Source organism: Mesorhizobium sp. WSM4806, from assembly GCF_055811635.1.
Map to the genome: position 1 here is coordinate 1 of NZ_JBVVQZ010000018.1, position 55,700 is coordinate 55,700.

Genomic DNA, 55,700 nt, shown 5'->3' on the forward strand with positions numbered 1-55,700 from the left:
CCACCCCTCTTGGCCCCAACCCCCCTCGGCCACCTCTCTTGGGCTCGGCTGTTGCCCGTTCAATCCGTCTCGAAATTGCTGCGAGGAACGACGAGATGGTACTCGAGACGATCCCCGCTGATTTCAAGTTTCGCCGTGCCGTTCAACGACGCAGGCACGACGCGCTCGAGCGCGACGCTGCCAAAGCGCTTCTCGCTGGGCTGATTGTCATTGGCTCCGATGGCCTCGGCCCATGTCAGCGACAGCGCGGTCTCGCCAGCGGCAGCGGCCGTCAGATCGGCCGTCACCTCGACGAAGCCGTCGGCTCGCGACAGAGCGCCGTAGCTGACAGAATTGACGGCAAGCTCGTGCATGGCCAAGCCGATATGCAGGGCCGCATTGGGATTGAGGTATGGGTTTGCACCGCGAAAACGCAGGCTGCGCACAGGGTCGGCGCCATAGCGGCCGACCTGGCCGGACACCAGTTCGCGCAGTGCCGCTCCCCGCCAGTTGGACGAGGTCACCAGGTCCTGGGATGAGGCAAGCGACTGCAGCCGGCCGCGAAAGCGCGTCAGGAAATCACTGAGCGTGTCCGAATAACGGCTGGTCTGGGTGGCGATGCTCTGGATGATCGCCAAAAGGTTCTTCGAACGGTGGCTGACCTCGCGCAGCAGCGTCTTCAGGGTTTGCTCGCGACGTTTCTGCTCGGTCGTTTCGACCATGGTGGTGACGACGCCCTGCACGGCACCGCCGTCGTCATGATCCGCGTCCACCCATATTTGGAACCAGCGGACGCCATCGTCGGCCGGAATGCTGAACTCAAGATGTTCCGGATTGCCGGATGCGACGACCTTGCGTTTGGCCGCGCCGATGCGCTCCTCCTGCGCAAGCGGCAGGATGCCGATGCCGTCGCCCGTGTCGGAACCCCCCGTGTCGGAAACCCCCGTGCCGGAAATCCCCGTGTCGGCAATCCAGGGCGGGCGCATGTTGCGGGCCCAGACGGTTTTCATCTCGCGATCCTGATAGAGAACCGAAATACCGGCATTGTGCAGTGCATGGAGAAGGGCCCGGCCAACCTGCATTCCACTCTCAGCGGACTGCAAAGCGATGATCTCATCGCTCCGTCCGCTGTCTTTCATGTCTCCGGCTCTGGATTGCATCGGTCACTTCACCCGCCCAATGCAGGCTGAACGGCTGACGGAAAATTGGGTTCCAAAAAGAGTCCGCCGAGCGACGTCCTGCTAAGGACACCGCCCGGCGGTAGCTGGAAACCGCTTGAGGGGTGCGGCTCCCAGTGTTCGATCGCAGTTCACGACGCGCGTTTGAACAAGCCCGCAATAAGCGAAATGATCAGGAAAGCGAGAAAGATGAAAAACAAGATCTGCGCTATACCAGCCGAGGTGCCGGCAATGCCGCCGAAGCCAAGAGCGCCTGCAATGATCGCGACGACGAGAAATACGAGGGCCCAGTAAAGCATGGTCCATCTCCTTCAAATAGTATGCCAAAAACGTCTTTCGCTGCCGTTTGTTCCAGCATTTCCCGAAAAAGACGAGCCCCGGAAAGCTTTCCCGCTCGAATTGGATCGTCATGTGCAGGTGAGTTGCAAGTGGCGTGTGCCGGCCGCAAGCGGCCAGCGTTATTCATCTGTGGAAAACGGGCGATCGGAGGAACTGTGGAAAGGGCCGCTCAGGGCCGGGCTGCCCGGTCCTATGCAGCGGCTTTCGCGTGCCGATCGAAGAACAGCGCCTGGCTGATCAGGGCCTTGACCATCTCCGGATTGAACGGCTTGGTGACGAGGAAGGCCGGCTCCGGCCGCTCGCCGGTCAGCAGGCGCTCGGGAAAAGCGGTGATGAAGATCACCGGCACCGGGGTGGTCGACAGGATCTCGTTGACCGCTTCGATGCCCGAGCTGCCGTCGGCAAGCTGGATGTCGGCCAGCACCATCTTCGGCCGCGTCTTGGCGAACATCGCCACCGCCTCGGCATGGGTACGCGCCGTTCCGACAACGCGATGCCCCAGGCTCTCGACCATTTGCTCGATGTCCATGGCGATCAGCGGCTCGTCCTCGATGATCAGCACATCGGTTGCCACCTGGCGGGAAATCTCGTTGCTGGCCTCGGCAAGAAGCTCGGAGAACTCCTGATCGTCGACGTCGAGGATCTCCGCCGCCTCGTCTTCGCTGAAACCTTCGACGGCGACCAGCAGGAAGGCCTGGCGGGGGCGGGGTGAGATCGCGTTCAGATTGGCGGCGGCGCGCTGTTCCCACGCCGACTGCGGGTGTTCCTGCGGAACGCGGATGGCGACCGAGGTGAATAGCCTGGCGAAGACCTTGTAGAGCGCGATGCGGTCATTCGACGCGTTTGGAAAGATGTCGACGTCGGCGATGATGGCCTCGAGCATCGCGGCGACCAGCGCGTCACCACTCTCCTGCGATCCGGAGACGGCCCGCGAAAAGCGGCGCAGGAACGGCAGGTGTGGAGCGATGGTTGCGGATAGGCTCATGATAGACGTCTCCCTCTGACGTAATTGCATAGATTGCAGGCCAAGCTAATGACAAGCCCCGAGAATAAACCCTGAAAGCATAAACGCCGGCTTTCCGAAAAAGTTCCGAGGGGTTGGAACTAATGTAAGCGGAAGGCGTTTGAGCTCGGGACGGGCAACCAGACGAGGGGGCCGCCTGCTTTGCGTCGTGTATTGAAGGGCGGCAGGGTACTGGGAACAAAGGGCGAAATGACGACATGAGGAAAGACAACACGGCTGGCGCTGCAACGAACAGGCGCCGGGCTGCTTCCGGCGACCCGCTCGGGCCAAACTCGGAAATCGGCCGCAAACTCAAACAATATTACGACGAGCTGGTCTCCGACAGCGTGCCGGATCGTTTCGCCCAATTGCTCAGCCAGTTGGAACAGGCCCAACCTGCACGGAAAAAGGACTGAGGCATGGCGGGCGTCTCCCAGAGCTTCAAGACGGATCTGCTCGCCTCGATTCCGAGCCTGCGGGCCTTTGCCGTGTCGTTGACGCAAAACGCCGACAAGGCCGACGATCTGGTCCAGGAAACGCTGGTGAAGGCGTGGGACAAGCATGAGAGCTTCGAGCCGGGCACCAATCTCAAGGCATGGCTGTTTACCATCCTGCGCAACGAATTCTATTCGCAGATGCGCAAGCGCGGCCGCGAGGTGCAGGATAGCGACGGCATCATGACCGCCAGACTGGCCGTCCATCCGGCCCAGCACGGCCAGCTCGACCTCAAGGACTTTCGGAGCGCGCTCGAGCAATTGCCAGAGGACCAGCGCGAAGCCATCATCCTCATCGGCGCGTCGGGCTTTTCCTACGAGGAAGCCGCCGAAATTTGCGGCTGTGCGGTCGGAACGATCAAGAGCCGCGTCAGCCGCGCCCGCACGCGGCTGCAGGAAATCCTGAAGATTTCCGGCGACGACGAGTTTGGCCCGGATGCGATCTCGGCTCAGGTGACGGGGTCGAACGCCGCCTGAATACGCAGCACCGGTAATGTGGGACCCTGTACTTAATGTCGGGCCCGGTAATCGGGCTCCGGTCTGCGGACATCAAACAACAGGTCCGCGCCCGCACGCCGACGCCACCGCCTCCACGAGATCGTCTCCCGAATAGGGCTTGGTGACCAACCTGACATCCGGAAACGCCACCCTGATTTCGTCCATGTCGGAATAGCCCGAGGCGAAGACGAAAGGCACGCCCGATTCGCGCAGCCGCGAAGCGAAATCGAGTGTCGAAGTGCCGCCCAGCATGAGGTCGACGATGGCCGCGTCGAATTGCGAGGCAATGCTCTGCCGATCGATCTCAGCCAGATCGCGGGCGACGACAACATCGCCGGCGCCATAGTCGCGGCAAAGCTGCTCGACATCCATGGCGATCAGGAATTCATCCTCCAGAACAAGAATCCGCAATCCGTCCAGCAATGGGGGCACGTGGCGATGTCTCCGTGGGGCGCAGGGAACAGGGAGCGCAAGGGCTAGAGGAGTCATGATCCCTATTTGGCTTCCTGTCATTTAAAGTTATTTCGCATCCTGTCATTTAAAAAAGACATGCCGCCGCAGATGGCGGAACCTCGACGCCTGCAGGACGTTTGCTATCGCCCTCCGGAAGAGGGCTTCGAAGAGGATTGAAATGTCTGGCCAGAACGGCCGTTCCTTGTCCGCCCGCCGGTATTCATGCGAGAACTGCCCGCTGCGGCCGTTGCCGGCGTTCCGGGCGTTCGAGAAGCAGGAACTCGTCTTCGTCAATGGCTTCAAGAAGGGCGAACTGGCCGTCGAGAAGGGCGACACGGTTCTGGTTGAGGGAAGCCGCAGTGCCCATCTGTATACAGTGCTGTCGGGTTGGGCCTTCCGCTACAAATTGCTGTCGGGTGGCCGCCGGAGGCGACCTCATCGGTCTGCAAGGCAGTCTGATGGGCGAAATGCAGCACTCCGTGGAAGCTCTGTCGCCGATGCTGCTCTGCCTCTTCGAGCGGGAGGCCCTCCCCGAACTCTACCGCAGCCATCCGGGCCTCGCCTACGACATCACCTGGATCGCCGCGCGAGAGGAGCGCATGCTCGACGAGAACCTGCTCAGTATCGGCAGACGCACCGCGCTCGAGCGTGCTGCCTATCTCATCGCCTTCATCTCCACTCGCGCCAGGGTGGTCGGGCGGAACGGCAAGACGCCCGTGCAGATTCCGATCACCCAGCAGCACCTCGCCGATACGCTCGGCCTGTCGCTGGTCCACACCAACAAGACGATCCGCAAGCTGATCGATCGCAAGCTTATCTTCTGGCGCGACGGCGGCTGCGAGGTGGTCGACAACGAAAGGCTCAAGGACCTCGCCCGCTGGGAAGGGTTGAGCGAAGGTCGCCGACCGCTGATCTGAGCGGCTGCCGGAGACGTGCCGGGCTGGACTCGGCTGCGCAAAAACCCTTTCATGGCAGTTGTTCCGATTTCGGAACCTTGGGGTGGGTCGAACGTTTCGACCCGAGCAAATGCAAGGAGTCAAGCAATGGCGACTGCCGCAGGAAAGTCCCCGAACGAAAGCCGGCCGAATTCGGACCTTGAAGACGACATCAGGCAGCTGAAAGTCGACATTCAGAAACTCACCGAACAGCTGGCCGAGACCGGCCAACATGGTTACGGGACTGCCCGTCGCGTTGCTGCGGAAGGGATCGAGCAATTGCGCGCCCAAGGCGAAGCAGCCTTTGAAAATATGCGCAGCAACGCCAAGGATCTCGAAGCGCAAGTGGTGGCGAGCGTGCGCGAAAAGCCGGTGACGTCGCTGGCAATCGCGGCAGGCGTCGGCTTTCTGTTTGCGCTTCTCGCGCGCCGCTAGTCTCAGCCCAGATGCGAATGCTGGCATCGTTGATCTCGGGCCTCGCCTCGGGTGAAGCCGTTGCCGCCGTGCGCCGCGCGCGCACGGCTGCGATCGTCTATGCGCTCGCAGCACTTGCAGCACTGTGCGGCCTCGGCTTCCTCGTCGGAGCGGCCTATGTCTGGGTGGCGGGTCGCTATGGGCCGATGGCAGCCTGCCTTGGTTTCGGGGTCGGCTTCCTGGTGATCGCAGGGCTCCTCCTGCTCATCCATCAGCTGTCGGCCGGCGCGCGCGCCCGACGCCGGGCGCGGAGGCGCAATGCCGATATGAAGGCGGTCGGCATGACGGCCGCGCTCGCCGTGCTGCCGGCGCTACTCAAGGGGAAAGGCGGCCTCGGCACCATCCTCGCCCCGGCTATTGCGCTCGCCGCCTACGCCATCTACCGCGAGAACACAAAGCCCGATGCCGACGATCCGGATGCCGGCGAGGCGAAATAGCTCGAAGCGTTTCTTCTTGTTCGGCCGAAAAACCGGGTTCCACTTTTCCCTGATGCGGACCTTTGGTTCGGGTCCATAGTCGAGCGGTCACTTCGGCAGATCCTCCAGCGGCATCGATATTTCAGCGAACACGCCTTCCGGCCGGAATTCGTGGGTCACTTCACTGGAGATGACCTTGGCCAGGCTGCGGCGGATCAGGATCGAGCCAAAGCCGTGGCGTTCGGGCGAGGCAACTTCAGGCCCGCCGCTTTCGCGCCAGGTCAGGACCAGGCGCCGGGCGCCTTTCCTAACCTGTGCCTTCCAGTCGAGATCGACCGTGCCCGACACCGCCGACAGCGCTCCGTGTTGCAGCGCGTTGCTGGCCAGTTCATGCAGGATCAGGCCAAGCCCGACTGCCTGGTCAGGCGAAAGCAGCAGATCGGCGCCTGAGATCGTCATGCGCGGCTGATCGGCGGTGTCGAACGGCTTGACCTCGATCTGCACGAGTTCGCGGATGCCAATGCCGCGCCACTCGCGGTCGGACAGCAGGCTGTGGGCGGCGCCCAGCGCCTGAAGCCTGGCGCTGAAGGCGTCGAGGAAATCCCTCGGCTGGCGGGCATGGCGAACTGTCTGCGTCGCCAGCGCCTGGACGGTGGCCAGCGTGTTCTTGACGCGATGGTTCAGCTCGCGCAGCAACAGCCGCTGCCGCTCATCGCCGAGCTTGCGTTCGGTGATGTCGTAGTTGACGCCGAAGATCAGCGTCGGCTTGCCGTCGCCGTCACGCTCGATGACCCGGCCGCGCGTAGCGAGCCAGCGCGGCGGGCTGAAGCCCTTGACGCGGTATTCGCCAAAATAATCGTCGCCGCCGCTCAGCACGTCGCGAAAGCGCGTCTCGGTCTGGTAGGCGTCACGCGGGTCGATGGCGGCGAGGATATCGCGTGCTCTCAGCCGGGTCGAGCGCGGCAGGTCGAACAGCTCGGACAATCGGGCATCGCATTCGATCATATCGCTATGGATATCCCATGCCCAGCTCGCGAGCGATGCGGCATCGAGCGCAATGCCGCGCCGCTTTTCCTCGCGCGCCAGTGCCGCAGCGGCGCTGGCGGCGTTGCGGGTGGCGTCCTTCAATGCGAACAGGCTGGCAGCGAGGCTGGCGAGCGCCGTCAATTGTTCGAGCTGGGCGGCGGACGGCGACCCGCGCGGCCTCCGGTCGAGCACGCAGAGCGTGCCGATCCGGGCACCGGCCACCACAATCGCCGCACCCGCATAGAAACGGAAATGATGCTCGCCAGTGACCAGCGGGCTGGCGTTGAAGCGTGAATCCATGGTCGCATCCGTCACCACCATCGGCTGGTCGCCGGCAGCAATGGTGTGGGCGCAGAAGGATGTATCGGTCGCGGCCTCGGTCTCGTCCAGGCCGACACAGGACGTGAACCACTGCCGCTCGACATCGACGACCGTCACCAGCGCGACAGGTGTTTGCATCACCGCGGCGGCGAGCCCACTGATAGTGTCGAAGTCAGGATCGGCCGCCGTGTCGATTGCATCGAGATCATGGAGCACGGCAAGCCGATCCTGCGCCGTTACCACGCTAAGGACATCGACCGGCAGATTCGGCTTTGTCACTACCCTGCTATCCACAAGTCCCCCAGATGCATCGGCTTGCAGCCATCCGCGCTGGGCCCAGTTGCCGGGCCCTGAAACCGGAACCTTCGCCCTGAGGAACCGTTACCCAACCACATTTTGCCAGCCGCGCCGCCAGCGCCAACCGACATGCCAGCGCCAAACGAAATGCCAGCGCCAACCGAAATGGAGGCCGATCATGCCCAAGATCGTTCCTGAAGACAAAGCCCGGCAGGGACGCTGGGGGTGGCACACCTTCCGTATCTTGATCGCTGCGCTGCTTTTGGCGTTTATCGCCTGGGGCATCGCCGAGATCTACGGCAACATGATAGACCGGACGCCGACAACCGAACAGGGCGAGCTTCCCAGGAATGAGCAGGGCGAGATTCCCAGAGGCTGAAGCCTTCCGATCGACTGTGCCGGGATGCATCACGCTGCCCTCGCCTGGACGGCGCGCGCCGGGACGAGAACGTTCAGCGCACCAGGATGAATTTCCATCGTCGTTTCGCGGTCAAGCCTGACCAGTTCGCCATCCATGACGGCGCGAAATTTCTTCGCAGCCGAGTGGAGTTTCAAAACAGCCCGGTCAGCCTGGTGGATCTCCACATGCTCGCTGTCGCGCCATTTGCCGCGCGCCATGTCGAAGAGGACCCTGACCAGTTCGCCACGCCGCCGCGCCACCGTGACATAGATGCCGAGCACGCCGCCGGCGGGATTGTCGGCATAGGGCAGATGACCCTCACCGAACAGATTGTTGGTGATGCCGATGCCGGTGGTGCGCGTCACGATCTCGGCCTCGCCGATGGTCAGCGTCACCTTCATCGCCGAAGGGTTGTTGATCGCCGCCCAGGCAGCCTTTGCCGAGGCCCGCATCTTTCCCAACCGCGAGCCATACTCCATGGCTTGGCGAAGCTGGACCATCCTAGCATGCATGCCGATCGAGAATTGATGCACGAATGGCTTGCCGTTGGCGGTTGCCATATCGACTGCAATAACCTCACTGTCGGCAAAGGATTTCACGGCCGCGTCAAGGGTTTGTGGAATGCCGAGCCCGCGCGCGAACAGGTTCATCGTGCCAGCCGGTAAAATGGCAAGCGCTTTCTTGCTGCCCATCAACCGAGCCGCCGCGGCCGAAATGGTGCCGTCGCCGCCACCGGCCAGCACAATGTCGACACCATGCCTGGAAGCGATCCGGTCCAGCGTTGCGACAATGTCCCTGCCGGCAACGATTTCGATATCGATGCGGTGGCCTGCTGCCTCCAATGTCTGGCGCATTCGGTCGGTGAAGGCGGAGAGATCAACCGTTCGCAGGGTGCCGCCGTCCTGGTTCAGCACCGCCGCAAATCGCATTCCCCCGCTCCGATTTTTCTTGGCTACCATTGGATAATCATCGGCCGTAACAGACCGAGCCATGGGCCGAAACGGGGCGGTTGAAAAAAAGTTCCGCAGCTCTAACGAAAATACAGGAGCCAATCTCACCCGGCCAAACGCATAATTGAGCGCGATTCGGGTGGTTTTTTCACAACGCTCGCCCTGGTGTCGGAACAACGGCGCGGTCACGACGTTGTGAATGTGTAACGCCGCGACCGATCTCCCCTGCTCGCGGCCAGAGATAACGCACGAGGAGGATTACGATGATCCGCACCCTTTTATCCACCACCGCACTGGCAGCGTTGATTGCGACCGGTGCGTATGCGCAGGAAGCCACCACACCGGCGCCCACCCAGGACCCGGCGGTCCAGGAGACCGCTCCGGCGGCTCCCGTTGCACGGGCCGAGGGCAGCCTGATGACCAATATCATTGGTGAATCCGTCTATAACGGCACCGGCGACGATGCCGAGAATATCGGTGAGGTCAGTGATGTCGTCTTCGATGAAAACGGTCAGGCGAAATCCGTCGTCATCGGCGTCGGCGGCTTTCTTGGCGTCGGTGCCAAGAATGTCGCTTTCGACTACAACAAGCTGCAATGGGCCGAACGGAATGGCGACCGCTGGCTGATTGCCGAAACCACAAAAGATGAGTTGACGGCTCAGCCGGACTTCGATCGCAAGCCCTATGATCCGGCTCCTGCGGCCACCGACACCACGGCTACGGCTCCCGCTCCATCGACCTCGACGGATACAACGGCGCAGAATGCTCCGGCGGCTCCAGCCGATAGCGCCGCAGCTCCGGCCGAACCTGTGAAGAGTGCCGACGGCAACCTTGCCACGAATATCATCGGCGAAACCGTCTATAACGGCACTGGCGACGACGCTCAAAACATCGGCGACGTGAACGACATCGTTCTGGCCAAGGATGGCAAGGCCGAGTCGCTGATCATTGGCGTCGGCGGCTTCCTTGAGGTTGGCGAAAAGAATGTCGCCTATCAGTTCGACAAGGCCAAGTGGGCGGAGAGGGACGGCGACCGCTGGCTGGTCGCCGAGACCACGAAGGAAGACCTGGAGGCGCTGCCGGAGTTCGACCGCGAGCCCTATGATCCCGCCCCGGCGACAACCGCATCGACTGACGCGGCGACGCCGGCGCCAGTGACCACCACCCCTGCTGTCACTGCGGCTCCAGCCCCGGCGGAGAAGACTGCGGAAGCTCCGGCGGCAACGCCTGAACCCGCTGCTCCGGCTCCAATGGACAAGACAGCCGAGGCTCCGGCGACGACGCCAGACCCGGCTGCTCCGGCACCGGCGGACAAGACAGCCGAGGCTCCGGCTGCAGCAACGCCTGACCCGGCTGCTCCGGCACCGGCGGACAAGACAGCCGAGGCTCCGGCTGCAGCAACGCCTGACGCAACCCCCGACCAGACGAAGACCGCGGCGATCGACAAGTCGGCGCTGACCGAAATGCCGATCAACGAAATCCGCTCCGAGGATTTGGTTGGAACCACGGTCTATGGCGCCAACGATGTCAACGTCGGTGAGATTGGTGACGTCGTGCTGACCGGCGACAAGAAGGTCGACGCCGTCATCATCGACGTTGGCGGTTTCCTCGGCGTTGGCGAGAAGGAAGTGGCGATCGGCATGGACAACCTTAAATTCATGACCGACAAGGATGGCAATCGCTATCTCTACACGAACTTCACCAAGGAGCAGCTCGAGGCGCAGGCCTCCTATGACAAGGCCACATATGCGCAAAACCGCGACACCCAGCGCATGATGATGCGTTAGCTTGCGCCAACGATGAAAGAGGCCCGCGCCGGCCACGGCGCGGGCCGTTTAAAGATGGGAAAGGTGGCAGGCCTGCGACGTGGCCGACCACGCCATCCTCGGTCAGTTCGGCAAGCGCCAGCGACTGATCGAGATGTTCGGCCCGCCAGGCAAGCAGCCTTTCGGCCAGCTCCAGCCGGACCGGCAGATAGGCCGGATCGGCAGCGACATTGCTCAGTTCGTCCTGATCCTTCTCCAGGTCGAACAGCAGCGGCGGCAGGCCGCCGGCGAAATGTACATATTTGAATTGTTTCGTGCGGATGACCGCCAGATTGCACTGGCGCGGACCGATGCCGAAATAGCGCTCGGCATCAGCGTCGGCAACCGAGCGGAAATCGAACTCCCAATGCGCGGCCTCGCGCCAATTGTCCGGCTCCCCGGCATCCAGGAACGGCTTCAGCGATTGTCCGTCGAGATGCGGCGGGAATACCTCGCCAAGCAGATCGAGCAATGTCGGCGCTATGTCGACTGCTTCGGTGAAGCGGTCCACGCTGGCGCCGGCCGCCTTGCGGCGACGCGGGTCGCGGATGATCAGCGGAATATGAAAACTACCGTCGAAGAAGCCGCCCTTGCCCAGCATGAAATGGTCGCCCATCATCTCGGCATGGTCAGAGGTCAGCACGATGATGGTGTCGTCCCAGGCATCCGCCGCCTTGACCACCTGCCAGATGCGGCCAAGCTGCGCGTCGACTTCCGAGATCATGCCGTAATAAAGCGCGCGGATGCGGCGAAAATTGTCGTCGCCCCAGTCGCGCACCTTGCCCTCTGCGCCGGGGCGGAAATTTGCCCGCTGCTGCTGCCCAAGTTCATAGGCAAGGTAGGGGTGGCTCTGCGCCTCGGCCTGCCAGTTCGCGGCGCGGCGGAAGGTTGTTCCGTCGGCTGGATGATACATCTTGTTGTAAGGCTCCGGCACGATGAAGGGCGGATGCGGGCTGAGGAAGGAAAGATGCGCAAACCACGGTGTACCGCGCTCCTGTTCGCCGAGCCAGCGGACGAATTCGCCGGTCAGGAAGGCGGCTGGGGTCTCGTCCTTCGAGTAGACGGGCGGTGAGGTGGTCACGGCGCCGTCCGTCGTGGCAGCAACGATTTCGTCCGCTGGGCGATGGATATCGGGAAAACCGGCGCTGCCGCGCGCCTTGAGCCATGACAGCCACGGTTTCTGGTGCTCCGGCAGGAGTTGGCGCACGGTGAAGCCGGGCAGCACGCCTTCATAGCTTTTCAGCCGCGGGTCGCCTGGCGTCAGCGTGCGCGGATCGGGCGACACGTCGGTATAGCCGAACAGCGTCGGATCATAGCCGAGACTGCGTGCCGAGAGTGCGATGTTGCCATGGCGAGCGTCGAGCGGCGTGCCGTTGCGGCAGACGCGGTTGTTCATCTGGTAAAGGCCGGTGTAGAGGCAGGCGCGTGCCGGCGAGCAGGGCGCCGCCCCGCCAAAATGCTGTCGAAACAGCACACCCTCGGCGGCGAGCGCATCGGCATTCGGCGTTCGCACCACCTTGTGGCCTGCCGCCGACAGGCAGTCGCCGCGCCACTGGTCGCAGGTGATCAGGAGAACATTCGGGCGTCTGTCTTTTCTGACCAATGCTGGTGTCCTTCATTGAAAACCTGTCGCGAATACCTGCCGATCACGGGAGCCGAATTTTTGTTGCGACACAAGCCTCAGGTGTTCGCAAAATGGTGAACAAAAGTCGCTTTATTGTTCACTTATAGAGCACAGTCTATTCTGTGTTTGCGGCCTTTGCCGCCGGCTGACGGCTCCTCATATTGGCGTGGACCGCGGCATGGGCCGCACAGGACAAGGAAGGAGCAGGAAGATGCTCAACCAGATCAGGGGTCTGCATCACGTCACCTCGATGGCCAGGGATGCGCGCCAGAACAACGAGTTCTTCACAAAAAAGCTCGGCCTGCGCCGGGTCAAGAAAACCGTCAATTTCGACGCGCCGGATGTCTACCATCTCTACTATGCCGACGAGCTCGGCACGCCCGGTTCGGTGATGACCTATTTTCCGTTCCCCAACATCGGCAAGGGCCGCCACGGCGTTGGCGAGGTCGGCACCACGGTCTATTCGGTGCCCGAAGGCACGCTTGCCTATTGGGAAAAGCGTTTTGCCGATGAGGGCGTCGCCGGGCTGTCGCGCGAAGAGAGCTTCGGCGACAAGCGCCTTGGCTTCGCCGGTCCCGATGGCGACGGGTTTGCGCTGGTCGAGAACAAGGCCGACACCCGTGCGCCATGGGCGAAGGGCGATGTTCCGTCCGACGAGGCGATCCGCGGCTTTCACTCGGTGTCGCTCAGGCTGAAGGACGGCGGCGCCACGGAAGAGCTGCTGAATTTCATGGGCTATGAGGAAGTCGACACGTCCGGCACTGTAAAAAGGCTGGCGCTGAAGGACGGCAACGGCGCCAACATCGTCGATATCGAATTGCTGCCGGGCGCCGCTTTTGCCGATCTCGGCGCCGGCTCGGTCCACCACGTCGCCTTCGCTGTCGAGAACCGCGCCAAGCAGCTCGAAGTGCGCAAGGCGCTGATGGACACCGGCTACCAGGTGACGCCGGTGATCGACCGCGATTATTTCTGGGCGATCTATTTCCGCACGCCGGGCGGCGTGCTGTTCGAAGTCGCCACCAACGAGCCGGGCTTCGATCGCGACGAGGACGCCGCCCATCTCGGCGAGGCGCTGAAGCTGCCGTCGCAGCACCAGCATCTGAGGCCCTATCTCGAGCAACATCTGCAAAAGCTGGAAGACTAAAAGCGCATCGCGTTTGACCAGGTTGGGCGACGCGCTTTTAGTTTGGTTTTGTGCATGTCGTCATCGCAAAACCGCTGCGCACTTTTGCGCGACATGCATTAAGGACAAGGCCATGAGCAAGGACGCTTACACCTATAGGACACTGCCGGGTTCGCCTGATGGATCGCTGCTCTTCGTCTTCCACGGCACCGGGGCCGACGAGAACCAGCTTCTGTCGCTCGGGCGTGATCTCGCGCCGCAGGCGACTATCGTTTCGCCGCGCGGCGATGTCTCGGAAGACGGTGCTGCGCGCTTCTTTCGCCGAACCGGCGAGGGCGTCTACGACATGGACGACCTGGCGCGGGCGACGGACAAGATGATTGGCTTCGTCAAGGCGCATATCGGGGCGCATGTCGAGGCGTCAAAGCCCGCGTCGGTGCTTGGCCTCGGCTATTCCAACGGCGCCAACATCCTGGCCTCGGTGGTGTTCGCGGCGCCCTCTCTGTTCGACGCGGCGGTGCTGATGCATCCGCTGATCCCATTCGAGCCGGAAATCGAGGGAAGTCTCGCCGGCCGCCGCATCCTGGTCACAGCAGGCAGGCGCGATCCGATCTGTCCGCCCAACCTGACGTCGCGGCTAGAAGCCCATTTGCGCGCCGATGGCGCCGATGTCACAGTGGAGTGGCACGACGGCGGCCATGAGGTGCAGTCGAACGAGATCGAGGCGGCGCGGCGGTTCCTGTCCGCTACGCCGGCAGAAGGAGCGTAAGCAATGCCTGACCAATTGCCGGAGGTCGAACTGGAGGATCGCGGTTCCAAGGGCCGTTATCTCCTGCGCGGGCCTGACGGCGCCGAGGCGGAGATGACTTTTACCAAGGTCGGCGAGCACCAGATCATCATCGACCACACCGAAGTGCCGGATGCGTTTCGCGGCCAGGGCGCGGGACTTAGGCTCGTTACCCGCGCTGTCGAGGACGCGCGCGCGGCGGGCAAGAAGATCATTCCGCTCTGCCCGTTCGCCAACGCCCAGTTCCGGCGTCACCAGGAATGGGCCGACGTGCTGAAGCAATAGCGCCGGTCCTGGCGCCAGTGGCTCCCCCTTCTCCCCTTGTGGGAGAAGGTGGCCGAGCGAAGCTCGGTCGGATGAGGGGTGCTCCAGCTTGGCACCGACAGCACTCCGTCCAACACCCCTCAACCGTCTCGGCGCTGCGCGCCGATCCACCTTCTCCCACAAGGGGAGAAGGCAAGAACGCGCCCAAAGCCCTTCGCCTTCAATTCGGCGTCCCCTACCCGATCGTTCGAGCGCTCGTCTTGCCTAGTGGGTATTGCCTTGCCTAAGTAGGATATTGCCCGCCCGACCAATCGAACCGAAATGATCCCTTGATGACCGAAACCGATCTTGTTCCCGTCTTCGACGGCCACAACGACACGCTGCTCAGGCTCTATCAGTCGAAAGACGCGGATGTCGAAAAGCTGTTCATCGAGGGAACATCGGGTGGCCACATCGACCTGCCGCGTGCGAAACAGGGCGGCTTTGCCGGCGGCATGTTCGCAATCTTTCCGCCGCCGGTCGAGAAATCCAAGCGCAGTGCGGTTCCTCCCGCGCCAAGCGATATCGAGCCCTTGCCGCCCGAAATTCCGCGCGCCGACGCGCTTGCTTCCACCATCGCCATGGCCTCGATCCTGTTCAGGCTGGAACGAGCGTCGGCGCTCACCGTCTGCCGCAGCGCCGGCGATGTGCGAAACGCGATGGCGCAAGGGTCGATCGCAGCGGTGTTCCATATCGAAGGCGTCGAGGCGATCGACCCCGAACTGACCATGCTCGACGTGCTGCATGCGGCCGGCTTGCGCTCGCTCGGCATCGTCTGGAGCCGCCCGAACGCTTTCGGCCATGGCGTGCCGTTCCGTTTCCCGTCGACGCCCGACACCGGACCTGGCCTGACCGATGCCGGCAAGGCGCTGGTCAAGGCCTGCAACCAGCTCGGCATCATGGTCGATCTTTCGCACCTCAACGAGAAGGGGTTTCGCGACGTCGCCGAGATCAGCGACGCACCACTGGTCGCGACCCATTCCAATGTCCATGCGATCTGCGGCCATTCGCGTAACCTCACCGAATGGCAGCTCGGCGCGATCCGCGACTCGGGCGGCATGGTCGGGCTGAATTTCGCGACCGGGTTTTTGCGCGAAGACGGCAGGATGAATGCCGATACCAGTCTCGACGTCATGGTGCGCCATGTCGATTCACTGCTGCAGGCTTTGGGCGAAGACGGCGTCGGGCTCGGGTCCGACTTCGACGGCGCCATGATCCCGGCTGTGGTCGGCGACGTCACCGGCCTGCCGAAGCTGCTCGACGCGTTCGCCGCGCGCGGCTTCGGTCGCGCGCTGATCGAGAAGATCGCCTACCGCAACTGGATAAGCATGCTGGAAAAGACCATTGGCTAAAGCGGGTCGCCCGGCGGAGCAGCCAGCAACCTGCAATTCGATCGAGCGGGGTTTGATGATCTCGACAGGACCGTTGTCTCCGAAGCTCAAGCCGCGGATGATTGCGGACTTCGAGACCTTCAGGGCCGGCTCTTGAAGCGCCAGACCGTACGAACCGATGTCGCGATCGTCGGCGCCGGCTTTACCGGCCTGTCAGCCGCGCATGAATTGAGCAAGGCCGGCATCGATCTTGCGCTGCTCGAGGCGCGCGGCCGCGTCGGCGGGCGGGTCGAGTCCCAGTGGAACGGGCTTGGCGAGCGGATCGACAGCGGCGGTCAGTTCCTGTGCGAGGACATGCCGGAACTGATGGCCCTGGTGCGAACGCGCGGCAAGACGTTGGTCGAGACCTATGCTAAGGGCGAGTTCGTTGCCCAGCCGCTGACCGGCGCAAAGCAAGTCGAGCGAATCTACCACGCCTCGATGTCGATCCGCGACCGCATGAACGCGATCGCACCGGGCGATCCGGCTATCGCCGGCTTGACCGTCGCCGCATGGCTCGATCGCCAGAACGATCCCGGCGAGGCCAAGGCGGCTTTCCGCTCGATGATCGAGGGCCTGTGGTGCCAAGCGCTTGAAAAACTGCCGCTTTGGCACCTCATCGACAATGACCGCCGTATCACCAACGAGGTGTCGGAGCTGCAGTATTTCGTCCACGAAACCATGCAGTCCCTGGCGGATGATCTGGCTGGCGATCTCGGCAACCGCCTGCGATTGAACACACCGGTCAGAACGATCGAGCGCAGACCGGGACGCGTTCGTCTCGCGTCGACGACGGGCTCGATCACGGCTCGAATAGCGCTGATCGCCATGCCGCCGATGATGGCTTCGAAGCTGGACTTCGCGCCGCCGCTGCCGGCTGCCTTGCAAAAGGCTCTCGGCGTCTGGCAGAGCGGCGCGGTGATCAAAGTACAAATGCGCTATGCCACCGCGTTTTGGCGCGCCAAGGGCCTGAGCGGCATGGTGATGTGGCGCGATCCGCCCGCACTTTTTGCCTGTGACGCCAGCAAGGACGACGGCCACCCCGCGTTGGTCGTCTTTGTCGGCGGGCCGCTTGCCCTCCGCTGGCGGGAACTTGGAGATGCCGCGTTGCGCACCGAGGTTACGGCGCGGCTGCAGCAGGCGCTCGGCACGGATGCAGGCAAGTTCACCGATTTCAGCTGTCGCGACTGGACCGATGATCGCTGCAGCGGCGGCGGCTACGCCGATCTCATCATCGATACAAGCGCCACCGAGGCCGAACAAACTATCCTGGCCGGCGAGCCGCCGGTGTATTTTGCATCTTCGGAATTGTCGCCGTCGTTTCCGGGCTATGTCGAAGGCGCAATCGTGGCTGGGCGCATTGCGGCACAGAAAATCCTCAGGGAATTTAATCTGCAGTAATCACCAGCGCCCCATGGTGCAGGCGAGGGCGTCTCAAAGTGGCGACCGGACGTCGCCGGGCCGGAGCGGCGGCGCGATTTGATCCCGCGCCCCTGCGATGACCGGATGTGCCCGCCGAAATCCCGTTTCAAAGCTGTTACACGGTCAGTTTGCGTGCGTCGTTCGTCCGTTACAAGGTGCGACTAAGTTCGTTTCAACAAAAAAAGAAGATCGACGAAGGGAAGCGCGATGTATACGAAAATCCGGACTGCCTGCAATGACCGCCGTCTGCAAGCGCTGAAGGGCAAGGATCGGCGGCCGAAGCTGGCGCTGCGCCAGCGCGCCAACGACCATCCGATGGCGCTGTTCGTGGTGCTGGGCGCCGCCGCGTTCGCCGGCATGGCGTTCGCGCCGACTGTTGGTCCCGCCTTTGCTTCACTGAACCCGCCGGCAAACATCGTCAAGGGCGCCCCGACCACGACCAAGACCGCGCGGCTGCCGATGCCGGAGATCGATTTTGTCTGCAAGGGGCAGGCCTGGGGCGCCGAGAGTGCGGAGTGCCTGCGCGTCATTGCTGAGCAATCCGGCATTTACAAGGCCCGCGCGGTTCGCGTGATCGCCAATGCCGCGCCGCTGACCGATACGCCGAACGTTTTTTGATGCCCGAGCGACCCTCCAGCGCTCCAGGCAGGCTCCCGCCGCATCCTCGGCCGGGAGTCTTTTTTCTCTGGAAAGCCCCTTTGTTGAGCATCGGATTTTTTCAAAAACCGATTTCCACCAGTCCGAAGTCCTAGCTGCCCAATGCGGCCTGCTCGGCGATGGCCGACAGCACCCCGCGCACGTCCAGCGTGCTGAACGGCTTTTCCAGGATCTGCGGCCGCTGCGGCGCCGGCAATGCCTCGATTTCGGCTTTCGCGCCGATCAGGTCGCCGGTGACCAGAACGAAGCGCCGCGCCAGATCAGGCTTTTCGGCGAGCAGTTCGCGATAGATCGATATGCCGCTGGTGCCGGGCATGCGCAGATCGGAAAAGACGATGTCCGGCGGCATATGGCCCGACAAGGTCGCGGCAGCTGACGCCCAGGCCGGCACGATCCGCGACTTGATGCCCATCAACTCCAGAATGTCGGACAGCGAGGCGGCGACATCCGGCTCGTCGTCGATGATCAGGGCGTGGCGCAATCCGCTCGAGCGCGACGGGCTTTCGCCGGCGGCGGCCGCGCCGCCGGCGATCGCCGGCAACTGGACAACGAAACGGGCGCCTCTCGGCAGAACTTCCTCGAACCAGACATTGCCATTGTGCCGTTCGATGATCGATTTCGAAATCGACAGGCCGATGCCGGTGCCGACGCCGACCGGCTTGGTGGTGAAATACGATTCGAAGATGCGAGAGCGTATCGCTTCCGGCACGCCCGGCCCGTTGTCCTCGACCGAGAAACAGGGATTGCCGCGATCGCTGCGAAACGTGCGAACCTTGATCAGCCTGTCGCCGCCGATGCCGGCCAGAGCGTGCTGGCTGTTGATGAGGAAGTTGGCGGCAACTTGCGTCACATGGTCGGCGTCGGCCATGGCCAGCAGCGGGCCGCTGGCGAAATCGGTATCGATAATGATGCCGGTCGACCTGGCGCCGTAGGCGGTCACTTCGAGTGCCGCGCGGACCACCTGGTTGAGGTCGGTCTCGGCCTGCGACGCCGGATGCAGGCGGACCATCGAGAGGAAGCTCTTGACGATGCGGCCGCAGCGCTCTGCGGCGGCGCGCACCTTTTCGGCGCGCACCTTGGTCTGCGGGTCTGAAGCGAACTCGTGTAACAAAGTCGATTGGGCGACGACCACGGCAAGCGGGTTGTTGAGCTCGTGTGACACGCCGGCAAGCAGCGAGCCCATCGCCGCCATCTTCTCGTTCTGGTGCAGCTTTTCGCGCTGGCGGCCGATCTCCTCCTCGGCACGCAATTTGTCGCGGAGGTCGCGGATCGAGCCGAAGATCAGGCGGCGGTCGGCGACCCGCATCTCGGTTGCCGTCAATTCGATCGGAAAGACCTCGCCGGCAGCATTCTGGGTGACGGTCTCGATCCGCTGCCCGACCATCGGCGCGCCGCGGCCCGACATGTATTCGGCGCCCGACACATAGCCCTTGCGATAATAGTCCGGAACGACGGTGTCGAGCAGGTCCTTGCCGAGGATGTCGCTGCGCTGGTAGCCGAACATCTTTTCGGCGGCCGGATTGAACTCGATGATCGAACCGGTCTCGTCGATGACGATGATCGCGTCGAGCGAGGCCTGCAGCATGGTGCGGCGGATGACTTCGCTGGCGTGGGCATCGGAAAGCGATCGTTCGATGGCGTCGCCGATGGCCAGCGCCACGATGTGCAGCGTCGCCACTTCCTCGTCGGTCCATTCGCGCTCGTTCACGCAGTCGTTGACCGCCAGCGTGCCCCACAGATGGCCATGCGCAAAGACCGACACCGACAGGAACGACTTGATGTGCTGCTTTTCGAAGTCGGTTCTCAGAAAGCCTTCGAGGTCGCGCGTGTGTCCCGCGAAGATCTTGCCTTGCCGCTCGTCCTCCGCCAACCGTTCCAGCAGTGGGTCCGAATTGACAACCGACTGCATGATCACCGTCGGCGATGCCAGCTCGCCACCATATCGGGGGTCGATCCAGTAGGCCGCCACCGATTGGGCAAAGCCTTGGCCGGGCAGTTCGCGCAGCCGAAACAGGATGCCGCGCTGGCAATCCATGGCCCCGCACAGCGTTTCAAGGATGCTGCCCATCTCGCGCTGCCAGTCGCCAGCTTCGTGAAGCCGGCGAACGATGTGAACAGCGGCCATCGCCGCGCCCTGCCTGACGCCGTGCCTATCGCTGCGTGCTTCAGCCGTCATGGTCAGCCGTCATTTCACAGTCGTGCCACCGAGAGTGGTTGGTCGCGCCGCTCAGTTGCCTTCGCCGGTCGGCAGCGAGAAGATATAGCCTTCGCCGCGGACTGTGCGCAGGAATTTCGGATTGGCCGGGTCCGCCTCGATCTTCTTCCTCAGCCTCATGATGCGGATATCGACTGCACGTGAGGATTCAGGATCTTCCGCGAAGCCGATCGCCTCGGAGATCGCCGCACGCGTCAGCAAGCGGTTGGCACGCGTCAGGAAGACCTCCAGCACGTCGAACTCGCTCTTGGCCAGGTCGATGACCGTCCCATTGGTGCCGGTGACGAACCGACCGTCGAGATCGGCATGGAAAGGTCCGAAGCTCATGGAACGGCGGTTGGCAGTTGTTTCGGCCTTGGCGGCCTGCGGCTCGGCCGGCTGCGGCACGCGGCGCAGCACGCTGCGGACCCGCGCCAGCACCTCGCGCAATTCGTAGGGCTTGACGATGTAGTCGTCGGCGCCGAGTTCCAGCCCGACGATGCGGTCGAGCGCGGTGCCGGCGGCAGTGGCATAGATGATGCCGATCGGCGTTTTCGAGCGCATCCAGCGGCCAAGCGACAGGCCGTCCTCGCCCGGCATGGCGATGTCGAGGATGGCCAGGTGAAACGACTGCGTTTCCAGCAAGGTTCGCGCAGCGCCGGCACTCTCGGCCGTAGCGACATCGTAGCCGCTGGCGTCGAGATACTCGGCAACCGCGTCCCTCAGATCCGGCTCGTCCTCGACGACGACAATTCGTGCCCGCACGATGCTCTCGCTCCCACTTTCAGCGGAAAGTAGATTGGGTATAAACATCATGTCCAGCACTCATCTTGGGTTGCCGGGTTGCAGGGTAGAAAAAAATGACTGCACGATCCATCATCGCGCTTGTTTCCGTCGCCGAAGTGGTCGCAACCGATCTGGCCGACCATCTCGAACGGCGCGGTCATGACGTTCGCGCAGTGCGGCAGCCGTGGGAGGCCGAATCCTTGCTTTCCGGAAACGGCATCGATGTCGTTGTCGTCGGCGACAGCCTCAGCCAGGCGGAAGGGCGTGATCTGCTCAAGCGCCATGGCGGCGAGGGCGGGCCGGATTTCATCCTGATCTGCCGGCCGGCCGATCTCGTCGACAAGGTGCTGGCGCTCGAGCTCGGCGCCGCCGACGTCGTCGAGAGCCCGCTCAACGTCAGGGAACTCGCCGCCCGTATCGGCGGCTTGCTGGCACGGCGCGGCCGGAACGCCGGGGAATTGGTCGTGCTGGAGAACGCGACGGTCGACCTCCGGTCGGCCATGGTCATGCATCGCTCCGGCACGGAAGAACAGTTGTCGCCGGGTCAGGTGGCGCTGCTCAGATTGTTCCTGGCCAGTCCGCGCAAGGTCTTGACGCGCGACGATATCATTGCCGCCGCGCCCGCCGAAAATGCCGATGCCTTCGATCGCTCGATCGATTCGCGCATCGTGCGACTGCGCCGCAAGCTCGACACCGAAACCATCACCACCATACGGGGTGCGGGCTACCGGTTTGATCCGCCGACGCAGTTCGCCGACTGAGGCCGCGGCCCTCACCGTACTGTCCACAGGCCCAGGCGCTCAGCGCACCACGAGAAGCGACGGACCTGACGGCATTTCGCTGGCCGCGACGAATTCGCTGGCATGGGCACGATCCCTGAGAAGCACGGTGGCGAGGCCGGCAAAGCCGAGCAGGCCCTGTGCGTAGAGCAGTGCGGAAAGTACCGAAGCTGCAAATTTCGTGTTCATCGTTTTCGTCCCCCAAATTTGGTTTCAGGTTCGCTTCAGGGAAAACCCCGAAGTGCCCGCGCCGCCATCGGAGCCCCCCGTTGCGGCGCGGGCCTTCGGTCCTCTCGGCTGCAAGTTGCCGGAGGTGCCGCGCATCTTCTTCAGCCCAAAACCGACCCGCCAGAGGGCCTTGAGCCGGTTATGCGCAGGCTGGAGACGATCCAGACCGTGGCGAAAACAGTGCGGCATGCAAATCAACACTGCGGCTATGCTTATCCTGAACAGCCAGGAGATCGCGTTAGACTGCATGTTCATCTTCGTTTGTGCCGGCTGTTTGCGTTGGGTCAACTCTGCGGGCGGCCTGTATCCAGATCATGCCGCTCGAGTCCGCGCTTTGTTGCCGATTGGTTTCGAGCCAAGTCAAATTTCTTTCATGTGAGGCAAGATCGCACTTTCCCCAGAGACGACAGTACCTTTTCGCGGGTCCGAGCTCGACCAGGCAAACCGTCCTGTTCTTGGTTTCACCCCTGCAAATGCCTCGGATGGGCCTCCGGCCGTTAACCAGAGGAAACAGTTTCGAAACAGAAACGTCGGCCGTGCGAAATCAATTCGAAACGTGACCCAACGACAAGCCCAGTCATCGAATTGGAGCCGGCCATACCCGGCAGACAGGGGGATATCATGTACACTGCCATTTCCGCCAAGCTCATCAACATCGCCGCCGCCGTCACCGCGGGCACGGTTCTTCTGTTCGGCGCCGGCAACGGCGTTGCCGATGCTGCCAATCGGGCCGCCAATCGGGCGGCCAATCAGATCGTGGCGCGGATTTCGCTTTCGCAGCAGACGATGGAAATCCTCGTCGACGGCCGGCCGACCTTCGCGTGGAAAGTCTCGACCGGCGGTAGGGGGCATCTCACCCCGACCGGGTCGTTCAAGCCGACCCGCATGCACCAGATGTGGTATTCGAGGAAATATGACAACGCGCCGATGCCGCATTCGGTCTTCTTCAAGGGTGGCTACGCCGTGCATGCGACCAATTTCGTCAGGCGCCTCGGCCAGCCGGCCTCGCATGGCTGCGTGCGGCTGCATCCGGACAACGCTGCCGACTTCTACCAGCTTGTCGAGATTTTCGGTACGACCAACACCAGGATCGTCATCGTCAAATAGATAAAGAAGGCGATTCGGACATCACTGCCCAAGAAAAAAGGCCGGAAGTTTCCGGCCTTTTTGTCAATCAATCAACCGGCACCGGCATCAGCTTCGGGTCCGGCTTCTCGGCGTGATGCGGCAGGTCCTTGCTGGCGATGAAGGTGTAGAACATCGGCACCACGAACAGGGTGAACATGGTTCCCACCAGAATGCCGGTGAAGATCACCAGGCCCATCGAATAGCGCGCTGCGGCGCCAGCGCCGCTGGAAATGATCAGCGGCACCACGCCGAGCGCCATCGCCGCCGTCGTCATCAGGATCGGTCTTAGCCGCACCCTGGCCGAGGCGACGATCGCATCGCGCCGCCGCATCCCGTGGAGCTCGCGCTGCTGGTTGGCGAATTCGACCAGAAGAATGCCGTGTTTGGTGATCAGGCCGATCAGCGTGATCAGCCCGACCTGCGTGTAGATGTTGAGCGTTCCCAGCCCCAGATTGAGCGGCACGATTGCGCCGAAGATCGACAGCGGCACCGACATCATGATGATCAACGGATCGCGGAAGCTTTCGAACTGCGCCGCCAGCACCAGATAGATGACGAGAACAGCTGCCGCGAAGGCGATGATGATCGTGTAGCCCTGTTCCTTCTCCTGTCGCGACTGGCCGGTATAGTCGATGAAGAACGTGTCGGGCAGGCTTTCTCTGGCGATGTCCTCGATGGTCCTCAGCCCGTCGCCGGTGGTCAGCGTGGGCAATGGCAGAGCGGAAATCGTCGCGGAGTTCAACTGGTTGAACTGCTCGATCACGGCCGGCGAGGCGTTGGTCGAGATCTTCACCACCGCCGAGAGCGGCACCATCTCGCCCGACGCGCTGCGGACGAAATACTCGGCCAGCTTTTCAGGGTTGTCGCGGAAGTTCTGCGGCACCTGCGGAATGATGTCGTAGCTGTTGGACTCGCGGTCGAATTGCGCCACCTCGGCGCCACCGACCAAAAGGGTCAGCGTCCGGCCGATGTCGGCGATCGGCAGGTTGAGTGCCGCGGCGCGGTCGCGGTCGATCGTCACCGTCACTTGCGGCGCATCGAAGGACATCGAATTCTGCACGGCGAGGAAGCGACCGGAGGCCTGCGCCTTGTTCTTGATGTCCTCGGCCGCCTCGAACACCTGGGAGGCATCGCCGGTCGAGCGCACCACCATGGTGACCGGCAGGCCGCCGCCGGAGCCGGGCAGCGTCGGTGGGGCGAAGACGAAAGCCTCGACGCCCGCCACCTTGGTAAGGCGGGCGGTGATGTCTTCCTGAAGCTCCTTCGAGCTGCGCTCGCGCTCGGCCCAGTCCTTGAATGCGAAGCCGACGAAGGCGCTGTTCGTCGGGCCCTGAAAGGCGACGGCGGAGAACCGCGCCCTGGTTTCGGGAATATCATTCATCAGCCCGAGAATCTGGTTCACATAGGTCTCGGTGTAGTCCGACGTCGCGTAGCGCGGCGCGTTCACAAGAGACAGCAAGAAGCCCTGGTCTTCTTCCGGCGCCAGTTCGCCGGCGGTCTTGGTGAACATGAAGCCGGTAGTGGCGACCAGTGCGATGACGATCATCAGCGTCACCGGACGATATTTTAGCGAGCCGCTGACCAGCCGCTCGTAGACGTTTTCGACGCGCCTGAACGTGTTGTCGACAATGCGCTGGAAGCGGCTGTGCGAGCCGGCCCGCAGGATGCGTGCCGACATCATCGGCGTGACGGTGAGGGCGACGACACCCGAAAGCACCACTGAGCCGGCAAGCGTCACCGCGAATTCGCGAAACAGTGCGCCGGTCAGGCCGCCGGTGAAGGCCAGCGGCGCGAACACGGCGGCCAGCGTTATCGTCATGGCGATGACGGCGGACGAGATCTCCCGCATGCCGTTGAAGGCCGCCTGCATCGGCGACAAACCGTCTTCCTCCATGTGGCGGTGGATGTTTTCCACCACCACGATGGCATCGTCGACGACGAGGCCGATCGCCAGCACCATGGCCAGCAACGACAAGAGATTGATCGAATAGCCCAGCGTAAACAACAGGAAGCAGACGCCGATCAGCGACAGCGGAATGGTCACGATCGGCATCAGCACCGAGCGGAACGAGCCGAGGAAGAGCAGGATGACGACGATGACGATGGCGACCGCTTCGCCGATGGTCTTGAACACCTCCTCGATCGAAGCGCTGATCTGCTCGGTCGAATCGTACACGATCTCGATCGTCATGCCTTGCGGCAGCGTCTCCTGGATCGTCGGCACGATTTCGTGGATCGCCTCCGCTGTCGTCAGCGGATTGGCGGCCGGCGTCGGGAAGATGGCGAGAAAGATGCCGGGCTTGCCGTTGAAAGTAACCCTGGTGTCGGTGTTCGCCGCGGCGAGCTCGACGCGCGCCACGTCGCGCAGCCTCACCACATTGCCGTCTGTGGAACGAAGCGGAAGAGCGGCGAAAGCCTCCGGCGTTTGCAGCGTCGAGCGGACGGTGATCGAGGAGGCGACGTACTCGTTTTCGGTATTGCCGGGTGCTGAGAGGAAATTCGATGCGTTGATGGCGGTCAGCACGTCCGACGCCGTCACGCCGCGCGCCGCCAGTTTGATCGGGTCGATCCAGACGCGCATCGAATATTCGGCGGCCCCGAAAATCTGCACGTCGGCGACACCCTCGACCGTCGACATGCGCGGCCGCACGACGCGCTCGATATATTCGGTGAGCTGTTCCGGCGTCATGTTCGGATTCTGCATCGAGATATACATCATCGCGAACTGCTCGCCGGTGCCCTTGACGATCACCGGGTCTTCGGACTCGTCCGGCAGGTCGCCGCGCACGCTTTGTACCTTCGACAAGACTTCGTTCAGCGCGACGTCGGGGTTGGACCCGAGTTTCATCTGCACCGTCACGGTGCTTGAGGACGGCCGGCTCGCCGACGTGACGTAATCGATGTTTTCGGTCGAGGCGACGGCACGGGCGATCGGCGCGGAAATGAACCCCTGGATCAGGTCGGCGCTGGCGCCGGGATAGGCTGTGGTGATCGTGATGGCCGTTTCTTCGACCTCCGGATACTGCCGGATCGAGAGGCTGAAGATGCCCTGGAAACCCAGAAGCAGGATCATCAAGGCGAGCACGGTCGAAAGGACCGGACGGCGAATGAAGATGTCGGAGAAGCTCATTTCTGGGCTGCCTGCTGGTTTGCCGGCTTGGTCGGATCGATGGTGTTGTCGACGGCAACGGACATGCCGTTGGAAAGGCGGTTCTGGCCGGCGGTAACGACTTCGTCGCCGGGCGCGATGCCATCCAGGATCTCAACCAGGCCGGCATTACGGCGGCCTGGCTTGACGAACACCTGGGCAAGCACGAGCTGCGGCTTCTGTTCTTCCGCCGTCGGTTCGGCCGGCGCAGCAGCCGATTGTTCCTCGGGTTTTGCCGCGGGCGCTTCAGTCGCGGGCTTCGCACTATCCGTGGTCGGCTTTTCTTCCGCGTTGGCCGCGGCGGCAGGGGCGGCGCCATTGGCTGCGGCTGGCTTCGCTGGACGCACCACAAAGACGAAGTCACCGTAGAGGCTGGAGGTCAGCGCGGTCTGCGGCACCGTCAGCACGTTGTTTTCCTCGGGCAGTTCGACGCGCACCTGCACGAACTGGCCAGGGGTCAGCTTGCCTTCGGGGTTGGCGACCTCGGCCCTGACCGTCACCAGCCGGCTAGTCGGATCGATCTTCGGGTCGATACCGCGGATGGTGCCGGCGAACGGCAGCTCGCCGTCACCAATGCCCAGCCGCACCGTCTGGCCGATCTTCAGCAGCGGAAGCTGCTGTTCGGGAACCGAGAAATCGGCCCGCATCGTCTCCAGATCCTGCAGGGTCGCTACGGAAGTGCCGGGTGAGAGATACTGGCCGAGGTCGATCCTGGGGATACCGACGGTGCCGCCGAAGGGCGCTGTCAGCAGCTTCTGCTTGAGCACCGCCTGCAGCCTGTTGACCCGCGAAGCGGAAGCCAATGCGGCTGCCCGCGCCGTATCGAGCGTCGATTCCGAGCCGACATCGCGTTTCTGCAATTCAAGGGCGCGTGTCAACGCCGTCTGGTCGAGCGCTGCTTGCGCCTTCGTCGCATCGAGATCGGCGCGTTCGGCGGCATCGTCGAGCTGAAGGAGACTCGCGTTGGCTTCAACCTTCTGATTGGCGTGAAAAAGGATGTCCTTGACGATGCCGGCGGTTTCGACGGTCAGGTCGACGCCGCGGACCGCGCTGACAGTGCCGATCGCCTCGACGCCCGGCGTCCACTCGGTCGGCTTGACGATTGTCGTCGACACGGTCGCGGCCGGCGGTTTCATCGTGGCGAAGAATTGCTGCATTGCATTGTCGCGGAACAAATTGAAGCCGACGATGCCGCCGCAGACCAGCACGAGCAGAATGAAGGCAATGATAAAACGCTTGATCACGAACAGTCCCCTTGGCCATGGCCCGGCACAACAGTCGGATGACCCAAACACATATCTGTGACTGGTCCCGATATCAAATGACGGCGACCTTACTGTACCGTCTGGACGGTCTTGTCAATTCCGCGTAGGCTAATGTATGGGGGAACGATTGATGAAAGCCCGCAGAGCAAATTCGCGTGATAAAATTCTCGCCGCCGCCGCTGATGTGGCACGCGAGACAGGGCCCGGCAGCCTGTCGCTGGACGCCGTCGCCAGCCGGGCCGGGGTGTCGAAAGGCGGCTTGCTTTACAATTTCCCGACCAAGGCGAAACTGATGCAGGCGCTGGTTGAGGATTATCTGCGCGCTTTCGAGCAGGCGCTGGACGCCGCCCGCACTGCCGGCGTCAGCGGCGAGAGCCCGCTTGCGACCTACATCAAGCTTTCGGCCGAACATGCCGCGGAATCGAAACCGTCAGCTTCCTGGATATTTTCGGCGATCGCCGAGGACCCCGATTTCCTGACGCCGATAAAAGCGTTCAGGCGGCAGGTTTTCGAGCGGCTCAAGGGAGAGACGCCGGACCTCAAGGCGCTGTTGGTCTGCTACCTCGCCATCGAAGGGCTTCGCAGCATGAATCTCTTCGATTCGGACGTCCTCTCACAGGACGAACGTCGGTTGCTGGTATCGTCCTTGCTGGAGATCGCGGGGTAGATTGCCGCGCAGTGCCGCAGGATAAACCTATTGTGACAGGTCATATGGTTGAGCTTGGTCCGGCCAGGGTGAGGGAACTTTTGTCCGGCTGGCGATTTTGGATGTATGGTGAGAAGCCGAACGGCCAGAAAGGCATTCCCCGATGACAACAAAACGTTTTGCGATCCGCGCTCTCGTTTTCGCAATGGGGTGCAGCATGTCTGTCGCGGCCTTGGCTGGAGATCGCGATGATCGGCCTGACCGTGATCGCTACGTCCCCGCCGAAGGCAACATCATCGACATTCTGTTCGGCGGCCCGCGCTACTATGATCGGCAGTTGTTCACGACAGCCGCAGGAGCCTGCTCCTACCACAGGGTCGGACCCGACGCGAATGCCTTGAACAAGATCAACGATCACCATTGCGGGAAGTAGGCGGCAGGCTGCGCGCCCGCCAAGCTCAGTCGGGCGATGCAGCGGCGCAGAATGAAGACTGCAGCGATCCTTGGCGCCCCCCTCTGTCCTGCCGGCATCTCAAGGGTTTTGCACCATGGCGCATTCGGCCACTGGTCAAGTAGATACGCCCGGTTCGCCTTCCCACAGGATCAGGCTGGCCGCGCCGATCAGTCCTGCGCGGTCGCCAAGCTGCGCCGGCACGATCGGTACATCCCTGTAGGCCGGCATCGCCCGCTGCTCGACGGTCGCCCTGATGGTTGGAGCCAACAGGTCGAAGCCATTGGCGAGGCCGCCGCCCATGACGATCAGGTCCGGCGAATAGAGGTGAAGCAGGTTGGTGAAGCCGATGCCGAGCCACTTCGCCTCCGCCTCGATCAATTCGAGCGCGCTGATATCGCCGGCACGTGCGGCTTCGACGACCTGCCTGGCCGAAACGTCGCCGTCAGCCGAAAGGCGCCTAAGCAGGGAGCCGTCGCCCGGCGCGGTCAGCGCCGTGGCACGCCGCCCGAGCGCGGTACCGGAGGCGACCGCCTCGAAACAGCCGACGGCGCCGCAGAAGCAGCGGTCGCCCTCGCCGGTGATGGTCATGTGGCCGATCTCGGCGGCAAGCCCGCGCCGACCGTGATAGATGTGGCCGTCGGCGACGACCCCGCCGCCGATGCCGGTCGACACGGTGACGAACACCAGGGAGTCGCTGCCTCGGCCGGCGCCGAAGCGCCATTCGCCAAGGGCGGCCGCGTTAGCGTCGTTTTCCAGCCGCACCGGCAGGCCGAAATGCTTGCCAAGAATGTCGATCAACGGCACGTCGTGCCAGCCGGCCAGCGTCGGCGGCGCGATCACGATACCGGCCTTGGGATCGAGCGGTCCCGGCGCGCCGATGCCGATCCCGGCGACATCCGCCTGTGGGTGCTGTCTCAGAAGAGCCCCGGCCAGTGCGATGATCTGGCCGATCACCGCATCCGATCCCGCGATCGCCATCGTCGGCGCCGAGACCTGCGCGAGAACGCCGCCGTCGCTCTCGACCAGCGCGCCGCGCAGCTCCGTTCCGCCGAGATCGAAGGCGAGGGCCAGTCTTGTCATCAGACGGCGACCTTCAGCCCATGCAGCCAGCGAATGCGCTGCGCGAGGTCGGGGTCGCCGAACGCCAGCGATCCGAGCACCACCGTCTCGGCGCCAGAGGCGCGCAGGCGGGGCACCGTCTCGTGGCGGATGCCGCCGTCGGCAGCCAGGATGATGTCGGTTTCGCGACCGGCTTTTCTCATCAGCGCGCGCGCTTCGATCAAACGTGGGCAGGCCTGCTCGGAAAGGCTCTGGCCCTTGACGCCGATGGATGTGCCGAGAAGCGTCACAAACGCGACTTGTGACAGGAAAGGCGTGACCGCGGCCACCGGCGTTTCCAGCCTGAGCACCACGCCGGCCTCGGCGCCGAGCGCATGCGCCAGCCGCACGGCGCGCAGGCCGGCTTCGCCGTTTTCGGCGTGGACACTGACCAGGTCGGCACCGGCCTCGATGAACTGGCGCGTTTGCTCCTCGACGATCTCGGCTTCGACCATCAGGTGCACATGGATCGGTTTTGCCGTCAGCCCGGCGATCCGCGCTACCAGATCCGGGAAGAACAGGAAGCCGGGAGTGAAGCGGGCGTCCGCGACATCGATGTGGTGTAGGTCGACATGATGTTCTATGCGCTTCAGGTCGCGCTCCATATTGGCAAGGTCGGCCGACCACAGCGAAAACTCGCCGAGCAGCCGGTTGCGCGGCAGGGCGGCGATGGCAGCGGGGCCGGACAGGAATTTGGTCGTCATGACGGAACGAGGCTCCGGAAGTTCGAGTAGGTCTGAAGGAAGGTCGTGATCTCAGCCTGCAGCTCGGCGAAATGCCTGACGCTGTCGAGCGCCTTGGGATGGATTTCGGCAAAGGTCGCGCCGGGAACGGCTGCGGCGAGCATATGGGCGGCCGAGAGCGGATGTACCGCATCCATGGCATTGCCGATGACGAGCGTGGGGATGCCAAGGGCAGCGGCGTCACTCGCTGAAACTCCCGGGCCGTCGGCGGCAATGTCGGCGAGGACCTGCGCGAACGGCGCGGCGTCCGGCCGGTCAAGATACCCGAACAGCGAGGCAAGGTTGTCGGGCGCGTCGCGCTGCAGGCGCGCGGCGGTTTCCGATTGCGCGAAGATCGCCCTCGCCTTGTCGGGGCCGTGGTCCAGGATAAGCCTGGCAACCTCGGCGATCGGCCGCAGGTTCACCGGCGCGTCGTCGAAAATCCAGGCCGGCCGCACCAGGAGAAGACCCGCGACGCGGTCCGGATGACGGCAGGCCAGGCGCATGGCGATCGCCGCGCCCATGGAAATGCCGCCGGCGACGAAACGATCGAGGCCGGCCTGATCGGCGGCGGCAACAACATCGTCCGCGAACATCTCCAGGGAAAACGGCCGGCGGCTGCCCAGTCCGGACGCGCCGTGCCCGCGGCATTCCAGCGTGATGCGCCGCAAGCCCGGGCCGGAAGGGAAGGCCTGGGCGACCTGCGCGTCGCCACCGCCCAGCCCATGCTGAAAGATGACCGCAACGCCGTCGCCACTATCGGAAATCCGAAGCTTGGCGTCATCGCGAAGCAGCGTGGCCAGGCGCGCCATCACACCAGCCCTTTGAGGAAGCGGGCAACGCTGGGTGCCTCTTCGGCCGAGAGGCCATGCGTGACCAGCGGCCCATCAAAGCCCGATGCTTTCAGCCTGGCGACGAAATCCGCAAAGTCGACGACACCCCGGCCGGCCGTCGTGAAGCGGCCGTCAGCGAAACGGTCCTTGGCATGCGCCATGGCGACGTGGCCCGCAGTGCGTTCGACGGCGGCGGCGACGATGGCGCGTGCTTCGGCCGAGCTCGCCTGCTCGAACAGGTTGGCCGGATCGAGCACGATGCGCAGCCGTGTCGACCCCATCTCGGCGATGAGGCGCATCGCGTCCGACGCCGAGGTGACGATGTTGGCCTGTTCGGGCTCGATGCCGAGATCGACGCCGTGGCGCTCCGCGAGCTGCAACGCCTTTTCCATCTCGCTCGCCATGTCGTCCCATGCCGAGGGCTCGGTATTGTCGGGATGATATGCCCACTGATCGTCCGCGTTGCGCGTTCCCGTGCACAAGGTGACCAGCGGAACGGAAAGGTCTGCCGCGGTCTTGATGACCACGCCAAGCCGACGCAGGCCGTCGTCGCGCACAGCTTTGGCGGGATGGGCCATGTTGTAGGTTCCCGAGAGCGCTGCAAGGACGACACCGCAAGCATTCGATGCGGCCGCGATGGCATCAATGGCGGCTTTTTGCACCGCATCCGGCATCGACGGCAGCCCGGCGCAGGCAAGGTTGAACTGGGTGACGGCAAATCCCGCGTCGCGGACCGCTGCCAGCACGCCAGCCGGCTCGCTGCCAGGGAAGGTCTTGGCGAACACCCCGATCTGCATCAGACCGCTCCCGTTACGGAAGCGATCTCGACGCGATCACCGGTTTCGACCGAACGGGCGATCGCCACCATGGCGCGGATCGAGGCAAGTCCGTCCTCGACGTTGGCGCCGCGCATCGGCTTGCCGTCAAGGATTGTCTCGGCGAGGCCTTCGAGCTGGCGCCTGAAGAAATGCCCGTCGGCGCCGAGCGGCCTTCGCGACGTTGCATCCTTCTCGTGAAAGATATCGACCTCACTCGCCCGGAAATACCAGGGATTGAAGGTCTTCGCGATCACCGAGCCGTGTTCGCCATAGAGCTGAAAACCCTCGTGCCAGTCCATGCGGACAGCCACGGTGAGGTCGAGATGGCCAAGCGCGCCATTGGCGAACTCGGTTTCGACGAACCAGCAATGGGCGCCGAAACGTTTGTTGAGGCGGGCGCGCACGGCAACGATCTCGCCGCACAGGAAGCGCGCGGTGTCGACGAGGTGCGAGCCGTGCGCGAGCATGAAATACTGCCTGAGATCAGCCTTCGGATTGCCGCCCGGCTTGCGCGCCAGCTTGCTGGTGACCGGCAACGGCTGGACCGCGTCGGTGTTGGTGTAGCGGTGCGTGGAATCGCAATACCAGGCTTTTAGCGCCAGGATCTCGCCGATCTCATCGCGGACGAAATCGCGCGCCGCTTCCAGCGCCGGGTCGAAGCGCTTCATATGGCCGACCTGCAGCACCGTGCCGGAGCGCCGGACCGCATTGGCGAGCATCTCGCCTTCCTCGACCGAGACGCCGATTGGCTTTTCACACAGCACGTGCTTGCCGGCCTTGAGCGCCTTGATCGACATCGGCACGTGATAGGCGTCGGAGGTCGCCACGATCACCGCTTCCAGTTGCGGGTCGGCCAGCATCTCATCGTAATCGCCATAGACTTTTTCGGGTTCATAGGTCGCGGCCATGCGTGCCAGAAGATCGGGGGCGGCATCGCAGATCGCATAGAGATCGGCGTTGCCGGCCTTCACGCAGGATTCGAGATGCGCGAATTGCGCGATCGGCCCGCAGCCGAGCACGCCGACACGAAGGCGACGGTCTTGCTTCCGGATCATGGTCTCTTCCTCACGCGCCGTAGCCGCGCATCGTCTGGCGGTTGGTCTTGACCGCGGCGGCCGGATCGCCGGCGGCGGTCTCGGATTCCTCTTCCAGCACCAGCCAGCCGTTGAAACGAGGTGCGGCGCTGGCGATATCGATCACCGCTTGGGTGTCGCAGACGCCCTTGCCGAGCATAGCCCAGGTGCCGCTGTCGTCGACGTCTTTCAGATGCACGTAGCGGATGCGGTCGCGGTAGGTGGTAAGCGTATCGATCATGTCTTGATGGCCGCGCAAGATGTGTCCGGTGTCGGGCACCCAGCCGACGAGCGACGGATCGATCAGTGCGAAGATCCAGTCGTAGTCGGCACGGTCGAACAGCAGCGTGTTGTGGTGGGAGCTGGGATGGACAGCGATTTCGACGCCCGCCTTGCGTCCAAATTCGCCGGCCTTGTTGTAGAACTCGGCAGCAATAGGGAACTTGTCGTCGCGCGGGCCATCGGACACGACGGTGGCCGAGCCCATCGAGACCAGCGCGCCTGGAAAGACAGCGGCAAAATCGATCCAGCGTTTCGCTGTCTCGAGGTCGGCGCCGATGCTCTCCTTCAGCGTAAAGCCGCTCTTCGAGCCGAAGGCGAAAGAAACAAGGGTGAGGCCGGCCGATCTCAGCGCCGTGGCGAATTCCGCCGGCCTATCGGCATAGCGGCCGATCATCGTGTCGGTGATCTCGATGCCGGCATAGCCGCCATCGGCGATCACCTTAAGCAGATCGTCGGGACCACCGGTAAAACGCTCTCCGAGCATTTCCCAGGTGAAGGTCTGGCAACCGACTTTCAGGTCTTTCATGCTTTCATTCCTTGATGCCGCACTGCGTCAGCCCTTTGTTGATGTGGCGCTGGATGAACAGCACGAGCACGATTCAGCGGCGCTATGAAGACGCCCGAGGCCGCGGCGATATCGCCTGCCAGCAGAGAAGGTCCAATCCATCGATTTCGACGCGCGGCCTTCCCCATCGGTTCTCCGTGGGAGGGACATCCTATTTGACCGAGCCCGCGGTCATGCCGGCGAGGAAGAACCTCTGGGCAACGAGGTAGATGAGCAAGAGCGGTAGCGAGCCCAGCACGCTCATCGCCATCATCTGGTTCCATTCGAAGGCGTGCTGTCCCATCAAAAGTTGGATGCCGATCGGGACGGTGCGCATGGACGTTGACTTCGTCAGCGTCAGCGCAAAGAGAAATTCGTTCCAGCACAACAGGAAGGTGTAGACCGACGTCGCCACGATACCAGGCAGTGAAATCGGGACGATCACCCGCCAGAGTGCGGTCCAGCTGGTGCCGCCGTCGACAGCCACCGCTTCATCGAGATCGCGGGGCAAGGTGTTCAGATATCCCGTCATCAGCAGGATCGCGTAGGGCAGCGTAAACACCAGGTAAGTCAGGATCAGTGCGACGTAGGTGTCGAAGATGCCATACGAGACGACAAGCCCGAAGAAGGGGATCAAAAGCGTGATCGGCGGAATCGTCTGCGTGCTGATGATGAGTGTGTTGAGGCTGCCCTTTCCGCGGAAATTGAAACGGCTGAACCCATAAGCCGCCAGCAAGGCAATCAGGACCGTCAGCACGGTCACCGCTCCGGCCACGAAGTAGCTGTTGAAGAAGAAGCGCAGCTTTACCGGGTCGCCAAGGATGGCCGCATACGCTTCCAGCGTGAAGGCCTTCGGCAGGACGGTTGGTGGCAGGGCAAAGATTTCGGTATTCGACTTGAACGAGCTGCTCAGCATCCAGTAGATCGGGAAGGCCGCGAAAAAGAGCCCTGCGGCAAGCGCGACATGGAGCGCGACGGTGATCAGTCTGTCTTTCGGTGTGTGCCTTTTCCTCATGGTGACTACCGAGCCTTTTGATAGCGGATGTAGAACAGCGTCAGGCCGAGAGAGATCAGCAGGATGACCACGGCGCTCGCCGACGCCTGCGACAGGTTGTAGCTCGAAAACGCCAGCTTGTACGTGTAGGTGCTGAGGACCTCGGTCGAGTAGATCGGACCGCCGCCCGTCGTTATCCAGATCAATGGAAAGACCTGCATGGTCCAGATGAAGTCGAGCAGCGAGATGCTGATGATGATCGGCATCAGCTGCGGGATGGTGATGAAGATCAGCTTCTGGTAGGCCTTCGCCCCGTCGATATCGGCGGCCTCGTAGAAATCCTTGGGAATGCCCTGCAAGCCTGCGAGCAAGCTGACCATGAAAAGCGGGTAGCCCGCCCAGATATTGGCGAAGGTGACGGCGTGCAGCGCGGTCGCCGTCGAGGAAAACCACTCGACCTTGGAACCGATGATGCCCATCTGCATGAGAACGCTGTTCACGACACCGTTCGGCTCGAGCAGGAGGCGCCAGATCACGGCGATAATCACCGCGGTGAACAGCCAAGGCAATATGTAGAGCACGCGCAGAATGTTGCGCAGCGTCGGATTGATGCGGTCGCTGTTCAGCATGAGTGCGAAGACCATGCCGATGGTCATATGGAAGATGACACTCATGCAGGTGAAGTAGAGCGTGTGCCACAGCGAGGCCCAGAACACCGGATCGGCAAAGATCGCGTGGTAGTGTTTCAGTCCGGCAAAGGATGGGTCGCGACGCAGCACCGCGCTGTTCTGGAACGAATAGCCAATCACCGTCACCATCGGCAGTAGCATCAGAAGGCCGATGATGAGGAGCGAGGGTGACAGATAGAGATAGGGTGCGACCGCTCGTTTCAGTCGATGGTGGGAGCGCTTCTGCCGAGTCATGTGCCACCCTTGGGATGTGCCTTCAAGAGGAAGGTGCGCTTCGGAAAGAGGTCCATCTCAAATTGCCGATCCGTTGTTGACGGGTGGCCTGCCCTAAGTCAGGCTACCCGGTGGAAGATAGCAACGGGGAACAGGTCGCTCAGAATTTCGCCATCCAGCCCTTTTGAGCGTTGGCTGCGGCTTCTTCCGGAGACTGCTCGCCGGCGAGCATCTTCTGGGCTTCCACGTCGAACTGGGTCATCAGGTCTTCAGCCACCGGCAGACCCGTGAACTCGTTGGCGAGATAGCCGGTCTTGAAGATTTCGAAAGCCTTGGCGAAAGCCTTGTCCGAGGTCACGAAATCGGGCTTGGCATTGACGTTGCCCGGGAAGGCGTTTGCAAGCGTCACGAGCTTGGCGTTCACCTTTTCACTCATCAGATATTGGACGAGCTTCCAGGCTTCCTCCTGATGTTTTGAGGCCGCAGAGATGCCGATGCCCCAGGAGGCGTAGGGAAGGCCGCGCTTGCCGTTGTAATTCTCCACGACCGGGACGGGGATGAGGTCGAAGTTCAGCTTGGGATTGCGTTTGCGAATGAGGTTCACATGCGCGAGCGAGTCGATCATCATTCCGACCCGATCGTTCACGAATTCCTCGACCTTTTCCTGCTCGGTCTTGGTGGCAATGCCGGGCGAAATGACGCCGGCGTCGTTCAGCGATTTGACGAAGGTGAGCATATCGACGACCGGCTTGCCCTCGAGAGCCGGCTTGCCGTCAGCCATCATCGATTGACCCGAGGCCCAGACCCACGACATCAGGTCGTTCTGGACACCGGACGGCGTTTGCAGCGACAAGGGCAGCACCCAGCCATACTGGTTCTTGTCGGCATGGGTCATCTTCTTGGCGGCTTCGAGAAACTCCGCGCGGGTCGACGGCAGCTTGGTCACGCCTGCTTGGGCGGCGAGATCCATGTTCACGAAGACCGGATAGACGAACGAAGCCACGGGAAACATCACCGCCTTGCCGTCCACCTTGATGATATCCGCGACCTGGGTCTGGTCGAACTCGCTCGCATCCATCATCGGGTTCATGTCGGCCAGCGCATTCTGCGCGTTCAGATTGTTCACCCAGGCGCCGTCGAGACCGACGACGTCGCTAAGCGTTCCAGTTGCAGCACCAACCGAGATCTGGTCTCGCGTGGTCGCATAGGGGCCGCTGACCAGCGTCACCTTGATTCCGGGGTTTGCAGCCTCGAAGTCATTCATGATTGCCCTGAGCGAGCCGGCCGGCAATTCGGGCTCCCACCATTGGGTGAATTCCAGCGTCGTGTCCGCCATGGCGCCGGTTGCGCCAAGCAACCATGCGGCCGCGGCTATTTTCAGCATCGCGGGTTGTATCCGAAACATCATTTTCTCCTCCTTCTTTAAGATCGACCGCACAATGCGGACGATCGTCTGCTCTACTCAGAAGCCTTCTTGCGTTTCGCAGGCGCCTCGCTCTCGCCTGCGGTCTGCCGCAGATCTTCAGATCGCCAGATGCGTCTCGGGATCGAAGAAATGGAACTTGGCATCATCCAGGGCCAACCGGATTTCCGAGCCGGAGTGGACGGCGCTGATCGGCTCGAATCTCGCCACCGCGTTCGATGCCAGGCCAAAATCGTCCACCGCGTCCGGATCGCCGGAGTCCACCCGGACCGCGTCGATGTCCAGATGGACAATATGTTCGGATCCGAGTTCTTCGATCGAGGTCACCTTGGCCGGTATCGTCTGATACTTGCGACCGGATTCGAGGCTGCTGTCATAAAGATCCTCCGGTCGTATGCCGAACACGACCTTGCGCCCCGCAAACGACCTCAAGCCCGGCCTGCGCTCGAAGGCTGCCTCCTGCAGCCGGATGGCGAAGGTGCCGGACATCAGTTCGTCGCCCGTCAGGGTCGCCTCGAAAAGGTTCATCGAAGGAGAGCCGATGAAGCCGGCAACGAAGGCGTTCACCGGCGATTCATAGAGCCTCTTGGGTGTATCGACCTGCTGCAGCACGCCGCCTTTCAACACCGCGACCCTGTCCCCCATCGTCATCGCTTCGATTTGATCGTGGGTCACGTATATGGTCGTTACGCCGAGCTGCTTTTGCAGACTGGTGATTTCGGCGCGCATTTGCACGCGCAGTTTCGCGTCCAGATTGGAAAGGGGTTCGTCCATGAGAAAGGCGGCCGGCTCGCGCACCATGGCGCGGCCCATGGCAACCCGTTGACGCTGTCCGCCTGAAAGGTTCGCGGGTTTGCTGTCCAGCAAAGACGTCAGCTGAAGGGTTTTGGCGATCTCGTCGACGCGCTTCTTGCGCTCGGCCTTCGGCTTGCCTGCCAGCCGAATCGAAAAGGCGATGTTTTCGAACACCGTCATATGCGGGTAGAGCGCGTAGCTTTGGAAGACCATCGCGATGTCGCGGTCCTTGGGCGGCATGTCGACGACGTCGACTCCGCCGATCCGAAGGCTGCCGCTGGTGATGTCCTCCAATCCCGCGATCATTCGCAACGCGGTGGATTTGCCGCAGCCGGACGGCCCGACGAGAATCAAGAACTCGCCGTCCTCGACCGATAGGTTCAATTGGTCGATTGCGCGAAAATTGTTACCGTAGGTTTTGCAGATATTCTCAAGAATGACTTCTGCCATATTCCTCCCTCCGCAAGTATAAGCCGCTGATTTTTTATAACCATCCTCGGATCATGTTCACCTGCGAAATATTTCATCGTATAGTTTCTAGCTATGTTCTAGTATTGACATGCGTTTTTTTCAGTTCGACTGCTGACGGCGCGTTCGTCGATGCCAGGAGTTCCGTAACCTGGTCGTCGGTCGGAAGCGCCTCGCGCCCGCCACGGCCCGTTATCGAAAGGGCTGCCGCCGCGGCCGCGAATGCCACCCGGCCTGCGGTGCCGGCTCCGCGCGTCAACGCATGGGCATAGGCGCCATGAAAGCAGTCACCCGCACCGGTCGAGTCGACGACCACAATCCTGTGCGGGGGCAGGTGCCAGAGACCTGTCTCTTCACGCCCGCGATAGTACACACCCCTGCCACCGTCGGTCAGAACCACTGCGGACCGCGAAGGCAACCACAATGCATCGAGCATCTCGGCGGGCGATCGGCACCCCGTGGCAGTCCGCGCAAAGCCGAGTGGAAGAATGAGATGGTCGCAGAGCGCGATCAGCCGCTCCGTGGCTGGGCCGCTGCTCCATTCGATATCGCCGAGGATCGCAAGGCCGAGATCGCGAGCCCGAGCCACGACATCCAGGGACCGGATCGCGTAGCTATCGACGATCAGGACGGTCGCGCGGCTGAGGATATCGTCCGGAAAATCCGGAGCGGTGCCCAGCATCGCATCGTCGTCATACGCGATGAACCGTTCCCCGTCCGAGCCGACGGTGATCCGCGAGCGCACCGGGCGCGCGTCGGGGTGGCGCGGCGCGAATGCGGTTTCAACACCGCTCGCAACGAGATCGCGCAGCACGGCGTCGTCCGCGGCACTGCCCAGCCATCCGGCGAACCCGGCGGTTCCGCCGAGTCGCACGACGGCGGCCAGCGCCGTCGCAACATTTCCCCCGAAAGCGCGGGCACTTTGCAGAACCTTCCCCTTGCCCGCCGACAACGGCTGATCGACGTAGACGATGTCGTCAATCGCAATAGCGCCGAAGCCGAGGATCGCGGGGACGGTGGGCATCGTTCAGGCACCCGCCTTCGCCAGGGCGTCTTGCGCCGAAAGGCCGTCATGGATGACGCCCCGAAAGGCAAGCGCTGCCTTCTCCGGATCGCCATGCCCCCAAAGATTGCGGCCTACCACGGCGCCGCGTGCGCCGGCACGGATGGCGTCCGCCGTCTGCTGAAGCGCGCCGAGCAGCGTATCGGTCTTTGGACCGCCCGCGATCACAACCGGCACCGGGCAGGTCCGGACGGTCTCTCGGAACGACTCGAAATCGCCCGTGTAGCCGATCTTGATCACGTCGACGCCGGACTCGTAGCCGATGCGCGCCGCATAGGCGATCTCGTCGGGGGTGAAGACGATTTTTGCTCCGTCGGTGAAATCGCGAGGGTAGATATGCGCCACCACAGGCATGCCGTAGCGGGCCGCTGCATTTACCGAATCGGTCAGCCAGCGTATGTATTTGCCCTCGGTCGCGCCGCGTACCGGAATGGCCACGGCCAACGCATCGGCCCCCGCGCGCACCGCATCCTCGGGCGTTGCGATCAACTCGCTGATGCGATCGTCCGGAGTGAAGCAGCCCGCCTGAATCACCAGGGAAGCTTTGCCCGCATATTGCGGCCACAGATGGCGCGCGGTGCCAGGCTGGATGCTGACGTAGTCGGGTTTGCCCACCATGACGCGTGCGAGCGCACCCGGCAGGTCGGCAAGGCCGCCTTTGCGCACGTCGCCATAGCCGACGAAGTGGTCGACCGCGCCGCCAAAAAGTTTCCCCGATGGATGCGAGAAGAGGCGCGCAAGACGCACCTTGGTTCCTAGGCTCATGAGTGCAAAATTCCCCAATCGTTTGATTTCAAAATCCTGGACCCAGTGTTTCCGAAAGAAACAAGAAATACAATCTTTCGAAAGCTTTCGAATTTGCATATTTTTGGTAAGCTGAGCCGAGGCCAGAGCGGTTGCTTGGCGCAGGGAAGGGCAGGGCAATGTTGTCGGAGCAGAGACGCCAATCGATCCTGGGTGAGGTGCAGCGCAGCGGACAGGTGCGCACGAAGGACCTGTCAGACGGGTTTGGCGTGTCGGAGGTCACGGTGCGTTCCGACCTCGAGATACTTGACCGCAAGGGACTACTGACCAAAACCCGTGGAGGGGCGGTGACCCGGACCACCGATTCGACTACGGCCGCGTTCGCCCGGCGGATGCAAACGAACCTCGACGCAAAGAAGCGCATCGCCCGGGCGGCGCTAGACCTGTTCGAGGACAACCAATCGGTCATCTTCGACGGCGGCTCGACATTGATGCAGGTTGCCATGCAGTTACCGCCGCTCAGCAATGTCGTGGTCGCGGCCACGGCCATGAATATCGTGCAGCATCTTATGCATCGTCCCGGGCTCGACGTTCATATGATCGGCGGCCGGGTCTATCCCGACACGGTGAGCACGCTGATCACCGATGCCGATACGGCTCTCGGCGGCTTGGTAGCGCATCAGGTCTTTGTTGGAGCGCATGCGATAGACTCGTCACTGGATGTGGTCGACGTGAACGAAGACATGGCGCGAACGAAGCGAAACCTCGTTCGCATGGCCCGGCGCGTTGTCCTCCTCGCCGATTCGAGCAAATGGGGCGTCAGCGGGACCTCCAAGGCATTTTCGCTGTCGGCCGTCGATGTGGTGATCACCGACGATGGCCTGCCCGGTCCAATACGCAGCCAGCTTGAGATGACCGGGGCCAAGGTGATCTATGCCTGAACCCAACTCTGTCCCTGACCGCGACGGAAAGATCCAATGCGCGCATGACCCACGGGATTCGCATCGGCTGTTGGCCGTCAGTCATGTTCTCCTCCTCAAGGCTGGCGCCTCCAATGTTGCGCCATCATTTTCGCATGTTCTATAATAATTTTACGCGCGTCAACATTTAAAATGCTGTAAAGCGGCTTTCGAATGTGATCCGTTGCTGGTGCAATAATTCAACCAGAGCGTTGCGACGTCGGGAGGTAGAGTGGAAAATGCCAGGAAAATCAGGAGCTAAGCTCGGCATCGGCGTTGTCGGGTGCGGCAATATCTCGATGACCTATTTGCGCAATGCGGCCCTGTTCGGCGAGGGCGAGCTACGCGCCTGCGCCGACATATCGCCCGATTTGGCGGCCCTGCGCGCCAGCGAATACGGCATCCGGGCGGTCAGCGTCGATGCGCTTCTGGCCGACCCGGAGATCGACCTCGTCCTCAACCTGACCATCCCGGTGGCGCATTTCGACGTTTCGCTTTCAGCGCTTACGGCGGGCAAGCACGTCTTCACCGAAAAGCCGCTGGCGACCTCGGCCAAGGACGGCAGGCGGCTTGTCGCCGAGGCGGCGGAGCGCGGGCTGCTGCTGGGCTCGGCCCCGGACACCTTCCTTGGCGCCGCCGGACGGCGGGCACGCCGCCTCATGGACGAGGGTGCGATCGGCCGGCCGGTGACCGGCACCGCTTTCATGATGGGGCGCGGCATGGAGCACTGGCATCCCAATCCGCAATTCTATTATCAGCCCGGCGGCGGACCGGTCTTCGACATGGGTCCCTACTACCTGACGATGCTGGTCAATTTGCTCGGGCCGGTGGCCCGCGTGATGGCGATGGCGACGCGGGGCCAGGAGGAGCGGCTGATCACCGCCAAAGGCCCCTACCGGAACACCAGCTTCAAGGTCGGCACACCGACCAACATCTTGTCGCTGCTGGAGTTCCGCTCAGGCGCCACCGTCACCTTCGGCGCCTCGTGGGATGTCTTCAGGCACTCCAACCACCCGATCGAGCTGCATGGGACGGAAGGCTCGCTCAGGCTGCCCGATCCGGATACGTTCGGCGGCACCGTCTCGCTGTCGGAACGAGGGGCCGACTGGGCCGACTTCCACAGTGAGAGCGAATTCTATGGCGCGCGCAATTGGCCCTTCGCCGCGCCCGACCGCGCGAATTACCGCATGCTCGGCGTTGCCGATCTTTCGCGCGCGCTGACAACAGGAAGAAAGCCGCGGGCGTCCGGCGACCTTGCGCTTCATGTGCTGGAAATCATGGAGGCGATCCTCGCTTCGGGTGAGAGCCGCGAGTCCGTTGCCGTCAACGCAACGGTCGATCAGCCGCCGCGCTTCCAGGACGCCGAAGCGGCGAGCCTGCTCGCCTGATATCGGAGGGCTTACGATGACGACATTGCTTTCACCCTTGCTCGATCCGGAGGCCCGGCATGTGCTCGACCTTGACCGGCAGGCGGCCGCCCCGCCATTCGAAGCCGGCACGCCTGAAGAGGCGCGCCGCGCCTATGAGGAGGGCGTTCCGGCACTCCAGGGCGAGCGCGAGCCGGTCGGCTCATTGACCGAGCGCACCATCACCGGACCCGGCGGCCCGTTGACGCTCAGAATCTATCGCGGACAGGGCGCGGTCGGAGCCGCTGCCCCGGCGCTGCTCTATCTGCATGGCGGCGGCTGGGTGATCGGCAATCTCGAGTCGCATGACGAGATCTGCCGCTGGCTTGCGAATATGGCGGCCTGCGTCGTCGTCTCTCCCGACTACCGGCTGGCGCCGGAACACAAATTTCCGGCGGCCATCGAAGATTGCCGCGCCGTACTTTCCTTCATGCAGGACGGCGCGGGCGATCTCGGCATTGACGCCGAACGGATCGCTGTCGCCGGCGACAGCGCCGGCGGCAATCTCGCTACCGTCCTTTGCCTGCTTGCGCGCGGCGACAAGAAGCCGCCGGGGGCGCAGCTGCTGTTCTATCCGAACACGGACGCCTCGCAGGCGGCGGACAGCTATCGCCGCTTTGCCGACGGTTATGGCCTGACTTTGGCGACCATGGCCTGGTTCCGCGACCACTATATCAACCATGCTGGCGATATTGATGACTGGCGCGTGTCGCCGCTCAAGGCCGCAAGCCTTGCCGGCGCAGCGCCGGCTTTTGTCGCTATCGCCGGCCATGATATCCTTGCCGACGAAGCCGAGGCCTATGCGAAGCGTCTGGAAGATGACGAGGTGCCGGTCGTCCTGCGGCGCTGGCCCGGCCAGATCCACGGCTTCGTTTCGATGGGCCGCCATGGTCCGGCGGCGCGGCAAGCGGTCGGCGCCGCAGTTGCCGCATGGCGCGGCTTCGATCCTGTGTTTGGAAACGCTCAGGCCGACTGACGCATGACCAGCGTCGCGTCGAGACTGACCTTGCGTGCAACTGTCGCGTCGTCCTCATCCAGCAAGGCCAGCAGCGTCTCGACGCTGCGTCCGGCCATCGAAGCGAAGTCCTGCGCCATGGTGGTGAGGGCAGGGCAGGTGTAGCGGCTCAGCGGATGGTCGTCATGGGCTGCGACCCGCAGGTCGCAATCGCCCTTGCGGCCGACCTTGCGGCCTTGCGAGTAGGCGGCTGCCATCACGCCGAAGGCGAGACGGTCGTTGGCGCACAGAATGGTCTTGCCCGGCAGACCGCCACGCGCGAGCATCGCTTCCATCTGCTGGTAGCCGATCCGTTCGAAATCCCAAGTGTAGTCATAAGGGGTGCCGATGAGCACCGGCTCATGCCCGAGCCGCTGCATGGCGCCGACATAGCTGTTCAGGCGCTCGCGCGAATTGTGGTTGACGTGCGGGATGTCGAAATAGACCGGGGGGTCACCGGAGCGGCAGAGATAATCGACGATGGTCGAGACGCTCTGGCTGTTGTTGTTGCCGACGAACGGCGTGTCGCCCTCGAGATAAGTGTCGAAATAGACGATCGGTATGGTCTGTGTCAGCTTCTCCAGCGTGCGCTCGTCGGAGCGTAGGCCGAGCGGCGCGATCAGCGCGCCGGAAACTTTTAGCGAAAGAATGGTTCGCGTCGCTTCCACTTCGAGCTCGCGCGAGCCGTGCGAGCAGATCACGATCGGCCAGTAGCCTTCGTCGCGCAGCCTGAGTTCGATGCGGCTGACCATTTCCGAATAGAAGGGATCGGCGAGCGTCGGCACGACAATGCCGATGCTGCGGGTCCGCTTGCGGTTGAGGTTGCGTGCAAACAGATTGGGCTGGTAGTCGGACGAGCGCAGCGCCACTTCGATCCGCTGACGTGTCGCCGGCTTGACGCTGGTGGGATCGTCGAAATATTTCGACAGTGTCGGCCTGGAGACGCCGCAAGAGCGAGCAAAATCCTCCATCGTCTTGTGCGTCATCGACATAAAGCCCTCGAATGCAAGGCGAAACTTCACAATAAAATTATACAGTTTCCATGCGTAAATTTATTAATTGACGCGAAAAAGCACAAGCCGTATTCACTTGCAATAGGCGAATTTGCGTGCAGTAGGCGAATTTGAGGGATTCCGCGAGATGAAGAAGCTGGTCGGTGCCGGCGAGATTCTGGTCGAGATCATGGCCGAGCGGATCGGCCAGAGCTTTTTTGAGCCTGGTCCGCTGCTTGGACCCTACCCGTCGGGCGCGCCCGCGATCTTCATCGGCCAGGCGGCGGCGCTCGGCCAGCCGGCCGGCCTCATCGGCGCCGTCGGCAACGACGACTTCGGCAGGCTGAACATCGATCGGCTGCGGGCACTTGGCGCCGACGTGTCGGCGATCGCGGTTCACACGGGTCATGCGACGGGCACGGCCTTCGTCACCTACCGGGCCGACGCCAGCCGGCATTTCGTCTTCAACATCCGCAACAGCGCCGCCGGCCTGATCGAGACAAACGCGGCGGCGACAAAGCTGCTCGCCGGTGCCGATCATGTCCATGTCATGGGCTCGTCGCTGTTTTCCGACCGCGCCATCGCGGTGGCGCTATCGGCGATCGAGACCGTCAAGGCCAAAGGCGGAACCGTGTCCTTCGATCCGAACATCCGCCGCGAGATCATGCAGGCATCCGGCATGCGCGCAGCACTCGACCACGTGGTGGCGCGAGCCGACATCTTCCTGCCGAGCGGCGAGGAGCTCTTCCTGTTTTCGTCCGCCAGGGACGAGGAGCGTGCAGTCGACGAACTGCTGGCCCGTGGCCTGTCCTGCATCGTCCTGAAGAAAGGCGCCGCCGGCGCCGTTTATCATGATCATCACGGTGCGGTCGCCTCGTCCGGCTTTGCCGTCGACGAGGTCGATCCGACCGGTGCGGGCGACTGCTTCGGTGCTGCTTTCGTCTCGTTCTGGCTGCGCGGGGCGGCTCCTGCCGAAGCCCTGCGGATCGCCAATGCCTGCGGTGCGCTTGCCGTCACCCGCAAGGGGCCGATGGAGGGCATTTTCCCGCTTGAAGCGGTCGAGGCATTCATCGCCACGGGGAACACGCAGTGAGTGACGCGACGCGAAGGTTTGCGAACATTGCGGCGAGGCGCGCCGCAGGCGAGAAAAGCGGCATCGCCTCGGTCTGCTCGGCGCATCCGCTGGTCATCGAGGCTGCCCTGCGCCATGGCGCGGCGCGGCGCGCGGATGTGCTGATCGAGGCCACCTGCAACCAGGTCAACCACGACGGCGGCTACACCGGGATGACACCTGCGGGGTTCCGCAGCTTCGTCGAGGCGCAAGCGCACAAAGTCGGCTTCCCCGTCGATCGCCTGATCCTCGGCGGCGATCATCTCGGGCCGAATCCCTGGAAGCACATGGCTGCCGCCGCCGCGATGAAGAAGGCTGCGGCGATGATCGATGCCTATGCGAGCGCCGGCTTCACCAAAATGCATCTGGATACGAGCATGGCCTGCGCCGACGATCCAGCCGTGCTTGCCGATGAAACGATCGCCGCGCGTGCGGCCGAACTTGCTGAAATCGCCGAGGCGGCGGTCGAGCGGGCAGGCGGCGAAAAACCGGTCTATGTCATCGGCACCGAAGTTCCGGTCCCGGGCGGGGCGCTGGAGGCGCTCGACCACCTGCATGTGACGGCGCCCGGCGATGCCTTGCGCACCGTAGAAATCCACGCGCGAGCGTTTTCCCGCGCCGGCCTGGAAGCCGCATTTGACCGTGCGGTCGGTGTCGTCGTCCAGCCCGGCGTCGAGTTCGGCAACACCGAGATCGTGCCCTATGCACCGGCCAAGGCGACTGAACTGGTGGCTGTGCTCGACCGTATGCCGCAATTGGTTTTTGAGGCGCATTCGACCGACTACCAGCCGGCCGAAGCGCTCAATGCTCTCGTTTGCGACGGTTTTGCCATCCTCAAGGTCGGCCCCTGGCTGACCTTCGCGCTTCGCGAAGCGCTGTATGGGCTCAGCCATATCGCCGATATCCTCGCGCCGGACTTTTCGTGCGAAAGCCTGCCTGCCGCGATGGAACGCATCATGCTGGCGTCGCCGGACAATTGGCAGCAATACTATCCGGGCACGCCGGACGAGCAGCGCATGCAGCGGCATTTCTCGTTCAGCGACCGCATCCGCTATTATTGGCCGACGCCGGAGGCGCAGCGCGCAACACGGACGCTGCTGGACGTATTGGGCGAGAAGGATATACCCCGGCCGCTGATCAGCCAGTATCTGGGGCAACTCGGCGCCGAGATTGCCGCACGCCGGGTCAAGCCCCTCGCTCACGAGATTCTGATCGGCAGCATCACCCGTGTCCTCGATATCTACGCGGACGCGACGGGTCATTAGGGATAGCGCTGCCGGAAAGTCGGCATCCGCCTAAATCCGCCTCATAATACGTCCGATGTCGACGCTGTTTCGAAAAGGTGGTCGCCGCAATTTACAGCTAACATGTTAGTGTGCTAGTACTGCTTGCACATCGACATCTGGAGAAAATAGTGGTCTCGCGCTTTGGTCTTTCGGTTGCTCTCGCCACGCCTTTCGATGCGTCCGGGCAAATCGCCATCCTTCCCATGGTCACGCAGGCCCGGGCTTGCTTTGGCGCCGGCTGCAGCAGCGCCACGCTGTTCGGCACCACCGGGGAAGGCGCTTCCGTGGGCACGGCAGAGCGGCGGATTGTTACCGAGGCCATGCTGGCCGCCGGCATTCCGGCGCATCGGCTCGTTGCCGGCGTGCTGGTCGATGCAGCCGAAGACGCCGCCGAACAGGCGCGGCATGCCTTGCAGTCCGGCGTCCGCAACATCCTGCTGGCTCCGCCGAGCTACTTCAAGAACGTCGGCGAGGACGGGCTGTTCGGATGGTTTTCTGCCGTCTTCGCTGCGCTCGGGCCGCTGGCTCGCGGCATCCTCCTCTACAACATCCCCTCTGTCACCATGGTGCCGCTCCCGCTTGCCCTGATCGGTCGGCTGTGTGCGGCCTTCCCCGGCGTGATCGCCGGTGTCAAGGATTCGGGTGGCGACTGGAGTTACAGCGAGGCGCTGCTAAGAGCCCATGGCGACATGGTGATCCTGATCGGCGACGAGCGGCACCTGGCCAGAAGCGTGCGTCAGGGCGGGCAGGGCGCCATTTCCGGCATGGCCAATTTCGTAACCGGCGAAATCCGCGCCATGGCCGAGGATGGGCGCGACGATGCCCGTGTCGAGAGCTTCGTGCTCGAATTGCTCAGATATTCGGTCATCCCGGCGGTGAAGGTCATGGTGGCGCGCAAAACCGGCGACGAGCGCTGGCTGGCGGTCCGTCCGCCGCTGGAGCCGATCGGTTCGCAGGGGCGGCAACAGCTTGCTGCCGCCTATGACAGGCTGTTTGCGACAGAGCCGGCCTGACCGGCAAAGGGAAGCGCGCTGAAATGGACGACAGCAGCGAACCGGCAACCCTCAGGGAAAGAGCTTATGCCAGCTTCACGCGGCATTTGCTGGCCCGCGATCTCAGGCCGGGACAGTTCGTGTCGCAGCGCGAACTGGTTGCCTTTACCGGGCTGCCGCTTGGCGCCATCCGCGAGATCGTGCCGCGTCTCGAGGCCGAAGGGCTTCTGACGACCATCCCGCAGCGCGGCATGCAGATCGCCCATATCGACATCAACCTGATCCGCGAGGCCTTCCAGTTTCGCCTGTTCATGGAGCGTGAGGCGGTGGCGCTGTTCACCGTCAACGCCTCCGACGCCGTGCTTGCCCGCCTGCGGCGCGAACATGAGGACATGCTGGCTCAAGCCTTGTCGCAGCCGCCCACGCCGGAAATGGAAGCCAAGGCCCAGAACATCGATTGGGCCATGCACGACACCTTCATCGATGCGCTGGGCAACGAGATCATCGCCAAGGCGTATCTGGTCAATTCGGTAAAGATCAGGCTGATCCACCAGGAGCGTTTCCGCATCGATGGGCGCGTCGTGCCGGTGATGCAGGAGCACCTGACGGTGATCGAAGCGCTCGAGAGCCGCGATCCGCAAAAGGCGGTCGAGGCGATCAGCCGGCATATCGACAATGCGCGCCGGTTGGCGCTCCAGATCTGAGGACATATGGTTCGCGGCTGCCGCGACACTATCCACAACGACAGCAACCCAAGGGAGGAAGAAATGTCGTCCAATCCGTTCAAGCCAACGAGAAGGCAAGTCCTTGCAGGAACCACGGCGCTCGCCGCCGCGGGCCTGGCCGGCCTTCGCCCGAGCTTTTCCGCCAGCGTCGACTGGAAGCGCTTTTCCGGCACCACGCTCGACGTCAATCTGGTGAAAAGCCCGCGCAGCGACACCATCCTGAAATACATCGCCGAATTCGAGGAACTGACAGGTATCAAGGTCAATGCCGAAGCGACGCCGGAACAGCAGCAGCGACAGAAGACGGTGATCGAGCTCAGCTCCGGCAGGCCGAGCTTCGATGTCGTGCATCTGAGCTATCACGTGCAGAAGCGCCAGTTCGAGAAGGGTGGCTGGCTGGCCGACATCGCCGGCTATCTCGCCGATCCGACACTGACCGATCCCGGCCTGGTCGAAAGCGATTTCGCCGAGGCCGGCATGCTTTTCGCCAAGGACAACCAGGGCGTGCTGCGTTCGCTGCCCTTCTCGGTGGACTACTGGATCGTCTACTGGAACAAGGAGCTGTTCGAGGCCAAGGGCCTCAAATACCCTGAATCGTTCGACCAACTGGTGGCCGCCGCCGAAGCGCTGACCGATCCATCGACCAACACGTTCGGTTTCGTCGCCCGCGGCCTCAAGAATGCCAACACGCCGGTGTGGACGTCGCTGATGCTCGGCTACGACATGACGCCGCTCGACGACAAGGGAAAGCTGCGCACCGAAACGCCCGAGGCGATCGAGGCCGCTGCCCTCTACCAGAGGCTGATGACCAAGTCCGCCCCTCCGGGCGTCACCGGCTTCAATTGGGCGGAAGCGCAGTCCGCCTTCCTGCAAGGCAAGATCGGCATGTGGTTCGATGGCGTCGGTTTTGCCCCGCCGATGGAAAATCCCGAAAAGTCGCGCGTGGTCGGCAAGGTCGGCTACGGCGTCATGCCCAAGGGGCCCAAGGCGCATGCCTCCGGGACGTTTGGCGACGGCCTCGGCGTGACCGCCTCCAGTGAAAAGAAGGAGGCCGCCTATCTGTTCTGTCAGTGGGCGGTTTCCCCGGCGATGGGCGCACGCCTGCTCCAGGCCGGCGCCGGCGTGCCGTTCCGCAAGTCGGTGCTGGAAGATCCCAAGGTGCGCGAAGGCGTCACCATGCCGGCAAGCTGGCTCGATGCGGTGGTTCAGTCCGGCAATATCAGCAGGCTGGCGCTGCCGGTGATCATCCCGGTCACCGAGTTCCGCGACATCTACGGCGTGGCGTTGACCAACATGATTGCCGGTGCCGATCCTGCCGAAGAGCTGAAGAAGGCCACTGCGCAGTTCCAGCCGGTTCTCGACAGGAGCGAGCAGGGCTGATGTCCGCCATTGCCCCAGAACGCACCGGGGTGACGACAGGTCGCACCGAGGTGACGACTGAACAGGCCATCGAAGGGAGCCAGACGATTCGGCTGGCTCCCAACTACTGGCCCTTCGTCGTTCCGGCGCTCGTCGTCGTTAGCGCCGTGATCGTCTTTCCCTGGGCGTTCACGCTCTGGATGAGCGTCAACCGCTGGACGCTCGGCCAGTCGCGGAGCTTTGCCGGGATGGAAAACTATCTCCGCCTGGCCAGCGACCCGCGATTCTGGGAATCGCTTGTTCATACATTGACCTACACCTCGCTTTCGGTGGCAGCGCCGATGTTCTTGGGCACCGTCGCCGCCCTGATCTTCGACGCCAGGTTTCCGCTGCGAGGCCTGCTGCGCGGCGTCTTCGTCATGCCGATGATGGCAACGCCGGTTGCCGTGGCGCTGGTCTGGACCATGATGTTCCATCCCCAGCTCGGCGTGCTCAACTACCTTCTGTCGCTGGTCGGCATCCCGGCGCAGGAATGGATATTCAACGCCAACACGGTCATCCCTTCGCTGGTCGCGGTCGAGACCTGGCAGTGGACGCCGCTGGTGATGCTGATCGTGCTGGGCGGGCTGGCCTCGGTACCGCGCGAGCCGTTCGAGAGCGCCGAGATCGACGGCGCCAATGCCTGGCAGCAATTCCGCTACCTCACTTTGCCGATGATCGCGCCGTTCCTGATGATTGCGTTGATCATCCGCACCATCGATGCGCTGAAGAGCTTCGACATCATCTATGCGATGACGCAGGGCGGGCCGGGCACGGCGTCGGAAACCATCAACATCTATCTCTACAACACCGCCTTCTCCTATTACGACATCGGCTATGGCTCAGCCATGGCCGTGGTGTTCTTCATTGTGATCGTGGCGCTGTCCTTCATCCTCCTGATGCTGCGCCAGCGCTCGCAGTGGAACGACGCGGAGGGCAAATAGATGAGCTCACGATTGCTCAACCAGATCGGCCTGTTTTTCGCGGCTCTGGTCATCGTCTCGCCGGCGATTCTTTTCTTTCTCTGGATGATCTCGCTTTCGCTGAAATTCGAGATCGACAACGGCGCCTATCCGCCGATCCTGATCCCCGAACGCTTCGCCTGGTCGAACTATGTAAAAGTGTTCGAGGAGAACAATTTCCTGCTCTATCTCTGGAATTCGGTTCTGGTGACCGGCACGGCGACACTGCTGGCGCTGCTGATCGGCGTACCGGCCGGCTATGGCATAGCGCGGCTCAAGGCCGAAAAATCGGCGGTCGTCATCATGATCGCCCGCATGACGCCGGGACTGTCCTATCTCATCCCACTGTTTTTGCTGTTCCAATGGATCGGGATCCTCGGCACGCTCTGGCCGCAGATCATCATTCACCTGGTGGTGACGGTGCCGATCGTGGTCTGGGTGATGATCGGCTATTTCGAAACCACGCCGATGGAACTGGAAGAGGCGGCCAATATCGACGGCGCCAGCTCCTGGCAGGTGTTCCGGCTGGTCGCCCTGCCCATCGCCAAGCCGGGCATCGTTGTCGCCTTCATCCTGTCGGTCATCTTTTCGTGGAACAATTTCGTCTTCGGCGTGGTGCTCGCCAGCCGTGAGACGCGGACGCTGCCGGTCGCCGTCTACAACATGCTTTCCTACGAGCAGGTGAGCTGGGGGCCGCTCGCCGCCGCCGCACTGGTGGTGACGCTGCCGGTGCTGGTGCTGACCATGTTCGCGCAAAAGCAGATCGTCGCGGGACTGACCGCCGGCGCGGTCAAGGGCGGCTGAAGACGCACTCCAGCTCGACATCAATTTTTCTCCCGGAGAAATCCAATGGCATCGGTAACCATCAATAACGTGCAGAAGGCTTTCGGAGCCACCAAGATCATTCACGACGTCAGCGTCGATATCGCCGACGGCGAATTCGTCATTCTGGTCGGCCCGTCGGGATGCGGAAAGTCGACGCTGCTGCGCATGATTGCCGGACTTGAAACGATCTCGGGCGGGAAGATCACCATTGGCGAACGCATGGTCAACAATCTGCGGGCGCGGGACCGCAACATCGCCATGGTGTTCCAGAATTACGCGCTCTATCCGCATATGACCGTGGCCGACAATATGGGCTTTGCCCTCAAGATCAAGAAAGCCGATCCGGCCGATACCGCTGGCCGCGTCAGGAATGCCGCCAGCATCCTCGGCCTGGAAAAACTGCTTGAGCGCTACCCGCGTCAGCTCTCCGGCGGCCAGCGCCAGCGCGTTGCCATGGGCCGCGCCATCGTGCGCGACCCGCAGGTTTTCCTGTTCGACGAGCCGCTCTCTAATCTCGACGCCAAGCTGCGCGTCCAGATGCGCGGCGAGATCAAGGCGCTGCACCAGCGGCTCGGCACCACAACCATCTACGTCACGCATGACCAGATCGAAGCCATGACGATGGCCGACAAGATCGTCGTGCTGCACGACGGCCTGGTCGAGCAGATCGGCGCGCCGCTCGACCTCTACGACCTGCCGGCCAACCTCTTCGTTGCCGGCTTTATCGGCTCGCCCGCCATGAATTTTATTGCCGGCCGCATCGAGGAAGGCGTGTTCCGCAGCGCCGGCGGGCTGATCCTGCCGCTGCCGGAAGGCGCCCGTCCGACCGACGCTGCAGGACGCGAACTTGTCTACGGCATCCGTCCCGAGCACATCCGCGCAACTGCCCAGGGCATGCCGGGCACGGTCACGCTTCTGGAAGCCACGGGTTCGGAAATCTTCGCCAAGGTCGACTGCGCCGGCGAGGAAATCGCCTGCCTGTTCCGCGAGCGGCTGCCGCTCAAGCAGGGCGCGCCGATACGGATCGAAGTCGATCGCGCCTGCGCCCACCTGTTCGAAGCGAAAACCGGCCGGCGTATGTGATTGGCGTGGCCTGCGCGGCGGGTTCGCCGACGCCAAGACGATACTCACGCAAAAGCGCCGCAGTACCAATTGCGGCGCCTGTCGCCAAACGCGTTTCCACCGACAATAACGTGCCCGATGGCACTGGACAGAACGGTCATGCCCGAACTATCGGCCGCTCGCGAGCCTTGTGAGAAGCGCGACCAGCTCCGACTGCCGATGCGTCTGCGTCTTCGCGAAGACCGATTTCAGCTGGTTGCGCCCGGTCTCATAGGAAACGCCAAGTTCGTCGGCTGCCGCTTCAACGCCGTGTCCCGAGCAAATCTTTCTCGCCAGCCTCGCTTCGGACGCTGTCAGCCTGAAGCAGGACTGCAGCACGGCTTCGGCAGCAGGAGGTCTCGCGTCAGGATCAATGAGGATGACGATTGCCTGGCACGGCGCCAGCGCGTTGTAGGAGACTTTCGGCAGTCGCAACGGATAGGCAAGGAGCGGCCGCCCTTGCAGTCTGGGCAGCGGCACGGGTGGCATCGATGCGGCCGTGTCCGGCGAACACAGCAGCGCTTTCAGCGATCGGTCGAGAGCATCTGTCGCGGTTCGGTCAAAGGAGACCAGACGCCGGCGCGTAATCTGCAGGCCTCGCCCCAGAAGCCTTTCCGCCGGAGCATTGGACCGGAGGACATTGCCGCTCCTATCCAACATGACGGCAGGCGTTTCGGTGGCGCTAAACGCATCCAGTGCCGCGTCGGCCCTCCCGAAACCTATTGCCCGCGCAACTGCGGCCACAGAGCCCAGCTGTTTCGAAAGGTCCGCCAGCTGTCTCATTTCGTCTGGCGTGAACGGACCCTGTTGGATCGACCTCTGCAGCGACAGTGCCCAGAAGTCGTCTCCTGCAGCGATCTTGACGGCCGCGCACCATCGCAGGCCGAAAGGCGCGAGGAATTCCTGGTAGTATGGATGCTTGGCGATATCGTCTGAAGTCAGGAGGTCGAACTCCGAGGTGACGCCTTTCCGATCGAGGAAGTTGACGAGGCGATACCGCTCGTCGCGGTTTATCCAGCCGTCGCGGACATAGGTGTCGAGAGCAGGGGCCATAGTGCGGCTGCAAGGCACGAGGGGCAGATGCCCTTTTATGTCGAAGAGAAGCGCTCCGGCGCTCCCGGTGGCCTTTTCGGCCACCTCCATCGCGGCATCCCAGCGTGATGGATCGAGGGCTGCCTCGACAAAGGCAACACCGATCGCGTCAAAATCGAAAGCAGCGCCCACCGCTAGCCCCTTGGTAGGCACCTATCTAAACACACCGAATCTCGAATAGCGAGTCGGGCCGCCCTCAGGGCCGCCCGCGATCGTGATGCAGCTTGGCGGTGCTTGCCGCCAAGAGAACTAGTGTTTTCTGGGCAATGTTGAAGAGCGATGCCTGAACCGGAACGGCGACCTCATCTGCTTTGGCGACCTTATCGCCGCAGGCCGCTGTGTTGCTGGCCCCTGCCACTGCTCCTCCGCCGCGGCGGTGAACTGCGGGGCCTGCATCCGCCCAATGCACCCAGTCTTCAGCTTGCGTCTGGGGTTCGCCAGGAAATCGGCGACAACCTCAGATCCGCAAGGGTCGGAATCGATCACATCATGGCCAATCCCGCGAAGCACGACGACCTGCCCAAAAGGAAGGCTTTTGGCCGCACGATATGCCCAGTGAGTTGGTGTTGCCGGATCATACTCGCCCGACAACAGCAGGGTCGGGATATCCAGGCGGCGAGGATGCTTTTGCGAAACCGTCATTCCCTGGGGAAACCAAAGCGGGCAAACCCAGGTATAGTCGGCCTCTCCGATCCACTTCGTCCAGTATTCGAGGCGCTTGTCAGGCAACTCGGATCTGTTGGTCTCAGAGCAAGTGACCGAAAAATCCATGCCCTGCGCAATCTCGGTATCGTCATGCTCAAAGATCATATCCGCAAGCGGTCTGAAATCGTTTTGGTATGTTTTCTCGACTAGCTTTGGGAGATCTTCGATAGCGTAACGATCATATAGCAGCCCGAATATAAGCTCAAGAAAATCTGCGCCGGAGACATATCTGTACTGAGCGGGAGCGTTTTCTCCGTCATCGCTCCGCAAAAGCACCGGCTGTTTGTCCAGCTGCTTTACGATCGCTCGCACCGCGTCTCCCAGCCCGCGCATGCAATTTTTTGATTTTTGGCAATCTCGTTCCAGCAGTCGCAAAGAACGATCCAGATTTCGCCCATCTTCCTTGAGGTAGTCGATATCAAGGGGAAGAACGGAATCCAGAATGCTCGCCGAGACGCCCTCTGGATGCTCGTTCATCACTTCCAAGGCAACTCTTGTGCCGTAAGAGACGGCGTAGAGTACCCACTTCTTTATGCCAAGAGCCATGCGAACGTCGTTGACGTCTGCTGCATTTTCGGCGGTGTTGTAGGCGAAGAGGTCAATGCCCTTTGCTATCAGCGCGCTTCGGCACGCGACCACCTCATCTCTCATGAGCTTGTCAAAGCTGATTTCAGCATCGACGCTTAGCGAAATGGAGTTCCAATGATCGGCCTTGAAGTATCGCGAACAGCTGAGCCTGGGAATTGACTTTCCTATCCCTCGTTGGTCGACCACGACCACTCGGCGCCCGATCATCCAATTTTGATCGCTTATGAACTGCCACCATGCCGCTATGTCTTCCCTGTCGCCGATATCAGTGGGCTGGCCAGGCCCGCCCGTGAGAAACACAATGGGCTCATGCCGCTCGCGGT

At 62.7% G+C, this 55,700-nt stretch carries 54 protein-coding genes and 1 pseudogene (1 of these 55 running past the window's edge); 28 read left to right on the forward strand and 27 right to left on the reverse strand.

What is annotated here, in order from left to right; genetic code table 11:
• Positions 1-59: 59 nt before the first annotated feature.
• From AC0L2M_RS24800 to AC0L2M_RS24810, 3 genes are all read right to left on the reverse strand, one after another.
• A complete protein-coding gene (locus tag AC0L2M_RS24800; RefSeq protein WP_023797106.1) occupies positions 60-1,139 on the reverse strand; it encodes a sensor histidine kinase in 1,080 nt (359 codons plus the stop codon).
• A gap of 149 nt (positions 1,140-1,288) precedes the next feature.
• A complete protein-coding gene (locus tag AC0L2M_RS24805; protein ID WP_023797107.1) occupies positions 1,289-1,456 on the reverse strand; it encodes a DUF1328 domain-containing protein in 168 nt (55 codons plus the stop codon).
• Between the two features lie 230 nt (positions 1,457-1,686).
• Positions 1,687-2,481 carry a response regulator gene (locus tag AC0L2M_RS24810; protein WP_023797108.1) on the reverse strand — a complete coding sequence of 265 codons (795 nt, stop codon included), beginning with the start codon at positions 2,479-2,481 and terminating at the stop codon, positions 1,687-1,689.
• Positions 2,482-2,717: 236 nt separating this feature from the next.
• Here AC0L2M_RS24810 and AC0L2M_RS24815 point away from each other — a divergent pair, with 236 nt between their 5' ends.
• The gene (locus tag AC0L2M_RS24815; protein ID WP_027153467.1) at positions 2,718-2,915 is read left to right on the forward strand and encodes a NepR family anti-sigma factor; all 198 of its coding nucleotides are present in this window, start codon (positions 2,718-2,720) and stop codon (positions 2,913-2,915) included.
• A gap of 3 nt (positions 2,916-2,918) precedes the next feature.
• Positions 2,919-3,470 (forward strand): RNA polymerase sigma factor, encoded by a 552-nt coding sequence (locus tag AC0L2M_RS24820; protein WP_128168780.1) that lies wholly within the window; start codon positions 2,919-2,921, stop codon positions 3,468-3,470.
• Positions 3,471-3,542: 72 nt separating this feature from the next.
• Here the strand turns inward: AC0L2M_RS24820 and AC0L2M_RS24825 are convergent, their stop codons facing one another.
• The gene (locus AC0L2M_RS24825; RefSeq protein ID WP_473536236.1) at positions 3,543-3,863 is read right to left on the reverse strand and encodes a response regulator; all 321 of its coding nucleotides are present in this window, start codon (positions 3,861-3,863) and stop codon (positions 3,543-3,545) included.
• A 259-nt stretch (positions 3,864-4,122) separates the two neighbouring features.
• Here AC0L2M_RS24825 and AC0L2M_RS24830 point away from each other — a divergent pair.
• From AC0L2M_RS24830 to AC0L2M_RS24840, 3 genes and pseudogenes are all read left to right on the forward strand, one after another.
• A pseudogene (locus AC0L2M_RS24830) lies at positions 4,123-4,861 on the forward strand (Crp/Fnr family transcriptional regulator).
• Positions 4,862-4,987: 126 nt separating this feature from the next.
• Positions 4,988-5,314 carry an ElaB/YgaM/YqjD family protein gene (locus AC0L2M_RS24835; RefSeq protein WP_473536166.1) on the forward strand — a complete coding sequence of 109 codons (327 nt, stop codon included), beginning with the start codon at positions 4,988-4,990 and terminating at the stop codon, positions 5,312-5,314.
• Positions 5,315-5,325: 11 nt separating this feature from the next.
• The gene (locus AC0L2M_RS24840) at positions 5,326-5,790 is read left to right on the forward strand and encodes a hypothetical protein (RefSeq protein ID WP_128168777.1); all 465 of its coding nucleotides are present in this window, start codon (positions 5,326-5,328) and stop codon (positions 5,788-5,790) included.
• A gap of 87 nt (positions 5,791-5,877) precedes the next feature.
• Here the strand turns inward: AC0L2M_RS24840 and AC0L2M_RS24845 are convergent, their stop codons facing one another.
• Positions 5,878-7,395, reverse strand: a complete 1,518-nt coding sequence (locus tag AC0L2M_RS24845) for a sensor histidine kinase (RefSeq protein WP_287229610.1) — start codon at positions 7,393-7,395, stop codon at positions 5,878-5,880.
• A 196-nt stretch (positions 7,396-7,591) separates the two neighbouring features.
• On the opposite strand from AC0L2M_RS24845, the gene AC0L2M_RS24850 reads away from it, so the two are divergent.
• Positions 7,592-7,792, forward strand: coding sequence for a hypothetical protein (locus AC0L2M_RS24850; protein WP_023797117.1), 201 nt, complete (start codon positions 7,592-7,594; stop codon positions 7,790-7,792).
• A 29-nt stretch (positions 7,793-7,821) separates the two neighbouring features.
• Here the strand turns inward: AC0L2M_RS24850 and AC0L2M_RS24855 are convergent, their stop codons facing one another.
• Positions 7,822-8,742: a diacylglycerol/lipid kinase family protein gene (locus tag AC0L2M_RS24855; protein ID WP_473536167.1), complete on the reverse strand. Its 921-nt coding sequence runs from the start codon at positions 8,740-8,742 to the stop codon at positions 7,822-7,824.
• Positions 8,743-9,026: 284 nt separating this feature from the next.
• Between AC0L2M_RS24855 and AC0L2M_RS24860 the strand changes: the two genes are divergently transcribed.
• The gene (locus AC0L2M_RS24860) at positions 9,027-10,550 is read left to right on the forward strand and encodes a PRC-barrel domain-containing protein (protein ID WP_473536168.1); all 1,524 of its coding nucleotides are present in this window, start codon (positions 9,027-9,029) and stop codon (positions 10,548-10,550) included.
• Here AC0L2M_RS24860 and AC0L2M_RS24865 read toward each other — a convergent pair.
• A complete protein-coding gene (locus AC0L2M_RS24865) occupies positions 10,462-12,171 on the reverse strand; it encodes an alkaline phosphatase family protein (RefSeq protein WP_473536169.1) in 1,710 nt (569 codons plus the stop codon). The two genes, AC0L2M_RS24860 and AC0L2M_RS24865, sit on opposite strands and share 89 nt — an antisense overlap.
• Before the next feature lie 232 nt (positions 12,172-12,403).
• On the opposite strand from AC0L2M_RS24865, the gene AC0L2M_RS24870 reads away from it, so the two are divergent.
• From AC0L2M_RS24870 to AC0L2M_RS24895, 6 genes are all read left to right on the forward strand, one after another.
• Positions 12,404-13,336, forward strand: coding sequence for a VOC family protein (locus AC0L2M_RS24870; RefSeq protein WP_473536170.1), 933 nt, complete (start codon positions 12,404-12,406; stop codon positions 13,334-13,336).
• Between the two features lie 112 nt (positions 13,337-13,448).
• A complete protein-coding gene (locus tag AC0L2M_RS24875) occupies positions 13,449-14,084 on the forward strand; it encodes an alpha/beta hydrolase (RefSeq protein WP_023797122.1) in 636 nt (211 codons plus the stop codon).
• A gap of 3 nt (positions 14,085-14,087) precedes the next feature.
• Complete coding sequence (locus AC0L2M_RS24880) at positions 14,088-14,387, forward strand: GNAT family N-acetyltransferase (RefSeq protein ID WP_023797123.1); 300 nt, start codon at positions 14,088-14,090, stop codon at positions 14,385-14,387.
• A gap of 311 nt (positions 14,388-14,698) precedes the next feature.
• Complete coding sequence (locus tag AC0L2M_RS24885; RefSeq protein WP_023797124.1) at positions 14,699-15,757, forward strand: dipeptidase; 1,059 nt, start codon at positions 14,699-14,701, stop codon at positions 15,755-15,757.
• Positions 15,758-15,889: 132 nt separating this feature from the next.
• On the forward strand, positions 15,890-17,176 hold the full coding sequence (locus AC0L2M_RS24890) for a flavin monoamine oxidase family protein (protein ID WP_473536171.1): 1,287 nt from the start codon (positions 15,890-15,892) through the stop codon (positions 17,174-17,176).
• 228 nt (positions 17,177-17,404) lie between these two features.
• Positions 17,405-17,815: a hypothetical protein gene (locus AC0L2M_RS24895; protein WP_473536172.1), complete on the forward strand. Its 411-nt coding sequence runs from the start codon at positions 17,405-17,407 to the stop codon at positions 17,813-17,815.
• Between the two features lie 130 nt (positions 17,816-17,945).
• On the opposite strand, the gene AC0L2M_RS24900 is transcribed toward AC0L2M_RS24895, so the two are convergent.
• Positions 17,946-20,030 (reverse strand): PAS domain S-box protein, encoded by a 2,085-nt coding sequence (locus AC0L2M_RS24900; RefSeq protein ID WP_419694965.1) that lies wholly within the window; start codon positions 20,028-20,030, stop codon positions 17,946-17,948.
• A gap of 51 nt (positions 20,031-20,081) precedes the next feature.
• Complete coding sequence (locus tag AC0L2M_RS24905; RefSeq protein ID WP_473536237.1) at positions 20,082-20,861, reverse strand: response regulator; 780 nt, start codon at positions 20,859-20,861, stop codon at positions 20,082-20,084.
• Between the two features lie 47 nt (positions 20,862-20,908).
• Here AC0L2M_RS24905 and AC0L2M_RS24910 point away from each other — a divergent pair, with 47 nt between their 5' ends.
• Positions 20,909-21,595 carry a winged helix-turn-helix domain-containing protein gene (locus AC0L2M_RS24910; protein ID WP_473536173.1) on the forward strand — a complete coding sequence of 229 codons (687 nt, stop codon included), beginning with the start codon at positions 20,909-20,911 and terminating at the stop codon, positions 21,593-21,595.
• 39 nt (positions 21,596-21,634) lie between these two features.
• Here the strand turns inward: AC0L2M_RS24910 and AC0L2M_RS24915 are convergent, their stop codons facing one another.
• The gene (locus AC0L2M_RS24915; RefSeq protein WP_023797130.1) at positions 21,635-21,802 is read right to left on the reverse strand and encodes a hypothetical protein; all 168 of its coding nucleotides are present in this window, start codon (positions 21,800-21,802) and stop codon (positions 21,635-21,637) included.
• Between the two features lie 660 nt (positions 21,803-22,462).
• Between AC0L2M_RS24915 and AC0L2M_RS24920 the strand changes: the two genes are divergently transcribed.
• A complete protein-coding gene (locus tag AC0L2M_RS24920) occupies positions 22,463-22,948 on the forward strand; it encodes a L,D-transpeptidase (RefSeq protein ID WP_473536174.1) in 486 nt (161 codons plus the stop codon).
• A gap of 67 nt (positions 22,949-23,015) precedes the next feature.
• On the opposite strand, the gene AC0L2M_RS24925 is transcribed toward AC0L2M_RS24920, so the two are convergent.
• Positions 23,016-26,099: an efflux RND transporter permease subunit gene (locus AC0L2M_RS24925; RefSeq protein WP_287066559.1), complete on the reverse strand. Its 3,084-nt coding sequence runs from the start codon at positions 26,097-26,099 to the stop codon at positions 23,016-23,018.
• Positions 26,096-27,361 carry an efflux RND transporter periplasmic adaptor subunit gene (locus AC0L2M_RS24930; RefSeq protein WP_441338799.1) on the reverse strand — a complete coding sequence of 422 codons (1,266 nt, stop codon included), beginning with the start codon at positions 27,359-27,361 and terminating at the stop codon, positions 26,096-26,098. The genes AC0L2M_RS24925 and AC0L2M_RS24930 overlap by 4 nt, the downstream gene beginning before the upstream one ends.
• Before the next feature lie 151 nt (positions 27,362-27,512).
• Here AC0L2M_RS24930 and AC0L2M_RS24935 point away from each other — a divergent pair, with 151 nt between their 5' ends.
• Entirely contained in the window at positions 27,513-28,049 is a 537-nt protein-coding gene (locus AC0L2M_RS24935; protein WP_023797135.1) for a TetR/AcrR family transcriptional regulator, read from the forward strand.
• A 196-nt stretch (positions 28,050-28,245) separates the two neighbouring features.
• The gene (locus AC0L2M_RS24940; RefSeq protein ID WP_306454928.1) at positions 28,246-28,461 is read left to right on the forward strand and encodes a hypothetical protein; all 216 of its coding nucleotides are present in this window, start codon (positions 28,246-28,248) and stop codon (positions 28,459-28,461) included.
• 135 nt (positions 28,462-28,596) lie between these two features.
• On the opposite strand, the gene AC0L2M_RS24945 is transcribed toward AC0L2M_RS24940, so the two are convergent.
• The 12 genes from AC0L2M_RS24945 to AC0L2M_RS25000 all read right to left on the reverse strand — a co-directional run bounded on the left by AC0L2M_RS24945 (position 28,597) and on the right by AC0L2M_RS25000 (position 40,262).
• The gene (locus AC0L2M_RS24945) at positions 28,597-29,562 is read right to left on the reverse strand and encodes an ROK family protein (RefSeq protein WP_473536175.1); all 966 of its coding nucleotides are present in this window, start codon (positions 29,560-29,562) and stop codon (positions 28,597-28,599) included.
• Positions 29,562-30,284, reverse strand: coding sequence for a ribulose-phosphate 3-epimerase (locus tag AC0L2M_RS24950; RefSeq protein ID WP_128246044.1), 723 nt, complete (start codon positions 30,282-30,284; stop codon positions 29,562-29,564). The genes AC0L2M_RS24945 and AC0L2M_RS24950 overlap by 1 nt, the downstream gene beginning before the upstream one ends.
• Complete coding sequence (locus AC0L2M_RS24955) at positions 30,281-31,114, reverse strand: alpha/beta fold hydrolase (RefSeq protein WP_473536176.1); 834 nt, start codon at positions 31,112-31,114, stop codon at positions 30,281-30,283. The genes AC0L2M_RS24950 and AC0L2M_RS24955 overlap by 4 nt, the downstream gene beginning before the upstream one ends.
• Positions 31,114-31,932 (reverse strand): sugar phosphate isomerase/epimerase family protein, encoded by an 819-nt coding sequence (locus AC0L2M_RS24960; protein ID WP_473532542.1) that lies wholly within the window; start codon positions 31,930-31,932, stop codon positions 31,114-31,116. The genes AC0L2M_RS24955 and AC0L2M_RS24960 overlap by 1 nt, the downstream gene beginning before the upstream one ends.
• Complete coding sequence (locus AC0L2M_RS24965; RefSeq protein ID WP_473532541.1) at positions 31,932-33,008, reverse strand: Gfo/Idh/MocA family protein; 1,077 nt, start codon at positions 33,006-33,008, stop codon at positions 31,932-31,934. Before AC0L2M_RS24965 ends, AC0L2M_RS24960 begins: the two co-directional genes overlap by 1 nt.
• 10 nt (positions 33,009-33,018) lie before the next feature.
• On the reverse strand, positions 33,019-33,834 hold the full coding sequence (locus AC0L2M_RS24970) for a sugar phosphate isomerase/epimerase family protein (RefSeq protein ID WP_473532540.1): 816 nt from the start codon (positions 33,832-33,834) through the stop codon (positions 33,019-33,021).
• 190 nt (positions 33,835-34,024) lie between these two features.
• Positions 34,025-34,867, reverse strand: coding sequence for a carbohydrate ABC transporter permease (locus AC0L2M_RS24975; protein WP_023797144.1), 843 nt, complete (start codon positions 34,865-34,867; stop codon positions 34,025-34,027).
• Between the two features lie 5 nt (positions 34,868-34,872).
• Complete coding sequence (locus AC0L2M_RS24980; protein ID WP_027153440.1) at positions 34,873-35,769, reverse strand: carbohydrate ABC transporter permease; 897 nt, start codon at positions 35,767-35,769, stop codon at positions 34,873-34,875.
• A gap of 139 nt (positions 35,770-35,908) precedes the next feature.
• A complete protein-coding gene (locus AC0L2M_RS24985) occupies positions 35,909-37,156 on the reverse strand; it encodes an ABC transporter substrate-binding protein (protein WP_023797146.1) in 1,248 nt (415 codons plus the stop codon).
• Between the two features lie 114 nt (positions 37,157-37,270).
• On the reverse strand, positions 37,271-38,416 hold the full coding sequence (locus AC0L2M_RS24990) for an ABC transporter ATP-binding protein (RefSeq protein WP_473536177.1): 1,146 nt from the start codon (positions 38,414-38,416) through the stop codon (positions 37,271-37,273).
• 91 nt (positions 38,417-38,507) lie between these two features.
• On the reverse strand, positions 38,508-39,458 hold the full coding sequence (locus tag AC0L2M_RS24995; RefSeq protein WP_473532537.1) for a PfkB family carbohydrate kinase: 951 nt from the start codon (positions 39,456-39,458) through the stop codon (positions 38,508-38,510).
• A gap of 3 nt (positions 39,459-39,461) precedes the next feature.
• Positions 39,462-40,262: a beta/alpha barrel domain-containing protein gene (locus tag AC0L2M_RS25000; RefSeq protein WP_023797149.1), complete on the reverse strand. Its 801-nt coding sequence runs from the start codon at positions 40,260-40,262 to the stop codon at positions 39,462-39,464.
• A gap of 158 nt (positions 40,263-40,420) precedes the next feature.
• Here AC0L2M_RS25000 and AC0L2M_RS25005 point away from each other — a divergent pair, with 158 nt between their 5' ends.
• The 3 genes from AC0L2M_RS25005 (at position 40,421) to AC0L2M_RS25015 (ending at position 43,582) form a co-directional block, all read left to right on the forward strand.
• Positions 40,421-41,182: a DeoR/GlpR family DNA-binding transcription regulator gene (locus AC0L2M_RS25005; RefSeq protein WP_023797150.1), complete on the forward strand. Its 762-nt coding sequence runs from the start codon at positions 40,421-40,423 to the stop codon at positions 41,180-41,182.
• Between the two features lie 257 nt (positions 41,183-41,439).
• On the forward strand, positions 41,440-42,588 hold the full coding sequence (locus AC0L2M_RS25010) for a Gfo/Idh/MocA family protein (protein WP_473536178.1): 1,149 nt from the start codon (positions 41,440-41,442) through the stop codon (positions 42,586-42,588).
• 16 nt (positions 42,589-42,604) lie between these two features.
• A complete protein-coding gene (locus AC0L2M_RS25015) occupies positions 42,605-43,582 on the forward strand; it encodes an alpha/beta hydrolase (RefSeq protein ID WP_473532535.1) in 978 nt (325 codons plus the stop codon).
• Here AC0L2M_RS25015 and AC0L2M_RS25020 read toward each other — a convergent pair.
• Entirely contained in the window at positions 43,570-44,592 is a 1,023-nt protein-coding gene (locus AC0L2M_RS25020) for a LacI family DNA-binding transcriptional regulator (protein WP_473536179.1), read from the reverse strand. The two genes, AC0L2M_RS25015 and AC0L2M_RS25020, sit on opposite strands and share 13 nt — an antisense overlap.
• Before the next feature lie 148 nt (positions 44,593-44,740).
• On the opposite strand from AC0L2M_RS25020, the gene AC0L2M_RS25025 reads away from it, so the two are divergent.
• The 8 genes from AC0L2M_RS25025 (at position 44,741) to AC0L2M_RS25060 (ending at position 52,974) form a co-directional block, all read left to right on the forward strand.
• Positions 44,741-45,685, forward strand: a complete 945-nt coding sequence (locus AC0L2M_RS25025; protein WP_473536180.1) for a sugar kinase — start codon at positions 44,741-44,743, stop codon at positions 45,683-45,685.
• On the forward strand, positions 45,682-46,968 hold the full coding sequence (locus AC0L2M_RS25030; RefSeq protein WP_128246058.1) for a D-tagatose-bisphosphate aldolase, class II, non-catalytic subunit: 1,287 nt from the start codon (positions 45,682-45,684) through the stop codon (positions 46,966-46,968). The genes AC0L2M_RS25025 and AC0L2M_RS25030 overlap by 4 nt, the downstream gene beginning before the upstream one ends.
• Before the next feature lie 149 nt (positions 46,969-47,117).
• Positions 47,118-48,002 carry a dihydrodipicolinate synthase family protein gene (locus AC0L2M_RS25035; protein ID WP_473536181.1) on the forward strand — a complete coding sequence of 295 codons (885 nt, stop codon included), beginning with the start codon at positions 47,118-47,120 and terminating at the stop codon, positions 48,000-48,002.
• A 23-nt stretch (positions 48,003-48,025) separates the two neighbouring features.
• Positions 48,026-48,685, forward strand: coding sequence for a GntR family transcriptional regulator (locus AC0L2M_RS25040; RefSeq protein WP_473536182.1), 660 nt, complete (start codon positions 48,026-48,028; stop codon positions 48,683-48,685).
• Positions 48,686-48,748: 63 nt separating this feature from the next.
• Complete coding sequence (locus AC0L2M_RS25045; RefSeq protein WP_473536183.1) at positions 48,749-50,086, forward strand: ABC transporter substrate-binding protein; 1,338 nt, start codon at positions 48,749-48,751, stop codon at positions 50,084-50,086.
• Complete coding sequence (locus AC0L2M_RS25050; protein ID WP_287195725.1) at positions 50,086-51,048, forward strand: carbohydrate ABC transporter permease; 963 nt, start codon at positions 50,086-50,088, stop codon at positions 51,046-51,048. Before AC0L2M_RS25045 ends, AC0L2M_RS25050 begins: the two co-directional genes overlap by 1 nt.
• Complete coding sequence (locus AC0L2M_RS25055; RefSeq protein ID WP_023797160.1) at positions 51,049-51,870, forward strand: carbohydrate ABC transporter permease; 822 nt, start codon at positions 51,049-51,051, stop codon at positions 51,868-51,870.
• A 45-nt stretch (positions 51,871-51,915) separates the two neighbouring features.
• Positions 51,916-52,974: an ABC transporter ATP-binding protein gene (locus tag AC0L2M_RS25060; RefSeq protein WP_473536184.1), complete on the forward strand. Its 1,059-nt coding sequence runs from the start codon at positions 51,916-51,918 to the stop codon at positions 52,972-52,974.
• A 147-nt stretch (positions 52,975-53,121) separates the two neighbouring features.
• Here AC0L2M_RS25060 and AC0L2M_RS25065 read toward each other — a convergent pair whose 3' ends face one another.
• Positions 53,122-54,216, reverse strand: a complete 1,095-nt coding sequence (locus AC0L2M_RS25065) for a helix-turn-helix transcriptional regulator (protein WP_473536185.1) — start codon at positions 54,214-54,216, stop codon at positions 53,122-53,124.
• A gap of 117 nt (positions 54,217-54,333) precedes the next feature.
• A protein-coding gene (locus AC0L2M_RS25070; RefSeq protein ID WP_473536186.1) for an alpha/beta hydrolase crosses the window boundary here: on the reverse strand, positions 54,334-55,700 show its 3' portion. 379 nt of this gene lie beyond the right edge of the window; 1,367 of the gene's 1,746 nt are visible here — the last part of the coding sequence; the start codon falls outside the window, past its right edge — the gene reads right to left on this strand; its stop codon occupies positions 54,334-54,336.

What these genes read in the sequence shown, in the direction of transcription:
- AC0L2M_RS24800 (WP_023797106.1), bottom strand. Translation starts at nt 1,139, where the DNA reads ATGCAATCCAGAGCCGGAGACATGAAAGACAGCGGACGGAGCGATGAG.
- AC0L2M_RS24805 (WP_023797107.1), bottom strand. Translation starts at nt 1,456, where the DNA reads ATGCTTTACTGGGCCCTCGTATTTCTCGTCGTCGCGATCATTGCAGGC.
- AC0L2M_RS24810 (WP_023797108.1), bottom strand. Translation starts at nt 2,481, where the DNA reads ATGAGCCTATCCGCAACCATCGCTCCACACCTGCCGTTCCTGCGCCGC.
- AC0L2M_RS24815 (WP_027153467.1), top strand. Translation starts at nt 2,718, where the DNA reads ATGAGGAAAGACAACACGGCTGGCGCTGCAACGAACAGGCGCCGGGCT.
- AC0L2M_RS24820 (WP_128168780.1), top strand. Translation starts at nt 2,919, where the DNA reads ATGGCGGGCGTCTCCCAGAGCTTCAAGACGGATCTGCTCGCCTCGATT.
- AC0L2M_RS24825 (WP_473536236.1), bottom strand. Translation starts at nt 3,863, where the DNA reads ATGGATGTCGAGCAGCTTTGCCGCGACTATGGCGCCGGCGATGTTGTC.
- AC0L2M_RS24835 (WP_473536166.1), top strand. Translation starts at nt 4,988, where the DNA reads ATGGCGACTGCCGCAGGAAAGTCCCCGAACGAAAGCCGGCCGAATTCG.
- AC0L2M_RS24840 (WP_128168777.1), top strand. Translation starts at nt 5,326, where the DNA reads ATGCGAATGCTGGCATCGTTGATCTCGGGCCTCGCCTCGGGTGAAGCC.
- AC0L2M_RS24850 (WP_023797117.1), top strand. Translation starts at nt 7,592, where the DNA reads ATGCCCAAGATCGTTCCTGAAGACAAAGCCCGGCAGGGACGCTGGGGG.
- AC0L2M_RS24855 (WP_473536167.1), bottom strand. Translation starts at nt 8,742, where the DNA reads ATGCGATTTGCGGCGGTGCTGAACCAGGACGGCGGCACCCTGCGAACG.
- AC0L2M_RS24860 (WP_473536168.1), top strand. Translation starts at nt 9,027, where the DNA reads ATGATCCGCACCCTTTTATCCACCACCGCACTGGCAGCGTTGATTGCG.
- AC0L2M_RS24870 (WP_473536170.1), top strand. Translation starts at nt 12,404, where the DNA reads ATGCTCAACCAGATCAGGGGTCTGCATCACGTCACCTCGATGGCCAGG.
- AC0L2M_RS24875 (WP_023797122.1), top strand. Translation starts at nt 13,449, where the DNA reads ATGAGCAAGGACGCTTACACCTATAGGACACTGCCGGGTTCGCCTGAT.
- AC0L2M_RS24880 (WP_023797123.1), top strand. Translation starts at nt 14,088, where the DNA reads ATGCCTGACCAATTGCCGGAGGTCGAACTGGAGGATCGCGGTTCCAAG.
- AC0L2M_RS24885 (WP_023797124.1), top strand. Translation starts at nt 14,699, where the DNA reads ATGACCGAAACCGATCTTGTTCCCGTCTTCGACGGCCACAACGACACG.
- AC0L2M_RS24895 (WP_473536172.1), top strand. Translation starts at nt 17,405, where the DNA reads ATGTATACGAAAATCCGGACTGCCTGCAATGACCGCCGTCTGCAAGCG.
- AC0L2M_RS24900 (WP_419694965.1), bottom strand. Translation starts at nt 20,030, where the DNA reads ATGACGGCTGAAGCACGCAGCGATAGGCACGGCGTCAGGCAGGGCGCG.
- AC0L2M_RS24905 (WP_473536237.1), bottom strand. Translation starts at nt 20,861, where the DNA reads ATGTTTATACCCAATCTACTTTCCGCTGAAAGTGGGAGCGAGAGCATC.
- AC0L2M_RS24910 (WP_473536173.1), top strand. Translation starts at nt 20,909, where the DNA reads ATGACTGCACGATCCATCATCGCGCTTGTTTCCGTCGCCGAAGTGGTC.
- AC0L2M_RS24915 (WP_023797130.1), bottom strand. Translation starts at nt 21,802, where the DNA reads ATGAACACGAAATTTGCAGCTTCGGTACTTTCCGCACTGCTCTACGCA.
- AC0L2M_RS24920 (WP_473536174.1), top strand. Translation starts at nt 22,463, where the DNA reads ATGTACACTGCCATTTCCGCCAAGCTCATCAACATCGCCGCCGCCGTC.
- AC0L2M_RS24925 (WP_287066559.1), bottom strand. Translation starts at nt 26,099, where the DNA reads ATGAGCTTCTCCGACATCTTCATTCGCCGTCCGGTCCTTTCGACCGTG.
- AC0L2M_RS24935 (WP_023797135.1), top strand. Translation starts at nt 27,513, where the DNA reads ATGAAAGCCCGCAGAGCAAATTCGCGTGATAAAATTCTCGCCGCCGCC.
- AC0L2M_RS24940 (WP_306454928.1), top strand. Translation starts at nt 28,246, where the DNA reads ATGTCTGTCGCGGCCTTGGCTGGAGATCGCGATGATCGGCCTGACCGT.
- AC0L2M_RS24945 (WP_473536175.1), bottom strand. Translation starts at nt 29,562, where the DNA reads ATGACAAGACTGGCCCTCGCCTTCGATCTCGGCGGAACGGAGCTGCGC.
- AC0L2M_RS24950 (WP_128246044.1), bottom strand. Translation starts at nt 30,284, where the DNA reads ATGACGACCAAATTCCTGTCCGGCCCCGCTGCCATCGCCGCCCTGCCG.
- AC0L2M_RS24955 (WP_473536176.1), bottom strand. Translation starts at nt 31,114, where the DNA reads ATGGCGCGCCTGGCCACGCTGCTTCGCGATGACGCCAAGCTTCGGATT.
- AC0L2M_RS24960 (WP_473532542.1), bottom strand. Translation starts at nt 31,932, where the DNA reads ATGCAGATCGGGGTGTTCGCCAAGACCTTCCCTGGCAGCGAGCCGGCT.
- AC0L2M_RS24965 (WP_473532541.1), bottom strand. Translation starts at nt 33,008, where the DNA reads ATGATCCGGAAGCAAGACCGTCGCCTTCGTGTCGGCGTGCTCGGCTGC.
- AC0L2M_RS24970 (WP_473532540.1), bottom strand. Translation starts at nt 33,834, where the DNA reads ATGAAAGACCTGAAAGTCGGTTGCCAGACCTTCACCTGGGAAATGCTC.
- AC0L2M_RS24975 (WP_023797144.1), bottom strand. Translation starts at nt 34,867, where the DNA reads ATGAGGAAAAGGCACACACCGAAAGACAGACTGATCACCGTCGCGCTC.
- AC0L2M_RS24980 (WP_027153440.1), bottom strand. Translation starts at nt 35,769, where the DNA reads ATGACTCGGCAGAAGCGCTCCCACCATCGACTGAAACGAGCGGTCGCA.
- AC0L2M_RS24985 (WP_023797146.1), bottom strand. Translation starts at nt 37,156, where the DNA reads ATGATGTTTCGGATACAACCCGCGATGCTGAAAATAGCCGCGGCCGCA.
- AC0L2M_RS24990 (WP_473536177.1), bottom strand. Translation starts at nt 38,416, where the DNA reads ATGGCAGAAGTCATTCTTGAGAATATCTGCAAAACCTACGGTAACAAT.
- AC0L2M_RS24995 (WP_473532537.1), bottom strand. Translation starts at nt 39,458, where the DNA reads ATGCCCACCGTCCCCGCGATCCTCGGCTTCGGCGCTATTGCGATTGAC.
- AC0L2M_RS25000 (WP_023797149.1), bottom strand. Translation starts at nt 40,262, where the DNA reads ATGAGCCTAGGAACCAAGGTGCGTCTTGCGCGCCTCTTCTCGCATCCA.
- AC0L2M_RS25005 (WP_023797150.1), top strand. Translation starts at nt 40,421, where the DNA reads ATGTTGTCGGAGCAGAGACGCCAATCGATCCTGGGTGAGGTGCAGCGC.
- AC0L2M_RS25010 (WP_473536178.1), top strand. Translation starts at nt 41,440, where the DNA reads ATGCCAGGAAAATCAGGAGCTAAGCTCGGCATCGGCGTTGTCGGGTGC.
- AC0L2M_RS25015 (WP_473532535.1), top strand. Translation starts at nt 42,605, where the DNA reads ATGACGACATTGCTTTCACCCTTGCTCGATCCGGAGGCCCGGCATGTG.
- AC0L2M_RS25020 (WP_473536179.1), bottom strand. Translation starts at nt 44,592, where the DNA reads ATGTCGATGACGCACAAGACGATGGAGGATTTTGCTCGCTCTTGCGGC.
- AC0L2M_RS25025 (WP_473536180.1), top strand. Translation starts at nt 44,741, where the DNA reads ATGAAGAAGCTGGTCGGTGCCGGCGAGATTCTGGTCGAGATCATGGCC.
- AC0L2M_RS25040 (WP_473536182.1), top strand. Translation starts at nt 48,026, where the DNA reads ATGGACGACAGCAGCGAACCGGCAACCCTCAGGGAAAGAGCTTATGCC.
- AC0L2M_RS25045 (WP_473536183.1), top strand. Translation starts at nt 48,749, where the DNA reads ATGTCGTCCAATCCGTTCAAGCCAACGAGAAGGCAAGTCCTTGCAGGA.
- AC0L2M_RS25050 (WP_287195725.1), top strand. Translation starts at nt 50,086, where the DNA reads ATGTCCGCCATTGCCCCAGAACGCACCGGGGTGACGACAGGTCGCACC.
- AC0L2M_RS25055 (WP_023797160.1), top strand. Translation starts at nt 51,049, where the DNA reads ATGAGCTCACGATTGCTCAACCAGATCGGCCTGTTTTTCGCGGCTCTG.
- AC0L2M_RS25060 (WP_473536184.1), top strand. Translation starts at nt 51,916, where the DNA reads ATGGCATCGGTAACCATCAATAACGTGCAGAAGGCTTTCGGAGCCACC.